This window comes from Serratia sp. CY47444, assembly GCF_052168635.1.
GTDB lineage: Bacteria > Pseudomonadota > Gammaproteobacteria > Enterobacterales > Enterobacteriaceae > Serratia > Serratia bockelmannii.
In genome coordinates this window covers 1-50,744 of record NZ_JBJNMH010000024.1, presented here as the reverse complement: position 1 = coordinate 50,744, position 50,744 = coordinate 1, and the positions used below count along the sequence as shown (strand labels likewise).

Genomic DNA, 50,744 nt, shown 5'->3' with positions numbered 1-50,744 from the left:
ATAAAAAACTATCCTTAATGGTAGTTATGTCTCATTGATACAAATGGTAATTTTTTAAACGGAATTGTAAATAATGCTAATTAGTTATGCGTCATAACTCAATTAAGGTGTTAGGTTATGGATGATGAGTTTACATTACCAATAATTAACAATAAAGAAACAAAATCCGCGCTTGCGCTCACGCCGAGTCAACAAGGGTTTTTATTTCATGCGTTAACGGGAGAAGGAAAACATCATTACCATGAACAATTTGTTTGCCATTTTTCTGAATGCGTAAACGCTGCGCTTTTCCAATGGGCTTTAAATACCTTATTTAAAAAGCATGACTGTTTCCGTATCCGTTTCTGTTGGGATGAAGGCGATCACCCCTATCAACAGGTTTGCATCGATGCAGTGCCGAATATCTATATTGTCGATGCCAATCAGCATAATAAAAAAGTCACTTTTCCCTTGGGCGAGACTATTACACTTGACGCCCCACAGGATGATAACCTTGATGTATTTGTTAACGCATTTCTCCGCGCTGATTTAAATAACGTCTTTGATTTAAATACGATCCCCGTTCGTGCCTATTTAATTCAGTCGAAAACTGAAAGCGTCTTTATATTTTCTTATCATCATATTGTGATGGATGGTTGGAGCTTATCTCTTTTTATTCAGCAGCTTTTCAATCTTTATACCCGCGCGTTGGCAACGGCATCGCAGGATGACTCGTTTATTTTACCCTCGTCCATCAAACCTTTTATTACTGAGGTGGCGAAGCGGCAAAAAGTATTTCAACGCGAATATTGGGCCTCATACCTGCAGGCGATGGTGCCTACCTCTCTTGAACCGCTCTTGCAGCACCAGGACGCGCATGAACTGACGGATGAACTGCTCGGTGCGAGCCTGGAAAAAGCGCTGCCGCCGGACGTCTGTCAGAAAATACACACGCTGTGTGGGCAGCATCGGATCACCCCGGCCACGCTGTTTTATGTCGCCTGGGGCATTGTGCTGCAACGCTGGCTTTACGCTGATGATGTGGTTTTTGGGGCCACTGTCTCTGGCAGAAATACGCCGATTGACGGCATCGAAAGCGCACTCGGCCTGTTTATTAACACGTTACCGCTGCGGGTGAAAGATGATGGCAACAGCACGTTGCTACAACACTTGCAGCGCATGCATGAGACGCTGATTAATCACTATGAGTATGAATATGATGCGTTAGCGAAAATAAAACAGGTGGCGCAACAGGAGCGCCATCAAGGTGAACTGTTTAATACGCTGGTCGTGATAGAAAATTATCCGGTCGATGCGGCCTTATTGGCGGGCGAGGCTCAGATCGGCATTCGCAGCATGCGAGTGCAGGAGCAAACTCACTACCCGTTAACCCTTACTATCGCCAATCAGCGTGGTTACCGGTTCGGCATCGGCTATGCAACGCGTTATCTTACCGCCAACATGGCGCAAGCCATGCTTACGCAACTGTGCTATCTGGTCGAGCAAATTGTGCATAACCCGCAGCGAACGATCGCATCGCTGGTCAATATCTCCCCAGAACAGCAAACAAGCTATCTTCAGCCGTATCTGAACGGCATGGCATGCCGTAACTGGGACCCCCAGTCCAACGTTGTTGAACAGTTCTTGCGGGTTATCGAAACCGCGGCAGATCGCGTCGCCGTTGCAGATGAACAAGATGCGTTGACCTACCGCGCGTTAGCCGAGCGTGCCGATCGGATTGCTACCTATCTCGCGCAGCAGGGCATACGTCAGGGCGATTTTGTCGGCATTATCAGCGAACGTACCGTCAATACGGTGGCGGCGATAATCGCTATCATGCGCATCGGTGCTGCTTATGTACCGATCAGCCCCGACTACCCCTCTGGCCGTATGCAGGAGATGATTGACGACAGCCAGTTATCATTACTGCTGGTGCAGGGAAAACCTCTCGGCGAACTCAGTGTGGCGCAGGGCGATCTTTGTGCCTTACCCGCTGCCTCGAAGGTGGAATATCCTGCGATCACCCCAGATTCGCCCGCTTATGTGATTTACTCGTCTGGCTCTACCGGCAAACCAAAGGGCATCGTGGTGGCGCACCGCAGTCTGCTGCGTCTGATGCAGGGCGAAAGCGCGCTGAAAGCGGCGACGAACGACGTCACCTTGCTGACCTGCCCCTTTGAGTTTGATGTCTCGGTGTTTGAAATGTGGTCCACCTTGCTTAACCACGGCAAACTGGTGCTGTTGAGCAAACTGGCTTTGCTCGACATGGACAAAATCCGCGCAGCGATCGTGAAAGAACAGGTGACGCGCGCCTGGTTTACCGCGTCATTGTTTAACTCTTATGTGGCGGAAGGCGGCGATTTCTTTGGCCTGCTACAGCGTATTACTGTAGGGGGCGAAGCGGTATCCGCCAGGCATGTCAATGCCGTGATGACGACATACCCGCATCTGAAGGTGACCAATGGCTATGGGCCGACGGAGAACACCATCTTCACCACCGCCTACCGATTTGACGGCCTTCAGCCTGCCCGTGTGCCGATCGGCTACGCCGTGCCGGGAACGTCGCTCTATATCACCGATCGTCACGGGCATCTGTTGCCGCTGGGGGCTACCGGTGAACTGGTGGCAGGCGGCGAGGGCGTTGCCATCGGTTATCTGAATAAAGCGCAGTTGACAGCCGCCGTATTTATCCCCGATCCCTTTATCCCCGGCGGGCTGATGTACAAAACCGGAGATTACGCGCGGCTACTGGATGACGGATGCGTTGAGTGTTTTGGCCGCAAAGACGGGCAGATCAAAATCAGCGGTCAGAGAATTGAAACCGGCGAAATCGAACAACGTCTGCTGGAGTGTGCGGGCATTGTCGAAGCGGTGGTGATCCCTCATACCGTGCGGGACACCCTGCATCTTGCGGCCGTCATTTGCGTCGACGAGCGCTATGAACCCGCCGAGACGCTCGCGCAGTTGAGCGGCAGGCTACCGCAATTTGCCGTTCCAGAATCATGGGTAGTCGTGGCGGAAATGCCGAAGAACCACAGCGGGAAGGTGGATCTGACGCAGGTGCGCAACCTGCTGCCCGCGCAGCAAAGCCCGATCGTTCCGACCGTAGAGAAACTCACGCAACCCGGTGTAGGGCAAGCACTGCGGCAGATATGGCAACATGTGCTCGAGCTGCCGCACATTGATGGCAGTGACTCCTTTTTTGCCTTGGGCGGCACCTCGCTGGATACCATCAGGATCAAAGGGGAAATCAAGCGGCAATTACATCTCGATATTGATATCACCGATCTCTTTAAGTACCCCACTCTGGATTCACTGACGCATTTTCTTAACGCTGCGCCGCAGTCGGCGGTGGCCGAGCCGGAGCCTGCCGTTGCCTACAGTGACACGCCGCTGGCGATTGTCGGTATGTCGGGGCGTTTCCCCGGTGCGACGGACATTGAAGCGCTGTGGGCACTGATTGCCGGGCGAGAAGCAGGATTAACCCTGTTTAGCGATGATGAGCTACTGGCCAGCGGGGTCTCTCCCGAACAGCTAAGACAAAGCAACTATATAAAAACCAAAGGGATCATTGACGATCACGAGTGGTTCGACGCCGACTTCTTTGGTTATACCCCCAACGAAGCGGAATTGATGGATCCGCAAATTCGCCTGCTGCATCAGTGTTGTTGGCAGACGTTGGAACATGCCGGGTGCGATCCCGTTTCCTTTGCGGGCACCATCGGTGTGTTCGCGGGACTCCTGACATCGCCCTACTGGCTGGATGCGGTGATGAAGGACACGACGGATTCTACCGCCTTGTACAAGGCCAGCATCCTGAATATTCACGCTGTCACCGCGTTGATCGCCCATGCGTTAAATCTCACCGGTCCGGCCATGACGCTGGATACGGCGTGCTCGACCTCGGCGGTAGCCATCCATCAGGCGTGTAATGCCCTTCGCAATGGCGATTGTGATGCGGCGCTGGCGGGCGGCGTGTCCATTGAGATGCCAGCCTACCGTGGTTACGAATACCATGAGGGGATGATCAATGCTCGGGACGGCGTCTGTCGCCCCTTCGATCGCCTGGCTTCAGGTACGGTAACCGGCGATGGCGTGGCGACACTGTTGTTGAAACGCCTGGATGATGCGTTGGCTGATCGGGACTGCATTTATGCGGTGATCAAAGGCTCGGCCATCAACAATGATGGGAATAATAAGGTTGGCTATACCGCGCCGAGCGTGAGTGGGCAGATGACGGTGATCCGCTCTGCCTTGCGCCGCGCCCATTTTACGACCGACAGCATCGGCCTGGTAGAGGCGCACGGAACCGCTACCGTACTGGGCGATCCTATTGAGATACGGGCGCTGAATGAGGTGTTCGGTGCTGCGCGTGCGCCAGTTTGTGCGGTCTCGGCCATAAAAAGCAATATCGGCCATTTAAACTCGGCGGCGGGCGTGGCGGGGGTGATCAAAACCGCGCTGGCCCTTCATCATCAGGAATTGCCGCCGACGGCGCATTTTACCCAACTCAATCCCGCCATTGATCTGTCGCATTCTGCGCTTTACATCAATCATGAATCACAGCCTTGGACGCAAAATCAGCCGCGTCGGGCGCTGGTAAGCTCGTTTGGGATTGGCGGAACCAATGCCAGTATCGCGCTAGAAGAACATCTGGCGTCTGAGAAGGGTGAGCCGGATCATGTACGCGACGACTATCTGCTGCTGTTTTCGGCGAAAACCCCTGCGGCGCTTGAGGCGCGGGTCGTCTCTACGCTGGAATATGTTAAGTATGGGGCGGGCGTTCGCCTGCCCGATGTCGCCTATACGTTACAGACAGGACGTACCGCGTTCAAATATCGGCGCGCCTATCTGGTGAGCCGTGGCGCGAAAATCGATCTTTCCAGCGCCACCATTTTGCATGCTGAACAGGTTAGCGGTCAGAGCACGGCGACCGGTGTCTGCTTTATGTTCCCCGGGCAGGGGAGCCAGTATCGCGGTATGGCCAGCGCGCTCTATGCCCGTCAGGCGATTTTCCGCGAGCAGATGGATCGGTGCTTTGCTGCCTATCAGCGCTATTCGTCGGTCGATCTTAAGGCGCTGCTGTTTACCGCCGATCATCCGCAGGATATTAACCAGACTATTTTCACTCAGCCGGTGCTGTTTTGCGTCGAGTACAGTCTGGCGCAGACCTTGATGGCGCTGGGTGTCACACCCGCCAGCATGATCGGGCATAGCTTGGGCGAGTATGTGGCGGCCTGTATCGCTGGCGTGTTTACACTTGATGACGCTATCCGGATCATCGAAGCACGCGGGCGTTTGATGCAGTCCATGCTGCCGGGCAGTATGCTGGCGATCTACCTGAGTCGTGCGCAATTGGAACCCTGGCTGGCGGCGCACGAAGGTATTGAACTGGCGGCCAACAACAGCGAGCATTTTTGTGTCGTTGCCGGTGACGATGAGGCTATTTCCGGCCTCTGCGCCCGCCTGGTGCAAGCCGATATTCAGCATACGCTGCTCAAAACCTCTCATGCGTTTCACTCGGCCATGATGGCGCCGATGCTGCCGGAGTTTGCCGCATTGCTGCGGCAGATCCCACTAAGTGCGCCGCGCATCCCCTTTATCTCTAATGTCACCGGGGAGTGGATCACCGCTGAACAGGCGACGTCACCCGATTATTGGGTTCAGCAGGTCCGTAATCCGGTGCTGTTCAACGAAGGAGCCGCGCACCTATTGAGTGAGTCGTCCCTATTGGTGGAGGTCGGGCCAGGAAAAACGCTATCAACCTTTATTCAGGCACACAGCCAATATCGCGATCAGCCCACTGTGCTGACGCTGCGCCAGGCCAAAGCGCAGATCGATGACGAACACTTTATGCACCACACCCTCGCAACGCTCTGGGTGAACGGTGTAAATATCGACTGGCGTCGCTTCAATCATGATGCGCTCGGGCGGCACATTCCCTTGCCGGGCTATCCGTTCGAACAGGCCTATTATTATCGCTATGGTGCCGCGCTGTCTGGCTATCGTCACCCGCAGCATCCACTGCGTCGCCCGAAAGAAGAATGGTTGCAACGAGTCGTGTGGCAGTCGCACATTGCGCCATCAGGTGATGATTTTTATGCGCCCGGCGCGCTGGTGCTGGTTATCGGCGCGGACAGCGATCGGGTGCAGAATGCGCTGGCACAGAGCGGGGTTGACAGTGTCGTGGTGCCCATGCCGGTCTCGGATGAGGGCGAAGTGTGGGATAACGACCGAATTATTACGCACTTTCATTGCGTGACGCCGCTGTTACAGCAAAAGACGTACCAGCAGTTGCATTATCTGTATGCTCCATCCGCACAGCTTTCGCTGGCACAGTCGCTGACTGGGCTCTATCGCGTTGCCACCTGGTGTGCGCGCCAAACCACGCCAGTGGCCTCATTGACCGTGCTCACTCAGGGCGCATTTCGGGTGCAGGAACACGAGAACCCGGATCCGGCGCTGGCGGCGTTGTCCGGTGCGATCACCGTGTTGGCTCAGGAACTCTACCCCACCGATGTCCGGATGCTCGATCTGGCCAAGACAGATAAACTCACGATCCTCACCCAGCGCGTGGTTAACGACCCCGCTCAGCCGGTTATGGCGATCCGCCAAGGGGTGGCGTATCTGCGCCGCTACGTACCAACGCGTTTGTTGACAAGATTGCCGCAGCAGTCATGGTGCAATCCGGGTAGCGTAGTGTGGATTATTGGCGGAGAAAAGGGTATCGGCCGAGTTATCGGCCACGAACTGGCGCGTCGCGATGGCGTCAGCGTAATCCTGAGCAGCCGCGCAGCGCATCAACATGCCCCGGTGCAGGATGCCGGACTGCAGGTCATCCACTGTGACGTGACACATACCGAAGCGGTGAATACCTGTCTGGCTACCATTATTGAGCGTTATGGCCGGTTGGACGGCATTATCTTTGCCGCTGAATCCAGCACGGCCATGACGTTGCATCAACTGAGCGAGTCTGCGCTGTTGGATTCACTGGCGGTGAAAGGGGCGGGCACGGACAATGTGCTGCACGCGCTGGAACGGCATCAACTGCTGGATGAACGCTTACTGATGCTGTTTTGCAACTCGCTGGCCGCCGTTAATGCGGAGGTCGGTCAGACGGGCTATGCCGCGGTTAGCGCTTACCTGGATGCACTCGCAGAGCAGTTGAGATCGCGCTATGGGGTGAATGCACTCAGCGTAGGTTGGGATGCGTTAAAAGAACAGGGCATGCTGCTGGAGGCGATTAACGGCAGTGAAAATGCGTACCTGCGCGGCCTGCGTCCATTAGCGGCCGGGTCACTGTTGCAGGCGTATAAACGGCAGGGCGGGCGAGCGAGCTATTACGCTCGACTGTCGCCGCAGCGCGACTGGCTGCTTGATGAGCACCGGATTGCGGGTGTTGCCACGCTACCGGGCACCGGCTATCTGACGCTGGTTTACGACGCACTGCGCCATTATCTGGCACAGGCGCGAGTCTGTATCGATGAGCTGGTTTTCCTTGCGCCGCTGAGTGTGGCGGATCATCACTGCGTCGATCTATTTGTCGACATTGAGCCGGAAGGTGACGCGTTCAGCGTTGAGGTGAAATCGATTGAGGATATGTTCACTGACGCATTAACTACCCACGCCAAGGGACGTGTTTCGCTGTTGACCGAGAACGCTACGGCTACGTTGGATCAGGCGTCAATCCTGCGCAGCATGCGCGAGATGACGGCCGAGGTGCGCGGTTTGCCGGGGGCTCACTTCCGCTATGGGCCGCGCTGGCAAAACCTGCAACAGGTTCACTGCAATGCGGCAATGACCCACGCATTCGCGACGCTGACCCTGCCCACCGCCTACGATCGGGACGCATTCGCCCTACATCCGGCGCTGTTGGATGTCGCCAGCAGTTTTATCGAACAACTGGCTGGTTATCACACCGAGACGGTTCCATTCCTTTATCAGGATTTACGCCTGTACGGTCCGATGACCGCGACGCTTCACGCGGAACTGACCGTAAACCAGCACGACGAAGACGGGGATAGCTACGCCTTCACGCTCTATGATGACGCTGGCGAACTTATTGCCCGCTGTGCGGCGTTAATGAAGCGCAAAGTGCAGATCCAGATGCTGGACGCGAATTGCGATACGCGGCTGCGCGTGCCCTGTGCCGAGAATTATCAGTTGCAGCTACAACCGGGGGATGCGGGTGCCAGCACGCTGGTGTTGCAACCTACGCCGCGTCTGGCGCTGGGCGATAATCAGGTAGAAATTGAAGTTCTGGCCAGCGGGCTGAATTTTAAAGATGTCCTGTTCTCTATGGGGTTGCTCAGGCAGCAGCCGGACGACGCACCGCTGCAATTAGGGCTGGAGTGCGCAGGCCGCATTACCCGTGTGGGTAAAAATGTCAGAGAGTTTGCGCCTGGCGATGATGTGATGGCGGTACTGAATGGCGGCTTTGTCGCGTATTCGCAAGTGGATAGTCACTGCGTAGTCAGAATGCCGGCGCATTGCCGTATCGAGCAGGCGGCTGCGCTGCCCATCGCCTATCTCACCGCGTACTACGCGCTGGTGGTGCGCGGCGATCTCCAACGCGGTGAACGGGTATTGATCCACAGTGCGGCGGGGGGCGTTGGCCTGGCGGCGGTGCATATCGCCAAAATGTGCGGCGCAGAAATCTACGCGACCGCAGGCAGCGAGCCTAAACGCGAGTACCTGACGTCACTCGGTGTACATTGCGTTGCGGATTCCCACAGCGAACAGTTTGCTACAACCCTGCTCGCGCACTCGCAGGGACAGGGCATGGATGTGATCCTCAATTCCCTCACCGGACGTCTGCTTGATGTCAGTCTGACGCTGTTGGCACCGCTCGGGCGATTTCTCGAACTGGGTAGCAAAGACATCGTGGAAGATCGCGCGCTACCTATGCGCTTCTTTGCTCACGGCGGCAGCTTTATTCCGCTCAATTTCCATGCCGCGCAAGGGGCGTTTCGCCGCTATCTGCAGCAGATTGTCGCCTGGATTGACGATAAAACCCTGCCGTTACTCCCCTGTAAGCCGGTTCCCCTGCCCGAGGTTGCAAACGCGTTCGCCACCCTGACCACGCCACAGCATATCGGCAAGGTTGTCGTGATTCACCGCAGCAGCGCCGGGATGGATCGGTTGAATGCCATGATCGCCGAGCGGCGGCGTGGCGGATATGCGCTCAGCATGAGCAACCCGGAAGCGATGCGTCAGCTACGCCCCCTGTTGCAGACGCGCAGCCCCTGGGCGCAGGTGCTGATCTCACCGCGCAACATCGACGAACTGACGACGGGCAACCGTGTGGATCGCGACAGTCCCGCGGATGCAGACGCCGTGAGCGCGCAAGGCGTAATGAAAAAACGCCCGCGCCCGGAAATCGGCGTGGCCTATAGCGCACCAACCCGCGAGGTTGAACGGGAACTGTGTCACATCATTGAAGATTATCTGGGCATCGCCAATATCGGTATTGATGACCAGTATGCGGCGCTGGGGGCGACCTCGCTGGATATGGTGCAACTGAGTGGGCAGATGGCGCGCCGCTATCCGCATGTAAGCGTGGTCACGCTGTATAACCACGCCAGCGTGCGTCAGTTAGCCGCCTTTTGCCAGCCGCCGGATGAGGACACTGTGGCGCCATTGCCCCCCTCTGCGCCGCAGAAGCACAGCCCCAATCAGGCGGCAAAACGCGCGTTACAGATTGCGGAAAACAACGCGCGCAAGCGAAAAAATTCGCATTGACTCGGGCTGGCTATCGCCCCTGCTAACAGGTAGAGAAGACTATGGAATACGCAAGCGAAACGAACGGTATGGAAGTCGCTATCGTTGGCATGGCGGTTCGTTTTCCCCAATCTAATACGTTGAGTGAGTATTGGTCGAACATTGTTCAGGCCAAAGAGTGTGTCACCTTTTTCAGCGAGCAGGCGCTGCTCGCCGAGGGTATCGACCAGGCGACATTGGATAACCCCAACTATGTGCGTGCCAAACCTTACATTGAGGGCGTGTGCGACTTTGACGCCGCGTTTTTTGGCTATAGCCACAAAGAGGCGCAGACGCTGGATCCCAAATCCAGAGTGCTGCATGAGGTCGCCTACCATGCGCTGGAAGATGCAGGCTATGCTCAGCGAGCCTGCGAACAGGTGACGGGCGTTTTCCTCGGCGCTTCGGAGGATGTTGAGTGGTTGCGCCGTTCAATGTCACAGATCGAAGGCGATGCGCTGACCCGTTTTTCCTCCGGCATTTATGGTCATAAAGATCTGATCGCGCATTTCATCGCCTACAGCCTGAACCTCAGCGGCCCGGTGTATAGCCTTTATACCAGCTGTTCCACCTCCCTGAGCGCGACCCACGTGGCGTGCCGCAGCCTGTTATTTGGCGAGTGCGATCTGGCGCTGGCTGGGGGCATCACCATCGATTTGCCGCAAAAATCGGGCTATTACTGCCAGCAGGGCATGATCCATGCGACGGATGGACACTGTCGACCTTTCGATACTCACGCCTCTGGCACACTTTTTGGTGACGGTGCCGGTGTGGTGGTGCTCAGGCGTCTTGAGGACGCACTCGCCGCGGGGGATCGCATCTATGCGGTGATCCGCGGTAGTGCGGTCAACAATGACGGCAACCAAAAAATGGGCTTTGCTGCACCCGGCCATGAAGGACAGAAGAAGGTCATTCGTGACGCCTGCAATCTGGCTGACGTCAGCACGGAAAGTATTGGCTATGTGGAAACGCATGGTACGGGCACCCGCATCGGCGATCCTATCGAATTCGCCGCGCTGACGGAGGCCTTTGATACGCCGCAGCGTCACTACTGCGCGCTCGGGGCGGTGAAAGCCAACATCGGGCATACCCACGCGGCGGCTGGCGTAGCGGGGTTAATCAAAACAGCACTGGCTCTCTATAAACGCACCATTCCGCCGCTGGCTAACTACCAGACGCCGAACCCGAAACTGGATCTGCAACACTCCCCATTTTATATCCCGACGCGGGCGCTAGCTTGGCCGGAACTGGGGACGCCGCCGCGCGCGGGCGTAAGCTCTTTTGGGATCGGCGGCACCAACGTCCACATGATTCTGGAGGCAGCGCAGCCTGCCGCGCGCGACAGCAACAAGGCGCAACGGGTGTTTATTCCCCTCTCCGCGCCATCGCCCGCGCAACTCGACCGCATAACTCAACAGATGGCGGCGTTGCTGAACGATGCCGATGCGAGTGAAGTAGCCTATACGCAACAGGTGGTGAGACCCGCGTTTGACTGTCGGCGCGTAGTGCAGGTCGATGGCGACGGCACGCAGACGGTACTGGCGGCATTGAAAGACAGTATGCCACTGGCAGCATGGGGCAGGCATTGCCCCGACTTGCGCACCGAGGCAGACAGCGCTAACGCGCGCCTATTGGCGCATTCAGCCGTCTACCAACGGGAGGAGGCAGCGCTTGTGGCGATGCTTGATGAACATATGTTACCGCCGGGGTATCGCAGTGACGCCGGTTTGTGGGCGCAGGCGGAAGCGGGCAGCCTGCTGGCGAGAGGATGTCTGACGATCGCTGCGCTGAAAACCTGGATGACGCTGTTGCCTGCGCTCAACGTACTCTCCGGGAGCGGCACGGGCATCCTGCCCGCCGCTGCCGCCACGGGGGTGATGGCCACGCAGGATGTCTTGCGCATGCTGTGGGCGCTGGATAACAAGGCGCAACGCCTCAGTATCCCCGAAAGGCACCCGCCGACCAGCGGTTACACGTTGGCCTGGCAGGGACGGGCGCTGCGCAATGAACAGCACGATGATCTCGGATTCTGGAGCGAAGCACTGCTGGCGAACGCTGTACCAAGTGGTCAACGGGATCCGGGCATCAACTGGCTCACGCTGCCGTCGGACGCGGAGGATAGCCTGGCGGCGCTGCGAACGATTGCTCAACTCTGGGGGGCTGGTTTTAACGTCAATTGGGCCGCGTGGTACGGGGATCACGTGCCGCAGCGCGGTTGCGCGTCCGCCTATCCTTTCGAACATACCTATTATCCTTTGCCTGCGCGAACCTGTGCGGCGGCAAGCGCCGAGCCGACGCAGGAGCAGGAAGTAAGCCGCAGTTACCAGACGCGGCCGACATTAAGTGTGCCCTTCGTCGCTGCGCAAACGCCGGCCATGAAGCACATCACCGGGCTGATGGAGCAGATTCTGGAACTCAAACCCGTCGGACTGGACGATGACTTTTTTGAACTGGGTGGGCACTCGCTACTGGTCACACAATTAACCTCTCGTCTGGAGCGTGATTATAACGTGCGCATCGATCTGGTGGCGTTAATGGAAACCCCCAATCCGCGCAGTATCTATGCGCATATTGCGGCGCAATTGGGCGGTGAAGACAACCTGGAAGCAGCCAATCAGTAAAGGAGCAAAATAATGAACGTCGCGGTAATAGGTGCAGGAGTCATGGGCACGGGCGTCGCCCATAATATGGCACAATATGGTATATCGACCACTGTTGTGGATATTTCACCGACGCAGTTGGTTAATTGTCAGAAGTCCATTAGCGCCAATTTACGTTTATATCACTTTCACCCGCAGCATAAAGCAAACGACAGTAGCGTGGCGAAAGTGATGGAAAATATCCGATTCACTACCGAGTTAAGTGATATTTCACATTGTGATCTGGTGATTGAAAATATTACTGAAGATATCCACCAGAAAAACGCGCTATACGCCAAACTGAATATGATCTGTTCTGCTGATACGGTATATGGTGTTAATACCTCTGCCATTTCCATTACGGCAATTTCAAAATTGATGCAGCGGCCAGAAAATGTGGTTGGTGTCCATTTTATGAATCCAGTGCCGTTGATGCATACCGTTGAGATGATTCGTGGGGTACATACTTCACCGCAGGCGCTGGATGTTTTTCATCGCTTATTTTCGCAGATCAATAAAACCGGCATTGTGGTGAATGACTCCCCAGGATTTGTCACCAATCGCGCGATGATGATTTTTGTAAACGAAGCGATTTTCATGCTGCAAGAAAATGTCGCCACCGCAGAAGACATAGATACGCTGTTTAAAACCTGTTTCGGTCACAAGATGGGGCCGCTGCAAACCGCTGATTTGATCGGGCTGGACACTATCCTGCAATCGTTGCAGGTGCTGTACAACAGTTTTAATGACGACAAGTATCGCCCCTGTTTCTTATTAAAGAAAATGGTTGATGCCGGGTATTTGGGCACGAAGTCAGGGCAGGGTTTTTATTGCTACCAACAATCGTATTTACTGTAATTGAATTCGGGTTAATGCTATAGGGATGTGATTATGGAAACGCAAGAAATGAAAACGGCTATTCGTCAATTCCTCTCCCGTTCTTTGCGCGGGTACACCTTGAATGACGATGATGATATTTTTTCTCTTGGGCTGGTGCACTCACTGTTTACTGTTCAAATCATTCTATTTATCGAGAAAACATTCCAGATTGAACTGGAGGTGAGTGAGCTGAAAATAGAACAGATCGCCACCGTTAATAAAATGGTTGAGCTTATTCAGCGGCAAGCCTGCCCGGAGTGAAATATGACTAACGAGTATTATAATCTTGTCCGACAAGAGGCGCAGCTATTTGCGAAAAGGTCTCTTTCGAATGCTGCGGCAGAGATAGAACGCCAGCAGTTTATTGCGCCAGAGATAATTTCGCTATTGGCACAGGCGGGTTATTTAGGGGTTTCAATCGCGAAAAAATATGGCGGCAGCCAATTTGACTCTTATCAACTGTGCGCGTTGCATGAGGTGATGGCGGGTGTGCACGGATCCCTGGAAAATCTCATCACCGTCACGGGCATGGTGAGCGTGCCGCTCCAGCGTGCGGGCAGCGTAGCGCAAAAGCAGTATTACCTACCGAAGTTGGTGACGGGCGAACTGACGGGGGCGATTGCTCTGACAGAGCCTAACATCGGCAGCGATTTGATGAACGTAGAAACCGAATTGCAGCAGGATGGCGATGACTGGTTGCTAACCGGCCGAAAAAAATGGATCACCCTGGGGCAGATTGCGGATTTCTTTATCGTGCTGGCTCGATGCGGCAATCAGTTGGCGACGGTGCTGATCGACCGCAACACCGAGGGCTTCACCATCACCCCCATCAACGACATGCTTGGGCTGCGTGGCAATATGCTCGCGGAACTGCATTTTGACCGTTGTCGCCTGAAGCCGGACGCGCTGCTTGGTCAGCTCACGTCGAGCGTACCGCTGGCGGTCAATTTTGCGCTCAACGAAGGGCGTTTCACCACGGCCTGTGGCAGCCTCGGATTGTGTCAGGCCGCCGTGGATGTCGCGGCACGCTACATCCGTCAGCGCAAGCAATTCAAGCGCCGGTTGTTTTCCCACGGCATTGTCCAGCACATCTTCACTACCATGCTGACCCAAACCCGAACCGCGCGGCTGATGTGTTTCAGCGCGGCAGAATATCGGGAGAGCCTGCATGGAGAAATGATTAACGAAACATTGATGGCGAAGTATGTCGCTTCCAAAGCGGCAGTGGAGGTCACAGGAAACGCGGTCCAACTCCTCGGAGCCAATGGTTGCCATGCTGATTACGCGGTCGAGCGTTACTACCGCGATGCCAAAATCATGGAGATCATTGAAGGAACATCGCAAATCCATGAAATACAGATTGCCATGAATTACATGATGGGCAGTAAGGGGAGCGAGGGATGACGCAGCCATTGGCGTTGGTATTCCCCGGTTCGGGTTCGCAATACGTCGGCATGGCCAAGCGACTTTATGAGCGTTACCCGCAGGTACGGATACTGTTTGAGGAAGCCAGCCATGTCGCGAAACAGGATATGGCGGCGCTGTGTCTGTCTGGCAATATTATTCGGCTTTCCGAACCCACGGTCATGGCAGTCGCGATATATACCACCAGCGTGGCGCATTATTTGGCCTTCGAGCAGTTCCTGGCACTGACCGATACCGACGCCACCGTGGAGTATATGCTGGGTCATAGCCTAGGTGAATATGCGGCATTGACCTGTAGCGGTGCACTCAGTTTTTCCCAAACGCTGGAACTGGTGGCAATGCGCAGTCGCTTAGCCAGCCACATCGCCCAGGAGATGGATGCCGGAACCTCCATTATCAAACAGGGCAATCTTGCTCTGGTGGAGGCGGCATGTGACGCGGCGGTACGCGAAACCCGGCAACAGGTCGCTATCGCCTGCTTCAACTCACCCAAACAATTCATGCTGTCCGGGCACAACGCCGCCATCATCGCCGCCGAACAGTACCTGCTGGATCACGATCCTTTGGTTCAGGTTGTGCCATTGATCGGCGGCGTTCCCTACCACAGCGCGCTGCTGCATCAATACGGACAGCCACTGCGTCAAGCGCTGGATCGTTGCGATTGGCATAAGCCGCGCTGTCAGGTGATCGCCAATGTCAGCGCCCAGCCGTATCCCGACAACCAGATCATGGCACCCTGGCTGGAGCAGCAACTGTCTCAGCCGGTGCAGTGGCAGCGCTCTCTGGCGTATGTCGCGGCTAAGCAGGCTCCCATCGCGATAGAGATTGGCCCGCAAAGCGTACTGAAAAACCTCCTATTGGAAAACGCGTATCCGGCACAGGTCTACGCCTTTGACGATCGTCAGGATCGTGAGCGGCTGGCGCAGGCACTGCAACGCCCAGTGCCCGACGCCGACCGACGCCAGCGCGTGATACGGCTAACCAACGCCATCACCGCAACCCGTCATCACTGCGCAGGCGATGCGCAGGCCAATGCGCAATTGACGACGCTGCTGGGCCAATTTTTCAGTCGCGTTCAGCAGGTTGAGCAGCGCGGCGCGGCTAGCGATGACGATATTGCTTTTCTCAACGCTCTGCTTGAGCAGGGATTTCTTCTGAAAGGAAGCAGTCAGGCCGAGAGAGACGCATGTCGGGCGACACTGGCTGATGATAACGGATGGCATGAATAACCCCACTCGCCATCGTATGTATTTATACCTCTCTGAGGGACAGGTTTATGGAACAGGAAGGGACAACAGGGCAGCCATTCGCAGGTGACCTGACGATAGTCGACTATCTGTATCGTATTGCTGGTGAATATGCAGAAAAAACCGCCGTTTTTATGGCTGATGTGGCGCTGACTTACCGCGAGCTGAACCAGCGTTCTAATCAGTTGGCGCATTATCTGCGTCAGCAAGGCGTCGGCGAAGACAGCGTGGTGGCGATACTCCTGCCCCGCGGCATGGAGATGCTCATCGCCATTTTTGGTATCGTGAAGGCGGGGGGGGCCTACTTGCCTCTGGCACTCAGTGCGCCGCGCAGCCGGATCGACACGGTGCTTGACAACAGCGCCGCCACGCATTTGATTAGCGCTGATGACGGTCAACGCTGGCCTATCCCTAGCGTGCAGGTTGATGACTCGGCGGTGCGAGAGATGCCGGTAGACGACCTGCTGTACCGCCCGCATCCACAGCAACTGGCTTACGTTATTTACACCTCCGGCTCCACCGGTATGCCAAAAGGGGTGGCGACAGAACATGGTGCGTTGCTGAACCGCATTGTATGGATGCAGAACGCCTACGCCATCACCGACCAGGATGTCCTGTTCCAGAAGACGGTCTACACCTTTGACGTGTCCGTATGGGAGATGTTCTGGTGGGCGATGTACGGCGCATCGGTGGTGCTGTTGCCGTCCGGGTTAGAGAGCGATCCCCGCACACTGGTGCGGTTAATCCAGCGCCATCGGGTGTCAGTGGTGCACTTTGTTCCCTCGATGCTCAACCTGTTTATCGAGTATCTGTCGATCAAGCAGGACGCGAGTCTGACCGCGTCTTTGCGATGGGTGTTCGCCAGCGGCGAGAAGCTGACCACCTACAGTGTCACCAACTTCTATCAGGCGGTGGAGCAGAGCGCGTTGGTCAACCTTTATGGTCCGACCGAAGCCGCGATTGATGTCAGTCATCACTGTTGTCAACGTGGGCAGGAATATCGCGATATTCCCATCGGGCAGGAGATTGACGGCTGCCGTCTTTATGTACTGGATGATGATCTAAACCCGGTGGCGGACGGTGAAGAAGGGGAACTCTATATCGCTGGCGTCGGGCTGGCGCGGGGCTATCTGAATAATCCGGCGCTGACTCAGCGTCACTTCTTCATCCACTCCTCGCTATATCATGGCGGGCGTCAGGAGCGCCTGTATAAAACCGGCGATCTGGTTTGGCGCGATGGTCAAACCCAGCAGATTCATTACATTGGGCGCAATGATTTTCAGATTAAAATCAGAGGATTGCGCGTTGAGCTGGGCGAAATTGAAACCCATGTTATGCGTTTGTCTGGCGTACAACAGGCGGCCGTTGTCGCCGATCAGGAAGATCTTGACCACCAGCTGATTTACGCCTTTGTAGTCGGTTCGTCTCCGCTCAACCTTGACGCATTGCTTGCCTCCCTGTCGCACACTCTGCCGGACTACATGTTGCCAAATCGACTAGTGGCGCTGTCTACACTGCCGCTCTCCGCCAATGGCAAATGCGATCGTAAAACGCTGATCGCGATCGCTCGTGCGCACTCGGCTATCTGCGTTGATCTCTGCGATACGCCAGCCGTGAGCTATTACTCGCTGTCGCCGGTGCAGGAGTCGATGTGGTTTATGCAACAACTGGCACCGGATGCGGCGTTGTACAACAACCCTGCGGCGTTGCTGCTTGACGGGGTGCTCGATCGCGTTCGGCTCAACGAGGCCATCAGGCAGTTAATGACCCGGCATACGCTGCTGCGCGCGACAGCGGATAGCCGAGACGGAAAGCCGGTGCTGGCTATCCCGTCGCAGGTATCGCCAACGCTGCTGGAGACGGCGCTGCTACCGCAGGCCGAAGATGCGCTTGCGCTGCAAAGGCAGATTAACTCGCGGGCTGCGCAGCCGATGCCGTTGACGCCCGGCATGCCGCTGTGTCGGTTTGAACTGCTGGCGATCAATGATGTGCGTAACGTACTGCTGATCCATTTACACCATATTATCAGTGACGGCTGGTCGAAAGGCGTTCTGCTGCGTGAGTTGCAGGCTGTCTATAACGGTGAGTCGTTGGCCGAGGATCCGCCGCTTGAGTACGCCGAGTATCTCCTTCAGCACGAGGATTGGCGGCACAGCGAGCAATACCAGAACGATGTGCGTTACTGGCGTGACACGCTGAGCGGAACACTCCCCATTCTTGATATTCCCGGCGATCGACCGCGGCATCATATTGCCCGCCACCAAGGGGCGTTTATCGCGTTTGAACTGCCTGCGCCTACCACTGAATTAGTGGTCGCGTCGGCGCGCACGCAGCGGGTCTCGCTGTACAACTATCTGCTGGCGGTATTCCTGTTGTTGTTGCAGCGCAATGCGCGCCAGCAGACATATATCGTGGGGATGCCGATTGCGGGCCGTTTGTCTCAGGAGATGGAGCGGCTCGTCGCCCCGCTGGTCAACGTGCTGCCGCTACGCTTGAGCCTCGATGAGGACATCTCCTTTCAGGCGCTGGTTCAGGCGGTGAGAACGCAGCTATTTGAAGCTTTCAAGCACCAACGTCTGGGATTTGACGAGATCGCGCGCACACTGAACGTTGACCGCAGCACGGGGCATTTTCCGGTTTATCAATGCATGTTCCAACTGGACAATATGCCGCTGACGCTCCCGGCACTAAATGGTCTCACTGTGACGCCGCTGCTCTTGGACACCGGAGCGTCGCAAGTGGATATCTCGCTGAGCATGCAGCATATCGACGGGCGGATAACGGGCACCTTTGAGTACGACGCCGGGCTGTATACGCCGGAGCGAATTCAAACTCTGGTCGAACAATTCTGCGACCTGCTTGATGACGCGGGCCGCCAGCCGACGCTCCCGTTACGCGATCTGCTCGGTTTCAGCCCGCGCGAATACGCCTGGCTTGAGCGACAGAATGCGACGAATGTGCCACTGCCGTCGGCGGATAACCTACTGGAATTGATCCTGCCGCATTGCCAACAGCGCCCAGCGGATGTGGCATTACGCCACGGCGATGCCGCAATGACCTACTCCGAACTGCAACAGGCCATTGCGCGACTGCGGGCGTGGCTAGGTGAGCAGGGCGTTCGGCGTGGGGATTATGTTCCCGTCATGCTGCCGCTTTCAGTCGACCTGATTGTCGTACAACTGGCGCTGCTGTCGCTCGGTGCCGCCTATGTCCCCCTCGACAGCGACGCGCCAGCAGAGCGTAACGCGCGCATTTTGGCACAGGTGGCATCGCGTTTGCTGCTGGTGGCTCAACCGGAGACAGAACACAACGCGGGAGCGCTATGCTCGGTGGCCGTGCCTGACTGGCGCACTCTGCGGGCTGAAGAGAGTGCATCGCTCCTGTGCGTGACGGCAGATGTTCAGGATGCGGATGCGGTGGTCATCTTCACCTCAGGCACCACTGGCCTGCCCAAAGGCGTCAGGCTGACCCAGCGAAACCTGATCAACCTGATTGCATCATTTATCACTTCTTACCAAGTGACGCGGCAGGATGTGCTGCTCCCCATTACCTCTGTAGCCTCTGCCAGTTTTGTCGGCGAGGTGCTGCCCGTGCTTTCGGCGGGGGGCACGCTGGTGCTGGCGGAGAAAACGCAGAGTCTGGATGCCGAGGCCTTTATCGCCTTGTTGGCGGCGCAGCATGTCACCATCGTCAGCACGACGCCGTCGCTCTCAGCCAGCCTTTCATCACTGGCTAACGCCATGGGATCGCTGCGCCTGTTCCTGTGCGGTGGCGAAGCGCTGGACTATGCGCAGATCGCGCCGCTGCTGGCACGAATGACAGTGGTAAACGGTTATGGCCTCACCGAAAGCGGCATTTGTTCCACTTACCATGTGGTGACGCGTCGGGCGGCACAGGAGCAAGGCTCGCTGCCCATCGGCCGTCCTATCCAGAATACTCAGGCGTACATTGTTGATGCGCATCACCGTCTGGTTCCACCGGGAGCCAGTGGGGAGCTGTGCTTTTCGGGCGCGGGGATATCGCCTGGCTACCTCGATGCACAACAGGACGGCGCGCGCTTTGTAAATTTACCCGAGCAGCCCGGTGTGCGGGTACTGAAAACGGGGGATCGCGCCCGGTGGGCTGTCGACGGCACGCTGTTCTATCTCGGAAGAGAGGATCGACAAGTGCAGATCCGCGGTCATCGGGTTGAGATTGGCGAAGTAGAAAGCCTGATGAAGCAGCATCCGGATATCGCTGATGTATGGGTCGAGGTGCGGCGCAATGCGATAGCGACACCGATATTGGTGGCGTTTTATGTCAGCGCCAACGGCATATCGCTGGATGCACAACACCTGCGCGTTTGGCTCAGTCTGCGTTTACCTCTGCATATGCTGCCGTTGATCTACCTGCCACTCGCGGCCTTGCCGTTAGGGGTGAACGGCAAAATTGATCCTCACCGCTTACCGGATGTTGACCTGAGCCAGCTTGATGCGCCGGGTGAATACGTCCCACCCGCCAATAAACTGGAGCAGCATCTGGCGGCGATCTGGCGTCATTTGCTTGGGCTTGAGCAGGTGAGTACCACCACCAATTTCTTCGACCTTGGCGGGCATTCGCTGCTTCTGGTGCAAATGCAGCAAATGATCGGACAGCTATGCGACCAGCGGGTTTCGTTAGTCGATCTGCTGCGCTTCACCACCATTAAACGCTTGGCGGACTATCTGCAGACACCCGCGTCAATGCAGGGCACCACGGGTACCCAGGAACAGCAACGGGCGGAAAAGCAGCGTTCGGCCTTTCATTCTGAACGCTGGGGAACAAAAACCCGCGTCAGTAAATAATTCAGCTCACTGAATGCGTGACAAACCTGAAAACAGGGGAGAGCAACATGGCAGAGAATGATTTTGGTGTGGCCATCATTGGGATGGCCGGGCGTTTTCCTCAGGCCGATACGGTGCAGGCGTTTTGGGAAAACTTGATGGCGAGCCGAGAATGCATCTCCTTCTACAGTGATGAGGAGCTGCTGGCGATGGGGATCAGCCCCGAATTTATTCAGCATCCTGATTATGTGAAGGCCAAGGGGGAAGTCGCTGATATTGACAAGTTTGATGCCGCCTTTTTCGGTATCGCGCCCAGAGAGGCGGAACTGACGGATCCTCAGCACCGTGTACTGCTGGAAACCGCGTGGGCGGCGTTTGAAGATGCAGGGTATGTGGCTGCGGACTATCCGGGAGATGTGGGTATCTTTGCCGGTAAAAGCATGGATTCATACCTGATGTTGAATTTGATGCCGCACTTTAAGCGGGTGTTCTCTTCCGGCAGTTTGCAGGCGGCGATTGGCAACGACAAAGACAGCATTACCACCACTATAGCCTATCACCTCAACCTGCGCGGCCCGGCGATCACCGTACAAACCTCCTCGTCGACCTCACTGGTGGCGGTCTGCGTTGCTTGCCAAAGTCTGCTGACCTGGCAATGCGATATGGCGATCGCTGGCGGTGTGACGCTAGGGCCACCGGCGAAAACGGGCTATCTGGCGCAGGAAGGGGGCATCACCGCCTCCGATGGGCATTGCCGGGCGTTTTCCGATAACAGCAGCGGTTTTGTTCCCGGCACTGGCGCGGGTCTGGTGGTGTTAAAGCGCGTGGATGAAGCGCTGCGCGATGGCGACAACATCTATGCCGTCATTAAAGGTTTTGCCGTCAATAATGACGGCGCGGAAAAGATAAGTTATACCGCGCCGAGCGTCGATGCGCAGGCGCGCGCTATCGCGCAGGCACAGCGGCTGGCAGGGGTGGAACCGAGAGACATCACCTATGTGGAAGCCCATGGCACCGGCACCCGGCTGGGCGATCCCGTTGAATTTGCTGCATTGAGCCGTGCCTTCGGCGACGGCCCGGAGAAACAGTACTGTGCGCTCGGCTCGGTAAAAACCAACATTGGCCATCTGGATACCGCCGCGGGCGTTACCGGATTGATTAAGACCGCGCTGGCGGTTCATCACGGAAAAATTCCGGCCACGCTCCATTTTGAACGACCTAATGCGCAGATCGATCTGGTGCACAGTCCGTTTTACATCAATACCCAGTGTCAGGAATGGCGGCCGGAGAGTGGAATTCGCAGGGCGGGGGTCACCTCGCTCGGTATGGGCGGTACCAATGCGCATGTTGTGGTTGAGCAAGCGCCTGAGCCGATCGGGAAGACGCGTGCCGACGCACCGACATATTGCATTCTGTCGTTTTCCGCTCGCACAGACAGTGCGTTATCTAACGGGTTGGCGCGTTTTGCCACTTACCTACAGCATGCACCGCTGGCGGATAAACGGGATGTGGCCTGGACTTTGGCGCAGGGGAGAAAAGCCTTTACCCATCGAGTGGCTGTCGTGAGCGATGACCTGCGTGCCACCGGGGCGCTGCTGGCACAAGCGGCGGCCACGCCGTTTGCCCAGGGTATTGCCAGAACACAGCCTGGGCTGGGGCTGCTGTTCTCTGGGCAGGGAAGCCAGTATCAGCGCATGGGGCATCAGCTTTATGGCGAGTGGCCGGTCTACGCCGCCGCATTGGATCGCTGTGCCGATATTCTGGCGCGGGAATGCGGGCTGGATATCCGCCATGAGCTGTTCGCCGCCGAGGTGTCACCGGCGCAGGCTGAGCGTCTGGCGCAAACCCGGTTAACGCAGCCACTGTTGTTCAGCGTCGAGTATGCGCTGGCGCAACTGTGGCTCAGTTGGGGCATTCGCCCTGCGGTGATGATCGGGCATTCGCTTGGCGAATGGGTGGCGGCAACGCTGGCCGGGGTGTTCTCCCTCGACGATGCGCTGCGGCTGGTGGCGCGGCGGGCGGAGCTGATGCACCGTGCGCCTACGGGTGCCATGCTGATGGTGGCGCTGCCAGAGGCCGAAGCCCGTGCGCTGGCTCAGCGACCGGTGGCGCTTGCCGCCGTCAACTCCCCCGGCTATTCGGTGCTCTCCGGCCCTGACGCGGCGATCCACGCCATCAGCCAGCGCCTGACGCAGCAGAATGTCATCAACAAATTGCTGCATACCTCGCACGCGTTCCACTCCAGCATGATGCAGGACGCGGCGCAGGCCTTCCGCTCGGCGTTCGATAACGTGCGCCTCAATCCGCCGTCTTTAGACATTATTTCTACCGCAACTGGTGCCCGGGTTAACGCCGAGACGTTGACGACCGCCAACTATTGGATCCAGCAGATGCTGATGCCGGTGCAATTTTCCGCAGCGCTGCGAGTGGCGCAGGAGACCATCGACTGCGACTTCCTTGAAGTCGGCCCTGGCGCGACGCTGACGCGGTTGGCGAATGGTCACGCCTTGGGAGAACGCCTCGCATGGAGTTCTCTGCCGGTCGGCGTCAGTGGCAGCGATGAGAATAAACATATTCTGGAGACCGTGGCTGCGCTGTGGACGAGAGGACATGACATCGACTGGTCCGCCTTTGCCGGTGATCAGCCGCGCCGCGTCTCGCTTCCAACCTATCAGTTCGATAAAACCCGCTACTGGATCCCCAGCCCTGAAGAACAGGGGCTGGTGCCACAGCCCGTGGACGAGCCGGGCATTATTGCTCACCCAGAGACGCGCGCCAGCAGGCAGCCACGCCCCGCATTTACGGTGCCCTATGCCGGTGCGGAAACCGAGACGCAACGCGAGCTATTGGCGCTTTGTGAAACCTTGCTCGGCATTGATGGTTTAGGGATTGATGACAATTTCTTCGAGGCCGGTGGGCACTCGCTGATGCTGGGCATGCTGTTGGCTCAGGTACAGGAAACATTCGCCGTCACACTCTCGTTTATCGACTTGATGGAAGACACCAGCGTGCGTGCACTGGCGCGCCTGATCGATCAGGAGCGAGAGGCGAGTGGAGAGTCTACGCTGGCGACGCTGGTCAACGAGATGATCAAAGAGTGAACCGATCCGCAGGTGCGGCAATGGCCGTTTTCTTCACAGTAGTGATAAGGGAAGACAGTAATGACGATGCAGCATGCCGCACTGGCGCGGACGCTTTCAGCGGATAAAAAGCAACAGTTGCTACGGCAACTGGCACAGGCGGGGGTTTCCCCAGTTCGCATTCCGATCGTCAAGGCGGATAACGGGCAGAGGATCCCGCTGTCGTTTAATCAGGAGCAGCTATGGTTTTTGCAGCAATATGATAGCGCGGCCACCAATTACAATCTGTATCTGGTGTATCGGATCCAGGGTGTCATTGATCGCCACATAATGAATCAGGCGTTTAGCCGCGTGCAGACGCGTCACGCGATTTTACGCACGCGCTTTGTTGTGCAGGACGACGGCCCCTGTCAGATTATCGACGATGCATCCGCGCTGACGCTGGAGACGCTCACACTGCCTGCGCAGGCGTCGGCTGCGCAGCGTGATGCGGCGATTCAGGCGGTGATAAACACGCCGTTCGATCTTGTCCAGGGGCCGCTGTTGGTCGTGAAACAGATCGTCCAGCCGGGTCAGGAGAGCCATCTGGTGTTCTGTGCACACCATCTGATTATTGATGGGATCTCGCTGCGGCTGCTGTTTGACGAGTTGCAACAGCAGTATGCACGGCTGAAAGAGGGGGATACCACGCCGCTGTCGCCTCCGGCGCTACAGTACGCAGACTATGCCTGTTGGCAGCGCGAGTGGTTTCAGGAAACGCTGCTGGCCGCCGATCTGGCACACTGGCGCGAGCGTTTGCAGGATGCGCCCATTCTGTCAACCTTCCCGGCAATGCGGCCTCGCCCCGTGGAGCCTTCCCGGCAGGGCAGCCGCTGCTGTATCACGCTGGATGCTGAACTGAGCCACGCCATCAAACGCGTCGCTAGCGCGCAGGAAACTACGCCATTCGTGCTGCTGCTGACCGTCTTTAAACTGGTGCTGATGCGTTACACCGAGCAGCCGCGGCTGCTCATCGGCACGCCGGTCTCGGGGCGCATTCGTCCCGAGTTGATCAACAGTATCGGTTACTATGCCAGCACGGCCGTTATCTGTACTGATTTTAGCGCTGCGGTCACTGGGCTGGATGCGCTACAGCGAGTGAAGGCCAGCGTCAAAGAGACGTTAGGGCATCAACAGGTTCCATTTGAAACGCTATTGAATTGGCTGAACATTCCGCGCAATCCGTCTCATTCCCCGCTGTTTCAAATTTTGTATATCTACCATAACCAAGTCACCCAGCGCGCGTTTCCTTTTGCTGACGCGCAGTGGCAGCAGGTGGAGTATCACAACCAGTCCGTCAAGTACGATATGACGGTAGAAGTGTTTCAAAACGACGCCACGTTCGACGTGACCTTTGAGTATAACCTGGGGCTGTATGATGCCGATTTCATCCAACAGGTTGGCGAGGCGTTTCGTCAGCACTGCCGAGGGGTGACCGCCAGTCTCTATCAGCCGTTCAGCGCTATTTCTTTGCGCGTGCCGAATGCCGTTCACCCGGCGTGCCTGACGCTGAATGCCACCGACGTCGAGTGGCCCGCGCCGCACGATCTGCTGATGCGTATTGAACAGCACTGTGCGCAGCGTTCGGCGCAGGTTGCGATACAGCGCGGCAGCGACAGCGTGACCTGGGCCGAGCTGTGGGCGCGAGTGCAGAGCATCGCGGCTCATCTTGCCGCTCAGGGCGTGCAACCGGGCGATCGCATCGGTGTGTTTCTGCCGCGTCACAGTGATTTGATCGCCACGATGCTGGCGGTGTGGTACGTGGGCGCACTGTATGTGCCGTTTGACATCAATCAGCCCCCGGCGCGTTTGCGTCGTCTTATGCAGCGCGCGCGCCTCGCCTGCCTGGTGGTGCAGCAGGCGAATGAATATAGCGAGATAGCGCCGTTGCTGCTGTTGACGCCAACCCAACCAAACCCGATCCCCGTCCGTTGCCCGGTGCCGCGTGACGCACTGGCCTATATCCTGTTTACCTCCGGCAGTACCGGCGAACCGAAGGGCGTGAGCGTTACCCACCGTGGATTGCTGAACCTGTTGTTGGATATGCAGCGTACCTTTGCGGTTAGCGCGAACGATCGGCTGTTGTCGGTGACCACGCCCGCGTTTGATATCTCGTTTCTGGAGTATCTGTTGCCGCTGGTGTCTGGCGCGAGCCTGTATCTGGCCGATGCGGATCTGGCGGCGGATAGCTTTCGCATGGCTGCGCTGATTGCCGACTACCGTCCGACCCTGATGCAGGCTACGCCGTCGTTCTGGCAGGCGCTACTCACCACCGGGTGGCGCGGCGACCCGCAACTGTGCGTGCTGGCAGGCGGCGAAGCGCTGCCTACGCGGGTAGCACAGGGGTTATTAACCGGTTGCGCTGCGCTATGGAACCTGTACGGCCCGACGGAAACGACCATCTGGTCATTGAAATCGCGGGTGATGGACGCCAATTACATCACCCTCGGCACCCCCCTCGCCAATACGCGGATTTATATTCTTGATGACGAGGGAAATGAGGTGCCGCTGGGGGTTAACGGCGAGCTTTACATCGCCGGAGAGGGGGTCGCTCAGGGCTATGACGGGCAGCCTGAACTGAGCGCTCAGCGTTTCTTGCCTGAACCGGGGCATGCTGCGGGCGGGAAAATGTTCCGTACCGGCGATCTGGTCAGTCGCGATCTGCGGGGGCAAATACGCTTCATTGGGCGTAAAGATACCCAGATCAAACTGCGCGGTTATCGCATCGAGTTAGGTGAGATTGAGCGGGTGCTGGCGCAGCATCCTCAGATTACCAGCGCGGTGGTGGCCTGTATTGAGAGCGAGCCGCTGCAAAAGGTGTTGGCGGCCTCTGTCCTGACCACGGCGGATGGCGTGCAGTTCGACGCGTTGAAGCGCGATTTACAGCGGCAGTTGCCAGATTACATGATACCGACACTGTGGCGGCAGGTTGAGGCCTTTCCCCTTACGGCGAACGGAAAAATCGATCGTCAGCGGTTGGCGGCCACGTTTGTTGCCGATACGCCGCATGAGCCGCAAGAGAAACAGGATCTCAGTGAACGCGAACAGGCGCTGTTGACGCTGTGGATGCGCTTTCTCCCCATCAAGAGCCAGGATCCTGAACGTAATTTCTTTAGTCTGGGCGGTCACTCTCTGTTGGCGGTGGCGTTACTGGCGGAGATCAATCGCGTGTTTCACTGTGCGCTGACGCTGAAGGATATCTTCCACCACTCCAACGTTCGGGCGTTGAGCATACGTATCGCACAGCAGCAGTTGCAAGGCGTGCCAGCGCGCCAAGAAAGGATGGTTATTCACGACGATCCCGAGCACCGCAGTCAGCCGTTCCCGCTGACGGATGTTCAGCGTGCTTACTGGCTTGGCCGACAGGTAGGCGCCACGCCCGTTGCCACACACGTCTACCATGAGTTTGATGTCACCCAGTTTGATCTGGCGCGTTTTACCCAAGCGTTAACGGCATTAATTCAGCGCCATGAGATGCTGCGTGCGGTGGTATTGCCCGATGGCAATCAGCGCATCCTGCCGCAGGTGCCGGTCTATCGGCCTGATTACCGCGATCTGCGCCCTCTGACGCCGTCAGCGCGCAGTGTGGCGCTGGATGAGATCCGCGCCAGCCTGTCGCATAAAGTGCACGTTGCGCAGCGCTGGCCGCTGTTTGATTTCAGCTACTCGCAATGCACCGCGCAACAGGGCAGACTGCATTTCAGCCTCGACCTGCTGATCGCTGACGCGGTCAGTATGCGCACGTTACAGCAAGAGTTGATGACGCTGTATCTTCATCCCACCGCACCGCTGCCGACACCGCCTTTCTCATTCCGTGACTATGTGCAAGCGCTGCTGACCGAGCAGGCGGGGGATGCCTATTTGCGTGACAAGGCTTACTGGACGCAAGCCTTGACGCGGCTTTACGGCCCACCAGCACTGCCTGTACGCGGCGATTTGCTGCTGCTGCCCACCATCAAATTCGTTCGCCGTCGTCACTCCCTGTCGGCTCCAGCCTGGCGTGCTCTGACGGCATTGGCTCAGGCGTCGCGGCTGACCAAAACGGCGCTGCTGTTAACCGTCTTTAGTCAGGTGCTGGCGCGCTGGAGTCTCAGCCCGGCCTTTACCCTAAATCTGACGCTGTTCAATCGACCTGCTGGCTATCCGAATGCCGAGGCGGTGATCGGCGACTTTACCGCCGTCAGCCTGCTGAATATCCGCTATGACAGCCAGCGAGCCTACGCACACAACGCGCAGGATATTCAGGCGCAGCTTTGGGACGATCTTGATCATCGCCGTTACAGCGGCATCCGGGCGAACGAGGTACTGATACGCAGCGGTCGCTTCCAGGCACCGATGCCGGTGGTGTTTACCAGCGTGCTGGATAGGGCGGATGAGGCACCTGACGCCGACGTCCGCGAAGGTTTTACCCTGCGGTCAGAGGCCAATATTACCCAGACGCCGCAGGTCTGGCTCGATCATCAGGTGATGGAGCGGCAAGGTGAATTGCACTTTAACTGGGACGTTGTAGAAGCACTGTTCGACCCGATGGTGATCGATCAGATGTTTGCGACCTATTGCACCGCGCTGGAGGCGCTTGTTGATGCGCCGCAGCGCTGGACGGCACCCGTCAGTTTGCTGGCATTACCTCCCGTCAGTGCACCAGTGGAGCGTGCGCCCGCGCCGACGGCATTACTGCACCACGGGCTGTTGCGTCAGGCGGCACTGACGCCGCAGGCAACCGCGCTGATAACCTCGGCTCGCCACCTCACCTACGGCCAACTGTCGGCGGCGGCGGATGAGGTCGCCCGTTCACTGCACGCGCTGGGTGTGCGGCGCGGTGAACGCGTGGCGGTGATGATGAACAAAGGCTGGGAGCAGATTGCCGCCGTGCACGGCATCCTGCGGCTGGGCGGCGTCTATCTGCCTGTCGATCCGGCACTGCCGGTTCAGCGTCAGGCGCTGCTGCTGGCCGAGGGCGCGGTGCGGGCGCGCGTCACGCAGTCGCCTCTGCCCGCCACAGAAAACGCGCTGCCCACGGTGGTGGTCACGCCGCAGATGCTGGACGCGTGCGCCGCGCCGCTGGCGGTGCAGGAGGGCACGGCAACGGATCTCGCCTATATCATTTTCACCTCGGGCTCTACCGGCACCCCGAAAGGGGTGATGATCGACCACTGCGCCGCCATGAACACACTGGAGGATATCAACGCCCGCTTTGGCCTCAGCGCGCAGGATCGGCTGTTCGGGCTGTCGTCACTGAGCTTCGATCTGTCGGTGTACGACGCCTTCGCGCCGTTTATGGTCGGGGCGGCGCTGGTGCTGCCCGACGCGGGAGGCGAGAAAGATCCGCGTCACTGGCAGGAGATGATGGACATCGGCGACGTTAGCGTGTGGAACGCGGTTCCGGCGCTGATGCAGATGCTGTGTGAATACCACGGCGGAGGGCGCGGCCGTTGCCCGACGCTGCGTCTGGCGCTGCTGAGTGGCGACTGGATCCCGCTGACGCTGCCGGCACAGATGCGGGCGCGGCTCAATGAGGACATGGTCATCATCAGTCTGGGTGGGGCGACGGAGTGCGCGATCTGGTCGGTGTTCTACCGGATAGGCGAGGTCGCGCCGGAGTGGAAGAGCATTCCCTACGGCCGTGGGCTGCGCAACCAGCCGATGTATGTGCTGAATGAACGGCTGGAAGAGTGCCCGGTGGGGGTGGAAGGAGAAATCTGCATTGGGGGAATGGGGCTGGCGCAGGGCTACCTGAACGATGCAGAAAAAACGGCGGCAGGCTTTGTCTGGCGCGAGGCGAGCGGTGAACGGGTGTACCGCACCGGGGATCTGGGGCGCTATTTCGCCGACGGGCAGATTGCCTTTCTGGGTCGCAAAGATACTCAGGTGAAAGTGAATGGCTTTCGCGTCGAACTGGGCGAAATCAAGAGCCATCTTGAGCGGCTGGCCGTGGTCAACAGCGCGGCGGTGGTTTTCTATCAGGGGCACATCTACGCCTTTGTCACCACGGCGTCTCCCCGTAGCGGTGTCGCTGACAACGCCATGCTCGCTGCGGTGCTGGGGCAGTTAACCAACCAGTTGCCGTACTACATGGTTCCTCAAGGTCTCTATCTTCTCAACGCGCTACCGGTCACCCGCAACGGCAAGGTCGACCAGGCGGCTCTGATTCAGGAAGTCATCAAGCATATGGCGATACCCACACAAGAGGTGGCGATGGCGTGCACATCGCCGTGTGAACAGCAGGTGGCGGCGATCTGGTGCGAGGTGTTGCAGCGCCAGCAGGTCGGACTCAACGACAACTTTTTTGAAGCAGGCGGCGGATCGATCCAAATCGTGCTGATGCACCGCCGGATCGAAGAGACATTCAAGGTAACGGTGCCTATTGCTGAGCTGTTTCGCTTAACAACGGTGAAAAAAATTGCCGATTACTTACAGACGAGATTGGACGACGTGCCGGATGCGAGCCATGCGCAGCGCCGTGATGCATCCCAATCGCGCGCGCAGCAGCGGCTCCAGCGCCGTCACCAACGTCAACGTTAAGGAAAAACTGATGGCTTACAGCGAGAGTGATATTGCGATCATTGGTATGAACTGCCGCTATCCCGGCGTGCACAGTATCGAGGCGTTCGAAACGGTGCTGCGCACCGGGCGTAACATCCTGGCGCCGGTAGTGACCCCGCGCGAAGGGTACAACCAGATTGCGCTCAACAATGTTTATGAGCGCATGGCGGACTTTGACGCCGCATTTTTTGGCTACAGCCGTGCGGAAGCGGAAATCATGGATCCGCAACAGCGTGTCTTTCTGGAATGCGCATGGGAGATGTTTGAGCAAAGCGGCTACAACCCGCAGTTGCATGATGAACGTATCGGTCTCTATGCGGGCGTCAGCACCAGCTTCTATTTATTGACTCACCTGATGAGCAATCCTGACAAGTTGTCGCAGCTTGGCGGGCTACAGATCATGGTGGGCAACGATAAAGATCATCTGACGTCCCAACTGGCCTATCGCCTGAATACCATGGGGCCGTGCGTTACGGTACAGGCCAGTTGTGCCACTTCGCTGGTTGCGGTGCATCTGGCGTGTGAAAGTTTGCTGAGTGGGCAATGTGATATGGCGCTGGCGGGGGGCGTGACCTTTCGCATGGACGATCAAAGTGGTTATGACTCGCGCGGTGATGGGCTGCAATCGGAGGATGGCCTGATCCATACCTTTGATGCCAGCGCCACCGGCACGGTGTACAGCAGCGGTCTGGGCATGGTGCTGCTAAAACGCGCAGCCGATGCGCAGGCGCAAGGCGATACGATCCATGCCGTGATCAAGGGCAGCGCCATCAATAACGACGGCGCTGCGCGCAACGGCTATACCGTGCCGGGCGTTGATGGTCAGGTGGAGGTGATGATTGAAGCGCAGAGTCTGGCGGGAGTAACGCCAGACGCGATCCACTATCTCGAACTGCACGGCAGCGGAACGCCACTCGGGGATGCCATTGAGTTTGCAGCCATTAAGCGCGCCTTCGCGCCAGCAGCGGACAGTGTGCATCGCTGGACGCTGGGTGCGGTGAAACCGAACATCGGGCATGTGGAGATGGCGTCGGGGGTGACAGGGCTAATCAAAACCGTACTGAGCTTGAAGAATAAGGTGTTCTACCCCACGCTGAATTTCCAACGCGCCAATCCACAATTGGGGCTGGAAAATAGCCCGTTTGACGTGAAGTCGCGTCTCGAGCCCTGGCCGGACAACGGGACAACGCGTACGGCAGGCGTGAGCGCGTTTGGGCTCGGGGGAACCAATGCGCATCTCATCGTGCAGGAGGCGCTGCCGCAGAACGCGCAAAATGTGCCGAAGGCCAGCGGCCCCTGCTTATTCGTGCTCTCGGCAAAAACGGCCGACGGCCTGAGTCAGATGCAGAACGCCCTGTTGGCTGAACTGGCGGCGCGTCCTGAGAGCCGTTTGCAGGACATCGCCTACACTCTGCGTCACGGACGGATGTCATTCCCGCTGCGCAAACGGGTCATCGCAGAGGACAGAGCGCAGCTCGCGCAACAGCTGGTGAGCACGCCTGCGAGCACGGCGGCATCGCACACGGAGATCGACTGGATGCTGGCGCACCGCTTCTGTATTGATGGCGCTACGCTGTTCTCGTGGTTGGTATGTGCACCTGAATTATCTGAGGCGGTCGGGCAACTGATGGACAATCGCCCGCTGGATCTCGCTGTTCTGTGCGATCTCAATCCCGCTCAGCGTACCTTCATCAGCCAATATGTCCTGGTTTCGCTGGCCGATGCGTGGCAGACCACGCGGCGGGCGCTGTGCAGTGAAGGCGATGGAAGCTATGCGGCGGCGGTGCTCGCCGGGCGCTGTTCGCTGACGCAGGCGTGGCGACAATTGAATGCGGGAGAGCCGCTTGACGCCGGGTTTGCTGCGCAGCCCTATCCGTCTGGTGCGCCGCTTCTGACGCTGGGCGACATGCAGGGCGAGGGCAACCGCGCGGCGCTCCAGGTGCTGGGACAGCTATGGTTGGCCGGTGCCCGCGTAGACTGGCGTCTGGTTGATGCCGCTGAACAGGCGGTAGACAGCCGACGCATCGCCTTCCCCGGAACCTGCTTTGCACACCAACGTTTTTGGGTGGAGGTCGGCCAGTCGGTTGCCAATGCGGTTTTGGCTCCGAGCGTATCGCCCAGCGCCACGCTGGAAGAGGTCAATACCACGCTGACGCAGATCTGGGCGCGTACCCTTGGCTGCCCGATTGACGATATCCATACCAGTTTCTTTGAGCTGGGTGGGCACTCGCTATTAGCCTCGACCATTTTATATGACATTCAGCAGCGCTATCAGGTGACCTGTCCGCTCAGTGCTTTTTTTGCCGATCCCACCATTGATGGATTGAGCCGCTATCTGGTCGAGCAGTGGCAAACGCGTGGTGATGAGCCAGCCTTGCCCGAGGCGGTGTTTGCCCCCGAACAGCAGCATCTTCCTTTTTCCTTGACGGACGTGCAGCAGGCTTACTGGGTGGGTCGGCGCAAGTCTATGGGGCTGGGTAATATCTCAACCCATATCTATGTGGAATACGAACTGCATGGATTGGATGAGATGCGATTCAACCGTGCGCTGAACGCGGTGATTGCACGGCACGGCATGCTTAGAGCCATCGTCACTGAGGACGGCTTACAGCAAATACTGCCTGACGTACCGGCGTACTGCGTTGCCTTTCACACGACGCAGAACCAGAGCGAATTCCAGCAGGTGTGTCGCGGCCTGCGTGAAACGCTGTCGCATCAGATGATCGATTGCAGCCGCTGGCCGCTGTTTCAGATTGAAGGCGTGGTAGATACGCAGCACAAAACCCGTCTGCATGTGTCGATCGATCTGCTGGTGGCCGATGCGTGGAGTCTGGAGCTGTTTATGCGCGAGCTGGCGTATCTCTATCACCATCCACACCAGCCGCTACCCGCGTTGGCATACAGCTTCCGTGATTATGTGCAAACCCTGAAATCCTATGAGAAAACGCCGCAATTTGAACGTGCCCGCGACTACTGGCGCGAGCGTGTGGCCAGCATGCCGTCGGGGCCGCGTCTGCCGCTGCGCGCCGATCCGTCGACGCTGGAGAATCCCGCCTTTGTTCGCCGTACCCATTGTCTGCCGCGGGCATCCTGGCTGCGATTGAAAACGCAGGCGAGCCAAATGGGGATCACGCCGACCACGTTACTACTCAGTTGTTTTGCTCAGGTGCTAGCGCGTTTTAGCGCCTCTGGACATTTCACTCTTAATTTGACGCTGTTCAATCGTTTACCGCTGCATGACGACATCAATCGTCTGATTGGCGACTTTACGGCGCTAACGCTGCTGGAAGTCGATCTCTCGGAGGGCGAGACGTTGCGGGAAAGAGCCAAGACTATTCACACCCGGCTGTGGCGCGATCTGGATAACCGGCTGTTTGGGGGGATTCAGGTTTCTCGTTTATTGGTGCAGACGCATCGCGATCCGGCGAAATCGGTGATTCCGATCGTCTTTACTAGCCTGCTCAATCAGGAAGATGCCCGCTGGGAAGAGGACGATACGCTGTTCAGTCAGCCACAGGATGATCAATACAGCGTCTCTCAGACGCCGCAAGTCTGGCTCGACCATCAGGTGATGGAGCGCCACGGAGAGTTGCATTTTAACTGGGACGTCGTAGAGGCACTGTTCGACCCCGCGCTGATAGATCAGATGTTCCAGTGCTATTGCCACCTGCTGCAAGGGCTGGCTCAGCGGCCGCAGCGTTGGGACGTGGCGCAGGATATTCTCGATCTTCCCGCCGTCAGTGCGCCAGTGGAGCGTGCGCCCGCGCCGACGGCATTACTGCACCACGGGCTGTTGCGTCAGGCGGCACTGACGCCGCAGGCAACCGCGCTGATAACCTCGGCTCGCCACCTCACCTACTACCAACTGTCGGCGGCGGCGGATGAGGTCGCCCGTTCACTGCACGCGCTGGGCGTGCGGCGCGGTGAACGCGTGGCGGTGATGATGAACAAAGGCTGGGAGCAGATTGCCGCCGTACACGGCATCCTGCGGCTGGGCGGCGTCTATCTGCCTGTCGATCCGGCACTGCCGGTTCAGCGTCAGGCGCTGCTGCTGGCCGAGGGCGCGGTGCGGGCGTGCGTCACGCAGTCGCCTCTGCCCGCCACAGAAAACGCGCTGCCCACGGTGGTGGTCACGCCGCAGATGCTGGACGCGTGCGCCGCGCCGCTGGCGGTGCAGGAGGGCACGGCAACGGATCTCGCCTATATCATTTTCACCTCGGGCTCTACCGGCACCCCGAAAGGGGTGATGATCGACCACTGCGCCGCCATGAACACACTGGAGGATATCAACGCCCGCTTTGGCCTCAGCGCGCAGGATCGGCTGTTCGGGCTGTCGTCACTGAGCTTCGATCTGTCGGTGTACGACGCCTTCGCGCCGTTTATGGTCGGGGCGGCGCTGGTGTTGCCCGACGCGGGGGGCGAGAAAGATCCGCGCCACTGGCAGGAGATGATGGACATCGGCGGCGTGAGCGTGTGGAACGCGGTTCCGGCGCTGATGCAGATGCTGTGTGAATACCACGGCGGAGGGCGCGGCCGTTGCCCGACGCTGCGTCTGGCGCTGCTGAGTGGCGACTGGATCCCGCTGACGCTGCCGGCACAGATGCGGGCGCGGCTCAATGAGGACATGGTCATCATCAGTCTGGGTGGGGCGACGGAGTGCGCGATCTGGTCGGTGTTCTACCGGATAGGCGAGGTCGCACCGGAGTGGAAGAGCATTCCCTACGGCCGAGGGCTGCGCAATCAGCCGATGTATGTGCTGAATGAACGGCTGGAAGAGTGCCCGGTGGGGGTGGAAGGAGAAATCTGCATTGGGGGAATGGGGCTGGCGCAGGGCTACCTGAACGATGCAGAAAAAACGGCGGCAGGCTTTGTCTGGCGCGAGGCGAGCGGTGAACGGGTGTACCGCACCGGGGATCTGGGGCGCTATTTCGCCGACGGGCAGATTGCCTTTCTGGGTCGCAAAGATACCCAGGTGAAAGTGAATGGCTTTCGCGTCGAACTGGGCGAAATTGAGCGCTGTATAGAGAATCATCAGGACGTCGAACAGTCGGTAGTCGTGGCGGTGGGGGATCGCGAACATCGACGGCTGGTGGCGTTTGCCAAACTGCACGATCGCCACCAGGCGCAGGCGTTGCATGCCAGAGAGGCTGAGGCGCAAGCAGTGGCGCAGGGCATTATTGTCAATCCGGCGGAGCGCCTGGCGTTCAAATTGAAAGAACTTCCTATCCGCGCCTCCAGCGGTTCAGGCATTGCGTTGACGCCCTCGGCGCAGACGGAGCGCTATATCCGGCGGCGAAGCTATCGCAATTTTAGCCAGCAAAAAATCCCTCTGGCACAGGTGGGACAACTGCTGGCCGGATTGGCGCAGATGCGCATTCCTGGGCTGCCCTTTGCCAAGTATGCCTATGCGTCTGCCGGGGGGTTATATCCGGTACAGACCTATGTTTATCTCCATCCGGATAAAATCGAAGAGGGGATCTCGGGCATTTACTATTTCAACCCGCGTGAATGCTGCCTGATGCCGGTGGCACCTGACGCGGTGCTGAACAACGATTTCCATGCGGGTCCTAATCAGTCGATTGCCGACCGCGCGGCGTTCACACTGTTTATGGTTGCCGATATGGCGGCGATCGCGCCGCTCTATGGTGAAGAGGCTGGCTGGCTATTTTCCGTGATGGAAGCCGGTACCTTATGCCATCTGCTGGAAGAGGACGCCCCACACCACGGAGTCGGGTTATGTCAACTGGGCATGGCCAACTTTGCGGCGGTTGCCGAACACTTTCAGCTATCAGCGGATCATCGCTATATCCATTGTACCGTTGGTGGTGCGGTGGGAGACGACGCCTATACGGCCGCCGCCCTGCTGACGGATTTCTCCACCTACGACAAACCGAGCGATGCGGCGGCATCAGCGCCTGTTGATACGCAGGCCTACAAGGACGCCATGATGCGCGCTCTCCGGCAGCAGTTGCCGGACTATATGCTGCCGACCAATCTGGTGCTGGCGACGGATTTTCCGCTCACGGCTAACGGCAAGCTGGATCGGAAAAAACTGCAACAACACGCTGAATTGATCGCCTGTCGCATCACGCCCGTCGCACCGACTCAGGCGATAACCCAACTGCAACAGCGGTTATTAACGCTATGGCAAGAGGTACTGGGTATCAGACAGTTGTCGGTGGAAGATGACTTCTTCTCCATGGGCGGCAGCTCTATCGAACTGGTGCGTATTCAGCAAGCGCTAGAGCAGATGACGGGGCAGGAGATCCCGATTGTCGATCTGTTCCGATTACCAAACATCATGGACGTTGCCCACTATATTGATGCGCGGCTCAATGACCGGTCAGACCCGGCGGCGATCGCGGAGGAGGGCTCGGAGACCCGGCATGCCAGTGCGGCGCGGGAGAATCGCGCCCTGCGGCGTAAGCGCGTACAGCCGGGGGAGAAGGCAGATGACTGAGTCGACTTATCGCACGGCATCAACGCTGCTGGCGCAACTGGACTCTGGAGAAACCACCTCCGTTGAGCTGGTTAATCACTATTTTGCGCGGATGGCGCAGTTTAATGGGCAGTTGAATGCCGTGGTGCAGCAGCATCAGGCGTTGGCGTTACAGGCCGCAGCGCAGGCCGATCGCGCCCGACAGGAGGGGCGGCGAATGGGGCTACTGCATGGGCTTCCCTGCACGATTAAAGAATCCTTTGATGTGCAGGGCTGGTTAACCACGTCCGGGGCGGAACATCTGAAAGATAACCGAGCCAGCCAGGACGCGCCCGCCATTGCGCGCTTGCGCGCCGCTGGGGCGATTCTGATGGGTAAAACCAACGTGCCGAAGATGACCGCTGACTGGCAGACCTATAACGAACTGTACGGCACCACCAATAATCCCTGGGACCGACGGCTGTCTCCCGGTGGCTCCTCCGGCGGGGCCGCCGTGGCGCTGGCGGCGGACTTCACTCCGGTGGAGTTTGGTAGCGATCTCTTTGGATCAATGCGCATTCCTGCGCACTACACCGGCGTATACGCCCATCGCGGTAGTCTGGGGCTGATGTCGGTGCGGGGGCATATTCCCGGTGGGGGGCCGCAGGCCACCAGTGAGCCGGATCTGTCAACGGCGGGGCCGATGGCGCGCAGTGCCGCGGATCTGCGTCTGATGATGCGGGCGTTGAGCGTTTTCTGGCTCGAGCAACCGCGCATTCCCGATTTTAGCCGCTATCAGCCGCGTGATGGCTACCGTATCTGCACCTGGTTTGGTGCGCCACACCATGACGTCGACAGTCTGGTCATGCAGCGCTTTCAAGATTTTGTCGACAAGCTAAAAGCGCAGCCTGGGGTTGAGGTAGATGACGCCATGCCCAGCGATATCGATCCTGAGGCGCTATTGGATATGGCGATTAAACTCAGTGGTCGGCTGGTGGGCACGGCGCTCAATGGTCGGCAGCGCCTGACCGCCGGGCTGGCGGCGCTGGGGTTCCGACTGGTTGGCAATCTGGCGGATATTCCCGAGGGGATGGCGAGTTATTACCAAGGCATGCTGAACAACGTCGACGAGCAGGCACAAACCGACCGCTTGCGCGGGAAGTATAGCCAGTTGATTAACGCCCTCTTTCAGCGCTATGACCTGCTGCTTACGCCCGTCAGCCCGGTGCTGGCGTTCCCCCACATGCAGCAGTCGGTGCGCAAACGCAAGCTCACTGTCAACGGCATGCCGCAGGATTATAACGAACATATGTTCTGGAACATGTTGGCGACGGTATTTGGTTTACCCGCCACCATCTACCCCCTCGCGACAGCCGCAGGCGAACTGCCGTGCGGCATACAAATTATTTCCGCCCATTTTCATGATGACGTCACGATTAATTTTGCGGAATTTTGCGAGGGCATTAGCGGCGGTTTCACTAAACCGGAAGGCTATTAAATACACGGCGAGCGAATGAGCTGGTCGATGTTATTTGTTCTGACCCGGCGGCGAATGTAATGGATAAGGATAGCGTATGTCTTTAAATAAGGTTCAGTCCGGCGAAAAGACCCCGAATGAAAATACCTTTGACGTAGCAGGTATGTTTGACGGCTCCTTGCACCGGTTAATTTTCAGGATGGCGTTACCGATGTTTATCGGTATGTTGACCCAGGTCGTGTATGCCATCTCGGATATTTTCTGGCTTAGTCATATCGATATTGCCAACAGCGGCATTATTGCGGGGGTAGGGCTGATATTTCCGGTCGGCATGGGGCTGTTCGCCATCGCTAACGGTATTCAGATCGGGATGGGGTCATTACTGTCACGCACCATCGGCAGGCAGCGTCTGGATCTGGCGCAACAAATATTGTCGGTCGGTTTGACGATTGCGCTGTTCTTTGCAGTCGTTATCAGCGTCCTTGGTTATCTGTTCGCCCAGCCGGTGTTGCGTACTCTGGGGGCAACGGATGACATTATCGGTTATGCGGCGGATTTTTATTATTACTCGTTACCGACAGTATTTAGCATTATGTTGATCGGCGCCATGATGGGGTTATTTCAGGGGGCGGGGAAAATCATGATAATCATGAAATCCTCATTACTCGGCGCGGTGGTCAACATTGTGCTCGATCCTATTATGATATTTGTTTTCGATCTCGGCGTAAAAGGCGTCGCGCTGGCTTCGTTCTTCGCCCAACTCACCGTGGTTGCCTATTTCATCTTCTCTCTGGTTATGCTTCGGCTGGGGTTGAGTTTCAGGCTTTCTGTGCGGCATTTATCCTGGCGAATCTACCGTCAAATTCTTGCCGTTGGATTGGCTCAGATGCTGATGCAAATAATTATCTCGGTCGGCATCGTTATTTATAATTTTTTCATTGTAAGACTGGATGTGGACGCCATGGCCGCATTTACGCTGACCGGGCGGATTGATTACTTCATCATGACCCCGATGTTGGCGATCGCCGCCGCGCTGCTGACGATTGTGGGGCAGAACTGGGGGCGGGGAAACGTAGAGAGAACGCTGCAAGCCTATCGGATCGCTGTGGGGCTGGCATTCTCGATCGTTCTGGTGTTGGCGGTTGCGCATATCATTTTGGCTCCCTGGATCTACCCGCTGTTTACCCAGGTTACCGCCGTCAGTGATTACGCGGTGCTGCAAACCCGCATCATGGAGCTGGCGCTGCCCTTTATTGCCATCAGCATGTTGGCCAGCGAGTACTATCAGGCCATTGGCAAGCCGTGGTATTCGGTGCTGTTGACGCTGATGCGCCACGTTTTTATTTCCGTCCCGGTCGTTTATCTGTTGGCCTTTGTGCTGGAGATGAACATTATCGGCGTTTATTTCGGGGCCATGAGCGGCACTTTCGTCTCCGCGCTGCTCGCCTGGCGACTGCTGCGTGATGCTCCGCGCCTGTTGCGCTGGAACCGGGAGAGCGTCAGTGCGCAGCAGCATGACATGGAGGTCGCGCCATGAAAGCCGGTAATCCACTGATGTGGCCACAACAGCAATGCCAGATTATCGATCAGCTCTATCCTTCTAGCGGTGTGAACACCATCGGTGGCGTGGTCACGATCGACGGTGCCATCGATGTTGCGCGGTTGCAGGCGGCGATTCAGTCCGCTATTTATCACTTTGACGCGTTGCGCATGCGTTTCGTTCAGGGAAACGATGGCGAGGTGCTCAGCCAGGTGTTGCCTTTTCAACCCCATGCTATTCGCCACATGGCGTTTGACACCGCTCATGCCGCGCTGCATCCGCGCCCGATCGAGACGTTCCTGAACGACTGGCTCCGTCAGCCGTTTACATTGCTGGAAAGCGATCTGTTCGAATTTGTGACTTTTAGCTGTGGCGAGCAACAGGGGGGATATTTATTCAAAGCGCATCACGGTATTGCCGATGGGTGGTCCATGGCGCTGCTCTCAGATCAGGTCAAACGCGCCTATGAACATCCTGACGCATCGCAGCAAGCGCCTGCGTACCTCTCGTTTGTGGCGCAGCAAAATGCCTATCAGGCTTCGGCGCGCTTTGCCGCCGATCGTGCCTGGTGGCGCGCGTATATAGAGGAATACCGCGACTGTTTTCCTGAAAAAACACCGATCTCCGCCACCCAAGGCATTAGCTGCTCTGTCTGGCTTGATACGGGAATGATTAACCGTATCTACCGGCTGTGCGATCGCTACCATTGTTCGCTGAATACGCTGTTTATCGCGCTGTTTGCCCTCTATCGCGGCAGAGTATGGGGAGAGGAAAAAGGCGTGGTGTGCGTGCCGCTCTCTAATCGCCACTCGCGTGAGGCGAGGCGCTGCTTTGGCATGTTTACCAACCACATGCCGCTGGCCTATCGGTTGGAGACCGGTGCGACCTTTGGTGAGCTGGTGTCGGTGTTACAAAGCGCGCTGGAGCGCGGTTTTAAGCACAGCAAATATCCCTTGATGTTATTCAATCAGGAGCTGGCGGAATGCGGTAGCGCACATCTGCGAGCCTTTGATTATTGCGTTAACTATTACAATTTTACCTATGAGCGGGAAATCGCCGGTGCCGCACAGCACGTTGAGAGTTACTACAGCGGCGAGCAGTCGTATAAGTTACAGGTAGTATTGCAAACCGTTAATGATCATAAAGAAAGCCTCAGGCTGAGTATCGAAGCCTTGAGTAGCGAATTTGCGCCTCGTCAGTTGACGGCACTGCAAAACGGCTTGCTGGATCTGGTAACGGCGCTGGATGGGCAGCCCCTCGCCAGTTTGCGGGATCTGAGCGTCTATCCTGAAGCGATTGACGGCGGTCGTCCTGAGGTGCCTCGGCCGCTGTTCAATGCGCTTTTTGCCCTTCAGGTTGCCGATCACGGAGAGTGCATTGCTTTGCGCGATAACGACACGCTGTTTACCTATCGGCAGTTGGACCGTGAGGTTGAACAGATCGCCCGCTATCTCTGCCAGCAGGGTGTTCGACAGGGGCAGGTTGTGGGCATCGCGGCTGAACGCAGCGCCCACACGGTGATCGCCATTCTGGCGATCTTACGCGGCGGCGCGGCTTTTCTGCCGCTGAACCCGGCACTGCCAGCGGCGCGCTTGCAAACCCTGTGTCGTAAGGCCGATGTGGTGCATATACTTTGCGACGCGGCGACGCGTGGGCTGGCGCAGACGCTCGGCTGCCCGGTGTCTTCGCTGACACCGGCTGGCGACGAGGTGGATGTTTCTTCTGAACCGTTGCCTACCGTCATGGCGCACCATCTGGCCTATGTGCTTTTTACTTCTGGCTCGACCGGAGAGCCAAAAGGGGTGCAAGTCTCCCAGGGTAATCTGGCGAACTACCTTCATTTTGCCGCCGGGCGTTATTTCACTGCCCAGGATCAAGCCGCGCTTTACTCCTCACTGTCATTTGATTTGACCATTACCACGCTGTTCGCCCCGTTGTGCGTGGGCGCGAGCATCAGCGTCTGCCGACCCGACGACAGTGAAGCGCTGTTGCGCCGCGCTGTGGTTGAACAACACAATACCTTTATCAAACTGACACCAGCCCACCTGAGGTTGCTCTGCGTTGCCGGTATCGGCAGCGAGCGGATCCGCACGATCGTGGTGGGTGGTGAAGATTTTAAATGCGAGCTGGCACGCAAAGCGGCCGTGCTGTTTCCTCATGCCGCGATCTTTAACGAATATGGGCCGACGGAAGCGACGGTAGGCTGCATGGTTTATCGCTACACCGGGCGGGAAAGCCAGCCGTCATTGCCGATCGGCGAAGCGATCGACGGTTGCCGGGTGACCGTATGTGCGCCGTGGGGCTGCCCGGTACCGGAAGGGGAATCGGGTGAGTTGGTGATTTCCGGCGCTTCGGTGACCCAAGGTTATATTGCGGCACCGCAACAAACGGCGGTGGCCTACCTGAAAGACGAGGAGCATGGGGACGTTATCGGCTATCGCAGTGGTGATATCGGCTACATGATGGATCCCCATACGCTGGCCTATGTCGGGCGCTATGACGATCAAATCAAAATAAACGGCTATCGCATTGAGTTGCGTGAAATAGAACGGCTGCTGTTGAGTGCGCCGCAGGTTGCGGCGGCAGCGGTGGCGGTGGCCCATGATGCACAGGGTGATCCCAGTGCGCTGTTGGCCTGTGTTACGCCGGAGTCGGTTGATATCGCGTCTGTTATGCACCATCTGCGTTTGCAGTTACCCGCTTATATGCTGCCGCGGCAGTGTATCGCCCTCGCTCAACTGCCGCTGTCGCAGAATGGCAAAGTGGACACCCAGGCGTTGGCCGCTTATGCCAGACAGCAGGTGTCGCCCGCGCAGAGCGTGCGGGAAAGCGACGACGCGATGCGGTGTGCGATACGCGACAGTGTGGAAAACGCATTGCAACACCGGGCATTTAAGGACGACGATAATCTCTATTTGCTGGGGCTGGATTCGATCAAAAGTATCCAGATCGCCGCCCAACTCAGACGTCAGGGATGGTTCATTCCGGCAGTGCAGGTGATGGAGTGCGGCACGGTGAACGAGATCGGCGCATTTCTCGCTTGCCACAGTGAGGCGAGCGCACCGATGCCGCCGGTAACGGTTACCCGCGTCAATCTGCCCGCTGTGCATTGGTTTCACCGCCTGGCGCTGAAAAATATCGACTTTTACAACCACGTTATCGTATTGAAAATGCTGTCATCCTGCGCGATAGAGGTGCTTCGCGAGAGCTTACAGACGCTGCTGGAACAGCAACCCGCATTACGCTGCGCCCTGAGTGACGATGGACTGTTGACGGTCGGCGATGTTCAGTCGTGCTATCCCCACGGCGTGTTACGGGAATTCTCCGCGACGCAGTGGACGCTGGATACGGTCATCGCCGAGGTAAACACTTCCCTTGACGTGCGTAGTGGACGCCTTTTCGCGGCCGCGTACCTGCGGGGAGCGCAGCAGGATAGCGATAGATTAGTGCTCTGTGCTCACCATCTTGGCGTTGATATTCACTCCTGGTATCTCATTCTCAGTGCGCTGGACGCCTCGATCAGTTCGCCGGTTTCCATCGTGCCTGACGCGCCCAATAGCGGCATTCAGCGCTGGAGTGATTATTTGGCGCAGAAGTCGATAGATGCCGCCACTTATGAGTACTGGCGCGAATTGAGCCAAACACCGCCGCCGCAGTTTCCACCGGTGGGCGATCCCGCAGCGAGACTGCCTTGTACACACCTCTGGAACGCGGAATTTCGCCATCCTTGCGTCGGCAGGCTGCTGCTGGATCCAGGGAAGGAGGCTTCCCGCGAGGCGGAAACGCGGCTGCTAACCGCGCTTGCGCCGGTGCTGCGCCACTACAGTTGTGACGCGCATTGTCGCATTGACATGGAAGGGGTAGGGCGTGGCTGTTGGACAGATGAGCCGGACGTGGCGGATGTGGTGGGATGGTTCACCGCTTTCTACCCCTGTGTGATACCGCTGGGCGGCGATTTTGACACCTTGCTGCCCGAGATCCGCGCCGGGCTCGCGCTGCGGCCTCACGGCGGCGGCAGCTTCGGCGTGCTCCAGATGCACAACCGACTGGAGAGGGGTTCTTCGTCAGGGCTGCGCCTGAACTACATCGGCGCGGACGCCCATCCTCCCTTACAGCATTTCCAGATAGATCAGCGGCGCAGCGATATCTATTCCGCGCCTGAGAACCCGCTCGGCTGCGTGCTGGAGCTGAATATCTCGCTCACCGCGGTGGACAGCCTCTCCTTTCGCTGTCGTTTCGATCCGGCGCGGATCACGCTCAATGAAGTGCAGCGTCTGCTGGCGCGCTACAACAACAGCCTGGTGGCGCTGGATGCCTGGTTGCGCAAGCATACCGCCAGCGGCACAAAACAAACTGACGCCCCGGTGCTCTGGAGCCTATGAGCATGACGATCGCGACAAAGGAGGACGAAAATGGCAAAAGGTGAATTTACGTGTGGTGCGTTGGATATTGCCATCATTGGCATGAGCGGCCGTTTTGCCGGTGCGGGATCCGTGCCTGAATGGTGGTCGGCACTCCTGGCAGGGGAAGAATTGACCCAGCCGCAGTACAGCGTCGATGAGGCGGGCAATCCGTGGTTTACCCTGCGCAATATGATCGCTTCACCCTACGACTTTGATGCGGCGTTCTTCAATATTCCGCCCGGTGAAGCCTTGCTGATGGATCCACAACACCGGGTGTTTCTGGAGTGTTGCTATAACGCACTGGAGCATGCGGGTTATATCCCGACTCAGCTTAAACGGGTGGGCGTGTATGGCGCGACCTATGCCAATAACTACTTTATGGATCGCGTTTACCCCTATCTGAAAAAAAGTGGCGATCGGCGTTATCTGCAAGCGCAAATTGGCAATGAAAAGGACTACCTGTGCGCGTTGGTGGCTTACAAACTGGGCTTTAACGGCCCGGCGGTCAGCGTGCAATCAGCCTGTTCGAGTTCGCTGGTGGCGGCACATTTGGCCTGTGAGGGACTGCTCGCTTTTCAGGCGGATGTGGCGCTGGCGGGCGGGGTGACGCTGGGCTTTTTACAGGCGCACGGTTATAGCCCGGTGGGCGACAGTCTGGTGTCGCAGAATGGTCACTGCGCCCCCTTTAGCGCCGAGGCCTCTGGCACCGTTTACAGCAGTGGCGCAGGGGTTGTGGTGCTGAAACGTCTGGAGGATGCGCTGCGCGACAGGGATACCGTCTATGCGGTGATCAAAGGTGGCGCGGTGAACAATGACGGCGCTCGCCGCCTGGGGTTTGTTGCGCCCAGCGTTGAGGGACAGGTTGAGGTGATCAACATGGCGCTGAACGCGGCGGAGGTTGCGCCCGCGGATATTGCGCTGATCGAAACGCACGGTACTGGCACACCGCTTGGTGATGAGATTGAAATGGAGGCGCTACAGCAAGTGTTTGCACCGGGGCGCGCCCCGCATAGCATTCAGCTTGGCGCGATAAAAGCGAACGTGGGGCATCTCGGTGTAACATCCGGTATCGTGAGCCTGATGAAAACCGCGCTGGCGCTGCATTCTGGGACGCTTCCCCCGCAAATCAATCTGACCAGCAAGCATAAAAAACTGTTGCAGCCCACCACGCCGTTTTATATCAGCGATCTGGTTACCCGTTTGCCGCAAGAGGAGAAACATACCGCAGCGGTCAGTTCGTTCGGCCTCGGTGGCACCAACGCACAGTTGATCCTGCAAAACTGGCCTACAGCGCCAGCGGCACGTGAGGCAGTCAATGGGCGCTATCTGTTCCCTTTCAGCGCCAAAACTGCCCCTGCGCTCAGGCGTCAGCTTGAGGTTTACTGCCAGGCGCTGGCGGGGTATGAGGACGCCGATATCGCCCGTGTCGCTTATACGCTTTCTGTGCGCCGAACGCATTTTCCCTACCGCTGCGCTTTTACCGCACAAGATATGACCGCGCTTTGCACCCGCCTCGCGGCGCGGCTCAATGAGAGCGCACCGTTTACCGCCGTCAGCACAGAAAACGCCGTCGTTTTCCTCTACGCCGGACAGGATGACGCTCTGGATGCCGCAATGGGGCATCTGCTGGCGCACCAGCCCGCGCTGCAACAGCTTCATACCCGGTTGTCCACGGCCATTGCGCAACGGTTGGCGGAAACGGCGTGGATACCGCGGTTACGCCAGTTTATTCATCAGGTGAGTCTAAGCGAATGGCTCATCAGTCAGGGGATTGAGCCAACCAACACGGTAGGCCGTGGGGGCGCAGAGGTGGCAGCGCAGTATGTCGCGCACGCCGTGTCGCTTGATGAGGCAATTCAGCGGGTGATGACCTTTGATGACGCGCATGGCCTTGCGCTGACGGATGATGTGTCGCTACGTGAAACTTTGGCTGAGATGGCGCTGGCGCAGGGAACGCTCATGTTGGAAATCGGTTGCGCCAGCGAGTTTGCTGCTCTGTATAACCAGCACGCGGATTGGGTTGGCCGAGAGGTGTTCTTTCCCGTGCTGAATACGCCTGCGCCTGAGGATATTCTGCCGCTGCTGGCGGCACTCTGGCAGCGGGGGGCGATCAGCCGATTACCGGAATATGCTAGCGCCTGCGCCATCGGGCTGCCCGGTTATCAGTTTGATCGCATGAAGTATGAAATTCAGGCATCGGACGATGAGGGCAGCGGTGCCATGCCTGTGAGTTATGTCTCGGTCAATGATTTCGTCGAAAAAACCTGGCGCTCGCTGCTATGTATTGATCGCTATGACGAGGCGGCGATTATTTTCGAATACGGTGCGACCTCCATGCATATTATTTCATTCGTAAATAGCTGCAACCACATTTATAAAACAGGATTATCTGTAGCAGATATTTATGCCAGACCCAGCATCAGTGAACACACCGCTTATATCTCCGAATGTGTCGATGCGGTTTTATGATCTGTTCTCAGGAAAGCAAAAAATGGGACGAATTAGCCACCACGTTATTTATCTTCTGGTCTCTTGCGCGATACTGTTTTGTACCTCTGGCGCAATGGCAAGTGTTAACAGCCCGTACAGTGCGCAGGATGAGGGGCTGGCGACGCTCATTAAACGCCGGATGCAAGAGGCGAAAGCGCCTGCGCTTGCCGTCAGCGTTAACGTTGCAGGGCAGCGCCAACGTTTTATCTATGGGCTTTCTGATGTCGACAGTAAGACCGAAAACTCGGTGAATACTGTCTATGAACTTGGCTCAATGAGTAAGGCCTTTACCGGGCTGGCAATTCAATCGCTTATTCAGGCAGGCAAACTATCGCTCAATGATGATATCGCGACCTATCTGCCCGAGTTGAGGCTACGGTATCAGGGGCAGCCCGTTAAACTTGATATTGCCGATTTCCTCTACCATACCTCGGGCTTACCTTTTGCAACGCTGGCTCGGTTGGAAACGCCGATGCCAGCTATGTCAGTCGCGGAGCAACTGCAGGATGAAGAGCTGTTGTTTGCGCCTAAATCCCAATTTTACTACGCGTCGGCCAACTATGATGTATTAGGTGCGGTAATTGAAAAGATCACCGGGAAAACGTATGCCGACGCAATAGCTACGCTGATCACCGCGCCGCTGGGGATGTCTTCAACCGTTGCTGTTGTTGGCAATGAAGATATTCCTGCCAAGGCGAGCGGGTACAAGCTCAGTTTTGGCGAGCCGGTTGTACAGCATGCGGCCATCGCCCGTAACCATGTCCCCGCGGCCTATATTCATAGCACTCTGCAAGATATGGAAATATGGATTGATGCCTTACTGAACGTCAAAGCCGTCTCATCTCCGCTGCGCCAGGCAATGGATAACGGTTGGCATGGCAATAACGATGTGCCGTTAGCGTCAGATAACCGCATTTTATATGGCAGCGGTTGGTTCATTGATCAAAATCAGGGACCTTACATAAGCCACGGCGGGCAGAATCCCTCTTTCTCATCCTGCATTGCGTTACAACCGGAACAGCAAATTGGTATTGTTGCGCTGGCCAATATCAATTCAAACGTGATATTGCAACTTTGCGCGGATATAGATAATTATCTGCGCATTAAGACGTATGCTGACAGCGCGGGCGATGCAATAGCCTCCGCTGACGCCCTCTTCACCAACGCGGCCATTCTCCTATTTTTTCTTGTGGTGCTGATAAGTGCACGTCTGATATATCACCTCTTTCGGTATCGCGCGCAGAGACGTGGGCGAAAAAATCGCTTTCGCCATCGCGACTACGTAATTTCTCTGGCCGTGCCGCTGGCGCTGGCGGCGCTTATCTTTGTTGCGCCTGGCGTATTCTCTCCTGGCCTTGATTGGCGTTTCATCTTGCTGTGGGGGCCGTCCAGCGTACTGGTTATACCGCTAGCGATAATCCTCTTGGGTTTTCTGTTAACGCTAAATCATCGAATTAAACGGATTATATTCAGCAGTGAGGATCGCGGTAATGAATAATATCAGCTTGTATTGTTTGCCTTATTCTGGCGGTTCGGCAGCGATGTACTATAAATGGCGCAGTGAACTGTCGGGCAATATTACGTTAATGCCGTTAGAACCGGCCGGGCGCGGAACAAGAATACGCCAGCCGTTGTGTCAAACGATGGCGGAAGCGGTCGACGATCTCTATCAGCAGTTTGTGAAAAGCTATCGTGGCGGGGATTATGCCATTTTTGGTCATAGCCTCGGTGGATTAATGGCCTTCGAACTGGTGCATTATATTCTTGAGCAGGGCCACGACATGCCACAGGCACTCTTTTTTTCTGGCTGCCGACCGCCGGACAGGGTGTGCCATGATGAAATACTGCACACTCGGCCTGATAACGATTTCATGGCAGAGATCGTCAAATTGGGCGGCACGCCCGTTGACGTTTTTCGTAATAAAGAGCTGATGGCACTTTTTACCCCAATAATAAAAAATGATTATCGTCTGTATGAACAGTATGTCTTTCACAGCAAACCGCGAGCGTTATCCTGCCCGATCGTATTGTTTCATGGTGACGCTGACAGCCTGATTGTGCAGGATGAACTGCCCGAGTGGGAAAAATTCACCGATCGTGAAACCCGAACGGTTATATTTCCTGGGGCTGACCATTTTTTTGTCGAGAAACATTTTAAACAGGTCGTAAGTTTTGTGAACCAGACGCTTGAGAGTAAGGCGTCCTGAGGGATAGATAGCGTTATATAAATCTGTTATGTCAAAATAGAGACCAAAGACTAAGGAGATCATAATGGCGGTTCCCGAATCAAAAGATGAATTAATTAAGGCAATCAATAGTAATTATGCGTTATTGGCTAAAAAATTAGCCAATATTCCTGAGCAAAAGGCCTTTGAGCCAGTGATGGAGGGGCATGCGAAAGACAGTGTGATGAGTGTGGCGCAACTGGTGTCCTATTTAATTGGTTGGGGAGACTTGGTGTTGTCATGGCATAGGCAGGAGTCGAAAGGTCAGGAGATCGCGTTTCCTGAAGCAGGGTATAAATGGAACGAATTGGGCCGATTGGCACGAAAATTTTATTGCGACTATGAGAATATCAAAGATTATAAGGAGTTGCTGGATCTCCTGGAGAAAAACAAGAGTGCAATAATAACCCTGATTGAGGGATTTAGTAATGAAGAGCTGTATGGCACAAGTTGGTATGGGAAATGGACTCGAGGATGAATGATTCAATTTAATACGGCGTCACCCTATAAAAATGCCGTAGGAAGACTGAATAAATTAGTAAAACAGAAGGGGAAAGCATTCACTGAAGTGTGAGAGATCGGTTTTATCAAGAACGTTAAATAAGGTTAAAGGCAATCATGTTGGCTTAGAGCCTATCTCAATAGGCTCTAAGGGGGAGATCAAAAGAGGTCGAGTTGACCAGCATCATATTTACTTTGGTAACTCGCAATAATATCGCCAATTTTGTACTTGATACTGAGTTTTTCACACTCGGTAATGAATAGGTCTTGTAGTATTTCGTGATTGCGCGGGTAGCATAAGTAGTTATTTTTGTATGTATTTTGATAGGTGTTTTTCAGTCCAGGGAATATTTTTTCCAACCACTGATAAAAATAATGTCTTTGGCTATCCCGCAGCGATAAAGCAAACCAAGGGTAGATAAATTTACCTCCAGAGGCGTAGGTTTTTTGAATGATACTCATAATGTTATCCTTATCACTGGTGATAAAAGGAATAACGGGCATCATTATTGTGCCAGTATAAATGCCCTGTTCAGACAGGACTTTCATCGCCTCGAATCTTTGCGATGCGCCAGGGGCATTACGCTCTATTTTTTTGCATAACGGGTCATCGGTTGTGGTTATCGAAAATCCGACGAGTAGGGATGCGTGCTGATTGACTTTTTTAAGGATATTTATATCGCGTAGGATCATATTACTTTTTGTCGATAATACCGCGCCGAACTGATAGCGCTCGATCATTGTTAACGCTTCTTTTGTTATAAGCGTTTGTTTTTCTAAGTGATTATAAGGATCGCTCATCGAACCGAAACCGATGACACCATTTTTTTTCCGTTTTAATTCTCTTTCAAGTAATTGTATACTGTGTTTTTTAGCCTGAACGACGTCAAAATTATCGATGCGATAACAATCACTTCTCGAATCACAATAAATACAGCCTAGATTGCAACCACGGTAGAGATTCATTGTATAGTCTGTACCAAACCATTCACGAGATTTAGTATTGTATAATATATTTTTCACTGTTTGATAACTAATGTCCATTGCATATCGCCAACAGGTGATTTAATTATGAATATATTGGTAATTATTTCCGGTGGGAGATGTTATTGACGTATCGTAATCGAAAAGTGTTATGCTATGATGCTTTTTTGATAGGAATAATGAAATAACCATATCTTCCTTAACCCATTGATAAGCGTTGGTCTCTACATCGTTTGGTTTTATAATAATCGATTGGTTTGAAATATCTACTTCAATGCAGTCTAAACCTAGTGATAATCCAATTCCGCGATATT

17 protein-coding genes and 2 pseudogenes are annotated in these 50,744 nt (G+C 56.7%); 17 read left to right on the top strand and 2 right to left on the bottom strand.

Features of this window, described 5'->3' with window-relative positions:
* Window positions 1-117: 117 nt before the first annotated feature.
* The 17 genes and pseudogenes from ACJ8IL_RS22720 (at window position 118) to ACJ8IL_RS22640 (ending at window position 49,519) form a co-directional block, all read left to right on the top strand.
* Window positions 118-9,720, top strand: coding sequence for an amino acid adenylation domain-containing protein (locus ACJ8IL_RS22720; RefSeq protein WP_442516859.1), 9,603 nt, complete (start codon window positions 118-120; stop codon window positions 9,718-9,720).
* Between the two features lie 41 nt (window positions 9,721-9,761).
* Entirely contained in the window at window positions 9,762-12,359 is a 2,598-nt protein-coding gene (locus tag ACJ8IL_RS22715) for a beta-ketoacyl synthase N-terminal-like domain-containing protein (protein WP_442516858.1), read from the top strand.
* A 12-nt stretch (window positions 12,360-12,371) separates the two neighbouring features.
* Complete coding sequence (gene clbD / locus ACJ8IL_RS22710; protein WP_206357876.1) at window positions 12,372-13,235, top strand: colibactin biosynthesis dehydrogenase ClbD; 864 nt, start codon at window positions 12,372-12,374, stop codon at window positions 13,233-13,235.
* 33 nt (window positions 13,236-13,268) lie between these two features.
* Window positions 13,269-13,517, top strand: a complete 249-nt coding sequence (gene clbE / locus ACJ8IL_RS22705; protein WP_265838627.1) for a colibactin biosynthesis aminomalonyl-acyl carrier protein ClbE — start codon at window positions 13,269-13,271, stop codon at window positions 13,515-13,517.
* 3 nt (window positions 13,518-13,520) lie between these two features.
* On the top strand, window positions 13,521-14,660 hold the full coding sequence (gene clbF / locus ACJ8IL_RS22700; RefSeq protein ID WP_265838628.1) for a colibactin biosynthesis dehydrogenase ClbF: 1,140 nt from the start codon (window positions 13,521-13,523) through the stop codon (window positions 14,658-14,660).
* Window positions 14,657-15,910, top strand: coding sequence for an ACP S-malonyltransferase (locus ACJ8IL_RS22695; protein WP_206357879.1), 1,254 nt, complete (start codon window positions 14,657-14,659; stop codon window positions 15,908-15,910). Before clbF ends, ACJ8IL_RS22695 begins: the two co-directional genes overlap by 4 nt.
* Window positions 15,911-15,957: 47 nt before the next feature.
* On the top strand, window positions 15,958-20,751 hold the full coding sequence (locus ACJ8IL_RS22690; RefSeq protein WP_442516857.1) for an amino acid adenylation domain-containing protein: 4,794 nt from the start codon (window positions 15,958-15,960) through the stop codon (window positions 20,749-20,751).
* 47 nt (window positions 20,752-20,798) lie between these two features.
* Window positions 20,799-23,831, top strand: a complete 3,033-nt coding sequence (gene clbI, locus ACJ8IL_RS22685) for a colibactin polyketide synthase ClbI (RefSeq protein WP_442516856.1) — start codon at window positions 20,799-20,801, stop codon at window positions 23,829-23,831.
* A gap of 60 nt (window positions 23,832-23,891) precedes the next feature.
* The gene (locus ACJ8IL_RS22680) at window positions 23,892-30,371 is read left to right on the top strand and encodes an amino acid adenylation domain-containing protein (protein ID WP_442516855.1); all 6,480 of its coding nucleotides are present in this window, start codon (window positions 23,892-23,894) and stop codon (window positions 30,369-30,371) included.
* 10 nt (window positions 30,372-30,381) lie between these two features.
* On the top strand, window positions 30,382-36,852 hold the full coding sequence (locus ACJ8IL_RS22675; protein WP_442516860.1) for an amino acid adenylation domain-containing protein: 6,471 nt from the start codon (window positions 30,382-30,384) through the stop codon (window positions 36,850-36,852).
* Window positions 36,845-38,308, top strand: coding sequence for a colibactin biosynthesis amidase ClbL (gene clbL / locus ACJ8IL_RS22670; protein WP_206358429.1), 1,464 nt, complete (start codon window positions 36,845-36,847; stop codon window positions 38,306-38,308). The genes ACJ8IL_RS22675 and clbL overlap by 8 nt, the downstream gene beginning before the upstream one ends.
* Window positions 38,309-38,384: 76 nt before the next feature.
* A complete protein-coding gene (locus ACJ8IL_RS22665) occupies window positions 38,385-39,824 on the top strand; it encodes an MATE family efflux transporter (RefSeq protein WP_206358428.1) in 1,440 nt (479 codons plus the stop codon).
* Window positions 39,821-44,209: a non-ribosomal peptide synthetase gene (locus ACJ8IL_RS22660; RefSeq protein WP_442516854.1), complete on the top strand. Its 4,389-nt coding sequence runs from the start codon at window positions 39,821-39,823 to the stop codon at window positions 44,207-44,209. The genes ACJ8IL_RS22665 and ACJ8IL_RS22660 overlap by 4 nt, the downstream gene beginning before the upstream one ends.
* A gap of 30 nt (window positions 44,210-44,239) precedes the next feature.
* The gene (locus ACJ8IL_RS22655; RefSeq protein ID WP_442516853.1) at window positions 44,240-46,699 is read left to right on the top strand and encodes a beta-ketoacyl synthase N-terminal-like domain-containing protein; all 2,460 of its coding nucleotides are present in this window, start codon (window positions 44,240-44,242) and stop codon (window positions 46,697-46,699) included.
* A complete protein-coding gene (locus ACJ8IL_RS22650; RefSeq protein ID WP_277396213.1) occupies window positions 46,635-48,218 on the top strand; it encodes a serine hydrolase domain-containing protein in 1,584 nt (527 codons plus the stop codon). The genes ACJ8IL_RS22655 and ACJ8IL_RS22650 overlap by 65 nt, the downstream gene beginning before the upstream one ends.
* Window positions 48,211-48,927: a colibactin biosynthesis thioesterase ClbQ gene (gene clbQ / locus ACJ8IL_RS22645; protein ID WP_206358424.1), complete on the top strand. Its 717-nt coding sequence runs from the start codon at window positions 48,211-48,213 to the stop codon at window positions 48,925-48,927. Before ACJ8IL_RS22650 ends, clbQ begins: the two co-directional genes overlap by 8 nt.
* A 64-nt stretch (window positions 48,928-48,991) precedes the next feature.
* A pseudogene (locus ACJ8IL_RS22640) lies at window positions 48,992-49,519 on the top strand (ClbS/DfsB family four-helix bundle protein).
* Between the two features lie 86 nt (window positions 49,520-49,605).
* On the opposite strand, the gene ACJ8IL_RS22635 reads toward ACJ8IL_RS22640, so the two are convergent.
* Together ACJ8IL_RS22635 and ACJ8IL_RS22630 are read right to left on the bottom strand one after the other, a co-directional pair.
* Window positions 49,606-50,490, bottom strand: coding sequence for an SPL family radical SAM protein (locus tag ACJ8IL_RS22635; protein WP_442516852.1), 885 nt, complete (start codon window positions 50,488-50,490; stop codon window positions 49,606-49,608).
* 21 nt (window positions 50,491-50,511) lie between these two features.
* A pseudogene (locus ACJ8IL_RS22630) lies at window positions 50,512-50,744 on the bottom strand (hypothetical protein); the annotation flags it as partial.

Coding starts and splice junctions, on each gene's coding strand:
- ACJ8IL_RS22720 (WP_442516859.1), top strand. CDS start 118: ATGGATGATGAGTTTACATTACCAATAATTAACAATAAAGAAACAAAA.
- ACJ8IL_RS22715 (WP_442516858.1), top strand. CDS start 9,762: ATGGAATACGCAAGCGAAACGAACGGTATGGAAGTCGCTATCGTTGGC.
- clbD (WP_206357876.1), top strand. CDS start 12,372: ATGAACGTCGCGGTAATAGGTGCAGGAGTCATGGGCACGGGCGTCGCC.
- clbE (WP_265838627.1), top strand. CDS start 13,269: ATGGAAACGCAAGAAATGAAAACGGCTATTCGTCAATTCCTCTCCCGT.
- clbF (WP_265838628.1), top strand. CDS start 13,521: ATGACTAACGAGTATTATAATCTTGTCCGACAAGAGGCGCAGCTATTT.
- ACJ8IL_RS22695 (WP_206357879.1), top strand. CDS start 14,657: ATGACGCAGCCATTGGCGTTGGTATTCCCCGGTTCGGGTTCGCAATAC.
- ACJ8IL_RS22690 (WP_442516857.1), top strand. CDS start 15,958: ATGGAACAGGAAGGGACAACAGGGCAGCCATTCGCAGGTGACCTGACG.
- clbI (WP_442516856.1), top strand. CDS start 20,799: ATGGCAGAGAATGATTTTGGTGTGGCCATCATTGGGATGGCCGGGCGT.
- ACJ8IL_RS22680 (WP_442516855.1), top strand. CDS start 23,892: ATGACGATGCAGCATGCCGCACTGGCGCGGACGCTTTCAGCGGATAAA.
- ACJ8IL_RS22675 (WP_442516860.1), top strand. CDS start 30,382: ATGGCTTACAGCGAGAGTGATATTGCGATCATTGGTATGAACTGCCGC.
- clbL (WP_206358429.1), top strand. CDS start 36,845: ATGACTGAGTCGACTTATCGCACGGCATCAACGCTGCTGGCGCAACTG.
- ACJ8IL_RS22665 (WP_206358428.1), top strand. CDS start 38,385: ATGTCTTTAAATAAGGTTCAGTCCGGCGAAAAGACCCCGAATGAAAAT.
- ACJ8IL_RS22660 (WP_442516854.1), top strand. CDS start 39,821: ATGAAAGCCGGTAATCCACTGATGTGGCCACAACAGCAATGCCAGATT.
- ACJ8IL_RS22655 (WP_442516853.1), top strand. CDS start 44,240: ATGGCAAAAGGTGAATTTACGTGTGGTGCGTTGGATATTGCCATCATT.
- ACJ8IL_RS22650 (WP_277396213.1), top strand. CDS start 46,635: ATGCCAGACCCAGCATCAGTGAACACACCGCTTATATCTCCGAATGTG.
- clbQ (WP_206358424.1), top strand. CDS start 48,211: ATGAATAATATCAGCTTGTATTGTTTGCCTTATTCTGGCGGTTCGGCA.
- ACJ8IL_RS22635 (WP_442516852.1), bottom strand. CDS start 50,490: ATGGACATTAGTTATCAAACAGTGAAAAATATATTATACAATACTAAA.